We start from the raw sequence: 56812 nt of genomic DNA, 5'->3' as shown, positions 1-56812 counted from the left end.
CGTCCGCCGGGTCCGTGCCCGTGTCGGTGGCCCCCGCCGTGGCGCCGAGGCTGGGCCAGAAGTCACTCCGCGTCGCGCCCACCTGCGCCTCCTGCGCGCGCACCTGGAGCTCGCGCGCCTTCACGTCGCCGCGCGCCGCCAGGGCCCGCTCCACCAGCACGTCGGTCGCCGCGTCCTCGCCCTCCACGGGCGCCACCGCCACGTCCTCCACCGCGTAGTCGGTGGAGCCCTCCACGCCCATCGCCTGGTTGAGCACCGCCTTCGCGGTGGCCTCCGCGTTGCGCGCCTGGATGAAGCGCACCTGCGCGTTCGCTCGCGCCGTGCGCTGCTGGAGCAGGTCGATTTCCGGCCGGCTCCCCACCTCCACCGCGGCGTTCACCTGCCGCAGGCGCTTCTCCTCGCTCTCCAGCGTCTCGCGCGCCACGTCCAGCAGCGCCCGCTGCGTCAGCACGTCGAAGTACGAGGCGCGCACGTCGAGCAGCACGTCCTCCAGTGTCTGGGCCTGCGTCGCCTCCTGCGCCTCGGCGGAGCGGCGCGACGCCGTGAGCCGCCCGGACGTGCGGCCGAAGTCGTAGAGGAGCTGGTTGGCGGTGAGGCCCGCGCTGAAGCGCCTCGCCGTGCCGCCGCTCACCACTCCGCCGGCCGACGTGCCCACGCGGCTCGTCCCCACGTCGTAGCTCGCGCTCCCGCTCACCTGCGGAAGGAACCCCGAGCGCACCTGGTCCACCCGGGCCCGTGCCGCGTCCGTTCCGGCCCGCGCCGAGCGCAGCTGCGGCTGCTGCTCGCGCGCGGTGACTTCCGCCTGCTCCAGCGTGAGCACGCGCGAGGGCTCCGCCGCCAGCGCGCCCGCGCACCACCCCAGCACCACCACCATGGCCAACGTCCGCATCACTCGTACCTCAGTGCATCGATGGGGTCCAACAGGCTGGCCTTGCGCGCCGGGTACAGGCCGAAGCCCACGCCCACCAGCGCGCTGAAGCCCAGCGCGAGCACGACGACGTCCGGGCGCACCAGCATGGGCCACTGGAACTGCGCGGCCAGCACCTTCGCCACGCCCACGCCCGCCGCCGCGCCCAGGAGTCCCCCGAGCATGGACAGCGTGAGCGCCTCCACCAGGAACTGGGCCAGGATGTCCCGGGGGCGCGCGCCCAGCGCCACTCGCACGCCAATCTCGCGCGTCCGCTCGGTGACGCTCACCAGCATGATGTTCATGATGCCGATGCCGCCCACCACCAGCGACACCGCGGCGATGGAGGCCAGCAGCAGGCTCAGCGTCTGGGTGCTCTGCTGCTGACCGCTGGCCAGCTCCGCCAGGCTGCGCACGTCGAAGTCGTTTGCCTCGCCCTCGGACAGCCGGTGTCGCTCGCGCAAGAGCTGCGTCACCTCGCTCTGCGCCTGCTCCGTCTGCGAGGACGACGCCGCCTGCACGAAGACCACGCCGGAGATGTACGCCCCCAGGCTCTGCGCCTGCACCGAGCGCAGGAAGCTGGTGGAGGGAATGAAGGCGGTGTTGTCGTAGTCCTGCCCATTGGGGGACTGACCCTTGCGCGCCGTCACGCCCACCACGGTGAAGGGCGTCTTGTTGATGCGCACCACCTGGCCCACGGGGTTGGCGCCCGCGCCGTAGAGGTTGTCCACCACCGTCTGCCCCAGGACGACGACCTTCGCGCCCGCCTCGTTGTCGGGCTCGGTGAAGGCCGCGCCCTTGGCCAGGGTCCAGCTGCGCACCTCGAAGAAGTCCGGCGTGGTGCCCACCACGGTGGTGGTCCAGTTCTGGTCGTCGGAGAAGACCTGCGTGTTGGAGCGCAGCTCCGGCGCCGCCGCGCGCACGGCGGGCAGCTCCCTGCGGATGGCCGCCAGGTCGTCCCACGTCAGCGTGGGCTGGCTGCCGAAGCCACCGCGTGCGCCGCCCGCGTTGGATGAGCCGGGCAGGACGATGAGCAGGTTGGTCCCCATGGAGTCGAAGACCTTCTGCACGCTGGCGCGCGCGCCGTCGCCAATGGCCACCATGGCGATGACCGCGCCCACGCCGATGATGATGCCCAGCGCGGTGAGCACCGAGCGCGTCTTGCTGCGCAGCAGCGCCCGTGCCGCGAGGCGCAGTGTCTCGAGGAGGTTCATGACACCGCCTCCTCTTCCTCGGGCAGGGGCACCGCGGCCTGCGGCACCTGCCTGCGGTCCGCGACGATGCGGCCGTCACGCACCACCACCACGCGGCCGGCATACGAGGCGATGTCCGGCTCGTGCGTCACGACGACGAGCGTGAGGCCCTCGCGCTGGAGCTCCTGGAAGAGCGCCATCACCTCCACGCTGGTGCGCGAGTCCAGGTTGCCGGTGGGCTCGTCCGCGAGGATGAGGCGCGGCCGGCCCACCAGCGCGCGGGCGATGGCCACGCGCTGCTGCTGTCCACCGGAGAGCTGCTTCGGGTGGTGCTCCAGCCGCTCGCCCAGCCCCACGCGCTCCAGCGCGGCGCGGGCCCGCAGGTGGCGCTCGCGGGTGGGCACGCCCGCGTACAGCAGCGGCAGCTCCACGTTCTCCAGCGCGGTGGTGCGTGCGAGCAGGTTGAAGCTCTGGAAGACGAAGCCCAGCGTGCGGTTGCGCACGCGCGCCAGTCCGTCCCGGTCCAAGCGCGCCACGTTGCGCCCGTCGAGCAGGTACTCCCCCGCCGTCGGCTTGTCGAGGCACCCGAGGATGTTCATCAGCGTCGACTTGCCGGAGCCGCTCGTCCCCATGATGGCGACCAGCTCACCCGGCTGGACGGCGAGGTCCACGCCGCGCAGCGCGCGCACCTCCACGTCCCCCGTCCGGTACACCTTGCTCACCCTGCGCAGCTCCACGAGCGGCGGGGCCTCACGTACGACCTCCATGTGTCCCTTCTCCTCGCCGCCCTCGAAGGCCCTGCCCGTGCCCTGCGGCTCCGTGAGTGGCGGGCCTGCTCGTCCTGCATCCATGTCCCTGTTCTCCTCGCCGCCCTGGACGGCCCTGCGTCCCGCGTCCCTGTCCGAACCGCCCTGAAGGGCCCTGTCCGGTCCCGCGTCCATGACTCCGTCCTCCTCGCCGCCCTAGAAGGGCCCGCCCCGTCCCGGAGGCCGCATGCCCCCGGGCCGTGCGCCCATCGCGCCACCCGCCGGCGCCGCCGCTGCCGTGCTCGCGGTGGCCGCCTGTCCCGTGACGACGGTGTCGCCCGCGTGCAGGTCGCCCTGCACCAGCTCCGTGTAGCTGCCGTCCGTCAGGCCCGTGCGCACCCGCGCGCGCACCGGCCCCAGCGCGCCCGGACGCAGCGCGTACAGCACGCGGCTTCCGTCCTCCGCGCGCTCCGGGGCGGAGGCCTCCTCGGGCGCTCCTTCGGTAGCCGCGGGCCGGAAGCGCAGCGCCGCGTTGGGCACCGCGAGCACGTGGTCCTTCTGTGCGGTGACGATGGTGACGTTGGCCGTCATGCCCGGCTTGAGCTGCAGGTCCGGGTTCGCCACGTCGATGACGGCGTCATAGGTGACGACGTTCTGCGTCGTCGTGGCCGCGTTGCGAATCTGCCGGATGGTGCCGGTGAAGCGCTCCCCGGGCCACGCGTCCACGGTGAAGGTGGCCGTCATGCCCGGCTGGAGCCGGCCCACGTCGGCCTCGGCCACGCTGGTGTTCACCTGCATCTTCCGTAGGTCCTCGGCGATGGTGAACAGCTTCGGCGCCTGGAGCGACGCGGCCACCGTCTGCCCCACGTCCACGTCGCGCGAGATGACGATGCCGTCGGTGGGCGAGACGATGGTCGCCTGCTTCAGGTTCACCTCCGCCTCGGACAGCGCGGCCTGGGCCTGCGCGAGCTGCCCCTCCATCGCGGCCACCTCGGCGCGCGCGGTGTCGGCCGTGGCCTCCGCGCTCTCCAGGTCGGCCTGAGAGATGAACTGCTGCTGGCGCAGCGTGCGCGCCCGCTCCGCCTGCTTGCGCGAGTTCTCCGCCGTCACGCGGGCCTTGGTGACGTTGGCTCGCGCCGCCAACTGGTTCGCCTTCGCCCGGTCCACGGCCGCCTGGACGAGCTGCGGGTCCAACCGCGCGATGACCTGGCCCTTCTTCACCTCGGAGTTGAAGTCGACCAGCAGCTCCTGGATGCGGCCGGACACCTGGCTGCCGACCTCCACCGTCACCAGCGCGGAGAGGGTGCCGGTGGCCGTCACCTTCGTGGTGATGCGCCGGGGCTCCACCTTCGCCGTCTGGAACGCGGATGCGGGGTCCACAGGGCGGCTCCGGGCGCGCCACACGCCCACCGCGCCCAGCACCGCCACCACCAGCAGCGCCCAGCCCCACCACCGCACCCGGCGCCTGCCGCCTTCCACCTCGGGAACCGCGGGAGCGGGAACTTCGAGACTCCGCGGCGCTTCGCTCAGAACCTTCATGCCCCCAGATGTACGGGGACCTTCATTTCATTGAATGACGACCGGATTACCGCCCGTGTCACCCGCCCGAAGAGGCGGACTCCGCCTGCCCGTCCGGCTGCACTCCGGTCAAAGCGGCCGGCAGGGTGATGCGCGCGGTGGTGCCCTCACCCGGGCGGCTCTCCAGCGCCAGCGTCCCGCCGTGCGCATCCACGATGCGTCGGGCCAGGGTGAGCCCCAGCCCCACGCCGCCCGTCCTCCGGGCGCGGCTGCGGTCGGTGCGGAAGAACGGCGTGCCCACCCGAGGCAGGTCCGCCGCGTCGATGCCGATGCCCTGGTCCACCACCTCGAACTGGAGCCCCTGTCCGGTGGAATGCGCGCGCAGGCGCACGGTGGTGCGCGGCTCGGAGTACTTCCCCGCGTTGTCGAGCAGGTTGTCCAGCACGCGCCGCAACATCACCGGGTCCGCCTCCAGCATGGGCAGGGACTCGTCCACGCTCACCTCCAGCGTGTGCGAGGGACGGACGGTGCGGAAGCGGCCCGCGGCCTTGTCCACCAGGGCGAGCGCGTCCACGCGCTCCAGGCGCAGCGGCAGCGCGCCGCCGCCGCTGGAGCCTCCGCTGGCCAGGTCCAGCTTCGCGGCGGTGAGTACGTCCTCCACCAGCCGCTCCAGCTCGGACAAATCCTCGGTGATGTCGGTGAGCAGCTCGCGCGCGGTGGCGGCGTCGCCCTCGGCGGCGAGGTCCAGCGCCACGCGGATGCGCGACAGCGGCGTGCGCAGCTCGTGGGACACGTTGGCCAGCAGCTCCTTCTGCGAGCGCAACAGGTGGGTGATGCGGCCGGCCATCTCGTCGAAGGCCTCGGCCACCTCGCCCAGCTCGTCGTGGCGGCGGAAGCCGGTGCGCGTGTCCAGCTTCCCCGCGCCGAACTCCCGCGCCACCTGCGCCAGTCGCTGCAGCGGCCCCGCCAGCGTGCGCGCGAAGACCAGCGACGTAATCGCCGTGCACACCAGCACCGCGGCCACGATGAACGTCATGTTCTCCGAGGGCGGCGTGGGAGGGCGCATGACGATGGAGACGTACGCCTCCACCGGCCCGCGCTCGGGGATGGGCAAGGTGAGCACGTGAAGGGGCGCCTGCGGAGTCGACGGGGGCCCGCCTGGAAGTGGCAGTCCCCCGGGGCCTCCCCGTCCCCCGGGCCCGCCCCGTCCCGGCCCTCCCGGTGGCCCGGCGGCTCCTCCCGGCCGGGAGAGCGCCTCCAGCTCGGCGGGACTCAGCGGCGGCACGGGCGTGGACGCGTTGGTGGCGATGAGCCTCCCGGACGCGTCCCGCACCGTCACCTGCGCATCGAGCATCCGCTCCGCGCGCTCCAGCGAAGCCTGGAGGGCCGCCGGGTCATCCCGCAGCGCCCACCACTCGCGCACGTTGTACTGGATGTGCCGGTTGAAGCCGTGCCGGAAGGGTCTCTCGACGATGAGCGAGCGCGCGAGGAACAGCACGACACTGACGAGCACCAGCTGCGCGAGGCCCACCAGGTAGATGCGCAGCAGCAGCCGGCCGGGACGCCGGAAGGAGAACCCACGACGGGGAGTGCTCAAGTCTCGTCCCCGGTGGCGAGCATGTAGCCCGCCCCGCGCACTGTCTTGAGCAACGTGGGGTTGCGAGGGTCCTCCTCCAGCTTCTGCCGCAGCCGGAAGATGTGGACGTCCACCGAGCGGTCGAACACCTCTTCCGCGCTGCCCTTCACCAGGTCGAGCAACTGCTCGCGGCTGAGCACGCGCCCGGCGCGCTCGGCGAGCACGCGCAGCAGGCCGAACTCGTAGGTGGTGAGGTGCAGCACCTTGCCGTCGAGCGTGGCCTTGAGGCTGCGCGGGTCCAGCGTCAGGCGTCCCACGTGAACGGGCTGGGTGGCGGGGCCGGCCTTGCCGCGGGCGCGCCGCACCTGGGCGCGGATGCGGGCGAGCAGCTCCCGGGACGAGTAGGGCTTGGGGAGGTAGTCGTCCGCCCCCGTCTCCAGGCCGAGCACCCGGTCGGCCTCCTCGCCGCGCGCGGTGAGCATGATGATGGGGACGTCGCTGCGGTTGCGCAGCTCGCGGCACACCTCCAGGCCGTCGCGGCCCGGGAGCATCAGGTCCAGGAGGACGACGTCGAAGGCGTGGCGGCTGGCCTCCGTGAGCGCCTCGGTACCGGAATACGCCACGGTGACGATGACGCCGTGCTCCTGGAGGTAGCGGCTGGTGAGCCGGGCGAGCCGCTCGTCATCCTCGACGAGGAGGACCTGGACGGTGCCTTCTTCCGGGGCCGGGGGCGTGGGCTGCTCCATGAACTGTGTCTCCCGCATCTCGAGCTCCCGGAAGGGTAACAACGAAAAGGCGTGGTCCGGAGGCCTTGGAGGGGTCTGGCCGGGCCACGACCGTAAGCTCTCACCCGTCCATGTCCGTAACACTTCGAGGTGATGACGAATTGTTACGGAGCCCTTCGGGGCCTCCGACACATGCCGTAATGAGCGGTTCATCTTCACGACATGGGGCGGCTCCAGATTGCACCGTGGAAGAGCCAGGGGGGCCTGCCGAGCAGGCAATGGACGGCAGGGCCGCCCGGGCTCAGGTGCAACGGAGGAAGAACCCATGTCGTTCCTGAAGAAGCTGCCCGTGGTGATGATGCTGGCCTTCCCGGTGGTGGCGTGCGCGCAGGATGCCCAGGCGCAGCGCGGCTCCGGAGGTGGGGAGATGATGCGCCGGCGTCCCCCGTCGTCGCTGGAGCTGCTGCTGCAGAACCGCGAGACGCTCGCCCTCACGCCGGAGCAGGTGGGCACGGTGAGCGAGCTTCAGACGGCGCTGGAGGAGAAGAACGCGCCGCTCATCGAGAAGCTGGAGGCGTTGAGGCCGCCGCGCCCGCCCCGGGGTGAGGGCAGCCGCGCGAATGGCGGTCCCCCGGCGGGAGAGCCGCCGGACGCGGCGACGATGCAGGCGATGCGGCAGCAGGTGGAGCCCCTCTTCCAGGAGGTGCGCGCCAATGACGACGCCGCGTACGCGCAGGCCGAAGCGGTGCTGAGCGACACGCAGAAGACGCGGGCGCGCGAGCTCATCACCCAGGCGCGCGAGCAGCAGCGCGGCCGGCACGAGGGAATGCGCCAGCGGATGCGGGGCGGTCAGTGAGCCCGTGGCTCTGGCTGTGGTTCCTCGCGCCTCCGCCGGAGGCCGCGAGACAGACCCGGCGCGCGGTGGACCCCACGCCACCGCGGGCGCGGGGCCGGGAGCGTGCCACTCCGACGCGGACCCGGCCCCTGGTGGCGAGGGTCGCGAAGGCGAAGAGCAGCCGCTGAGCGCTGCGAGCCCGGGCACGGCCCCTGGTGGAGAGGGTAGCGAAGGCGACGCGCAGCCGCCGAGCGCCGCGAGCCCGGGCACGGCTCCTGACGGAGAGGGCCGCGAAGGCGAAGAGCAGCCGCCAAGCGCCGCGAGCCCGGGCACGGCCCCTGGTGGAGAGGGCCGCGAAGGCGAAGAGCAGGCGCCGAGCGCCGCGAGCCCGGGCACGGCCCCTCGGGGTCATGCCCGGGCGCTCCCGCGTCACCCGCAGGACGCACGGGGAGCGGCGTGAGCTGTTCGCCGTGCATCCGTCATGGCGGCGGCCCCCCGGCGAGTGCGCCCTTGCGTTCGACCGGGCGAAGGCGCACGGCTGAGCGTCAGCGCAGGCTCACGGCGCCCCATGCGCGGCGCTGAGTGCGCGCCGGTCCACCTTGCCGCATGAGGAGCACGACGGACCGTCAGCGCAGGCTCACGGCGCCCCATGCGCGGCGCTGAGTGCGCGCCGGTCCACCTTGCCGGGTGAGGTACGCGGCAGGGCGTCGATGAAGCGCACGGACTTCGGCGTCTTGTAGCGGGCGAGCCGTCCCTCGCAGAACGCGATGAGCGCCTCCGCCGTGGGCTTCGTGCCGGGCCGGGTGACGACGAGCGCGCGCGGCGTCTCCCCCCACTTCGCATCGGGCACGCCGATGACGGCGACCTCGGCCACGTCGGGGTGGCCGGCGAGGACGCTCTCCACCTCGGAGGGATAGATGTTCTCTCCTCCGGAGATGATGAGGTCCTTGCTGCGGCCGACGATGCGGAAGCACCCATCCGCGTCCCGGCTCGCGAGGTCCCCGGTGTGCAGCCAGCCTCCGACGAAGGTGCGCGCGGTGTCCTCGGGCCGGCGCCAGTACCCCGCGCACAGGTGGGGCCCGCGCAGGAGCAACTCGCCCACGTCCCCCGGCTGCTGCTCGCCGTCGATGCGGGCCTCGACGTGGAACAGGGGCACGCCGACAGCGCCCGGCTTGTCGCGCACCTGCCCCGGGGGCAGCCAGAAGTTGTTGGGCCCCGCCTCGGTGAGCCCGTAGCCCGTCTTGAAGTCCACGCCCCGAGCGAAGAAGCGCTCGAACACCGGGCCCGGGCACGGCGCGCCGCCGCTGATGAGCAGCTTGAGGCGCGTCAGGTCCACCGACTCGAAGCGCGGGTGGCGCTGCATCTCGATGAACATGGTGGGCACGCCGAAGACGAGATTCACGGCGCCCCGGTGCACCAGGTCGAACACGCCCTCCACGTCGAAGCTGCGGCACACCACGGAGGCGCCGCCCACGTAGACCAGCGGCGTGGTGAAGACGCTCAGCCCACCGGCATGGAACAAAGGCGCGTTGAGCAGCGCCACGTCACCGGAGGTCAGCCCCCAGCTCACCACGGTGTTCGCCGCGTTGGCGGTGATGGAGCCGTGCGTGAGCACCGCGGCCTTGGGCACGCCGGTGCTGCCACCCGTGTAGCAGAGCACCCACGGCGCATCCGCCTCCAGCTCCAGCGACGGGAGCGGCGCGGACGGGGCGGCGTCGCGCTCGGAGAAGGCGCGCTCGCCGGAGCCGGGGGAAGACTCCAGGCACAGCCAGTGCCGCACGAAGGACGCGCGGGCGCGGACGGTGTCCACCTGGGCGCGGAACTCGGGGCCGAAGACGAGGACGGAGGGCTCGGCGTCCGCGAGCAGCGCGCCCAGCTCCGCGGGGCTCAGGCGCCAGTTGAGCGGCTGGAGGATGGCGCCCAGCTTCGCGCAGGCGAAGACGAGGTCGAGGAACTCGACGCAGTTGTACGCGAGCACGGCGACGCGGTCGCCCCGCTGCACGCCGAGCGTGTGGTGCAGGAAGGCAGCGGTGCGCGACGCGGCGTCGTCCCACTCGCGGAAGGAGATGCGACGCTCGCCGTGGTTGGCGTCGATGAGGGCGGTGCGTTCAGGGTCGAGCGCGGCGCGACGGGCCAGCCAGTCATGGACGATGGGCATGGCCCCGCACGCTAGCCGACCCGGAGGCGCGAGTGCCCGGCTGATGCACGGTGGGACCGGGCCCACCCGCGCCCGAGGTGACGGCTACGGCTCCGGGAAGATGAGCAGGCCTCGCGACGTGTCGACGACGTAGACGTAGCCGTCGCCGGGCACGCGCATGCCGATGGCGCCGTCATGGAACATGTTGCCCCGGGCCCGGTCGCCCTCCCGCCAGGTCTGGTAGTACGCCACCTCCTTCGGGTGCTTCGGCGTGGACACGTCCAGCACGCGCACGCCGTGCTGGTAGTGCGAGAGGTAGAGCCGGTCGCCCTTCAGGTCCATGTTGTGGATGGAGATACCCGGGGAGAGGCGGTACTCGCCGATGCGCTCCACATTGGCCGGGTCGGTGATGTCGAGCACGCGCAGGTGGGCGCCCCAGTCCTCTCCGCCCTCGAAGGCGATGACGCGGCCGTCGAAGACGCCCACGCGGTTGGTGTGGCTGGTGGCGCGCGGGTACGTGTACTGGCCGAGCTTCACCACGTTGAGCGGGTCCGTCACGTCGAGGATGAGCAGGCCGGCGCGCCAGTGGTTGACGTACAGCCGATTGCCCTGCGCGGTGGCGTCGTGGGGATAGGTGGCGACGGTGGGGTCGACGCTCGGGTCCTGGTGGCGGTTGAGCAGCACGGGCTGCTTCGCGTCCGTCACGTCGAAGATGAGCGTCTGCGGCGTGGGCGCGGCGGACATGGAGTAAAGCCGGTTGCCGTCGACATAGAGGGTGTGCGCGTTGAGGTAGCCGTTGCCGGGCAGCGCGCGGAGGAACGCGGGGGCCGCGGGGTTGGAGATGTCGAAGACGAGCACGCCGCGCACGCCGCTGGCGACATAGAGGGCATCGTCCTTGGCCCACACGCCGTTCCAGTAGCTGTCGCCCGGGAAGAAGATGGACTTCACGAGCCGGGGCGCGGCGCGGTCGGACAGGTCATACACATAGAGGCCACCGGGCCCCGCGAGCGGGTCCTCGAGCGCGACGACGTACGCGTGGCCATGGGTGACGAAGACGTCCGCGGCGATGCCGCGCGGCACGGTGCCCTCTCCGACGAGGGACAGGCCGGAGGACTCTCCTTCACCGGGACGCCGGGAGACCTTCTCCGCCTCGAAGGTGGCCTGGTACAGGGCGACGCCTCCGAGACAGCTCACGTAGCAGCCCGTCACGCGCTTCGGCCCGCGTGCCTTGCAGCCCACGAAGGACGAGCGGTACTTGCGGCCATCCCGGAGCGTCCCGGAGTTGGAGAGGTAGAACGACCCCGCGCCCACGCGGGCCTCGCGCACTGCGTAGCCGTCCCAGAAGACGCGGCCATCGGCACCGAAGCGGAGGGCGGAGATGGACTGGTCGTTGTCATTCGCCAGGATGCCGTCGCCGACGACGTGGAGCGTGTAGGAGCCCTGGGCGTCCAGGTCGTCCAGGCTCCCGGTGTCACAGCGGGACAGGTCGAAGGACTCGGGAGTGCCGCACTCGGCGGTGGAGCTGCCGTCGGTGATGAGCTGGCACGCGGCCAGTCGCTCTGGAGTCCAGTCTCCCTCGTCCTGCTTCTTGAGCTCCTGCGCGGGGGAGGGGGTCGGCGCGGCCTCCTCCACGGGTTCGGAGGCACAGCCCACCAGGGACGCCAAGGCCAACACCGGCGTCAGTGCAACGCGGAACCACGTCTTCATGTGTTCCTCCTTCGGCTTCATCGGGCCGGCCCCCGAAGGGAAACCCCAACGCGCGGGCGGGCCCGGCATATCGACGCGAGCCTGTTTCGTTGCGCGGCGATGGACCTCGGCGTGGAATACCGGAAACGGACGGCAGCGACGACGCGAAGCGGCAGCTGGGGCCAGCACATGCGGATCTGGCACGAGCGTCCGGCCCAGGAACCGGCGGCGCACAGCAGCATCAGGAGCAAGCACATGCGGGATTCGGCACGGAACACGTGCATCCGGATGCGACGACACGAAGCGACATCAGGGGGCCAGCACATGCGGGATTCGGCACGGAGCGTCTGCAGCGGAATGATGGGGGCGCTGCTTACGGTGTCCCTCCTGGTCTGGGGCTCGGCTGCGGGCGCGGCACCCCGGAAGGCAGGGCGTGAGGAAGCACAGCGGGTCCGGAAGGCCTCCGCCTCGTTGGAGCGGGGGCTGCTCCGCGCGGTGACGGAGTCCGGCTTCGACGAGGTGCTGGACTTCAAGCGCAACGGGGAACGCATCGCGCACCCACCGAACGTGGACGTGGCGGTCATCGAGCTGGACGCGGAAGGCCGTGCCGTCGCGGCGGCGAACGTGCTGCTGTCGCGTGACCATCCGAAGGGGGTGGTGGTGCCCATCGACCTGAAGACGCTGGGCACGACGGCGTTGCGCTACACGCGGTGGGATTTGGAGCGGTGGGACGGACAGAAGGACTGGGCGGACGCGACGGCGGAAGAGGACGTGGTGCCGGGGCGCGAGAAGGCTCGGCTGCGCTTCATGGCGCCCTACCCCGCCTCGCTGTTCAAGCTGATGATTGCCTTCCGGGTGATGCGGCTGGTGGACCGGGGCGTGGTGACGCTGGCACAGCCGTGGCGCTTCCTGCGGGACACGGAGGACAAGGGCGAGCGCCCGGTGTGGCGATGGATGGAGCCGATGGTGACGGAGTCGGACAACGGCTCCACCGAGGCGCTGGTGAAGCTGCTGCACGAGAAGGGGGAGATGGCGGGGCTGAACCAGGAACTGGCGGAGCTGGGGCTGGGGACGTTGCAGGTGAATGGAACGTCCCCGGTGACGGGGCGGAGCTGGAACCCGGGCAGCATCCACATGACGGCGCTGGACACGGCGCGGCTGCTGTTGCTCATCGAGGGTGGGCCGGGAGTGCTGTGGCGCACGCCGGCCGGGCGTGAGGTGACGGCGGCGGAGCTGTCAGCCGCGTCGCGGGTCTATCTCCAATCGCTGCTGGCGGACCAGGCGCTGCATGAGGCGCTGTCGTCCACGGTGTTGTGCGGAGACCCGAAGGCGGAGCCGGGCATCCCCGCGGCGGTGCCAGCACGGTGGGTGGACACGAAGGACGGCACGGTGACGGCGGCGGAAACGGCATTCGGAAGGGACACGCGGCCGTGCAACGCGGCGGCGGAGGTGATGTTCCTGCACAAGACGGGGCAGACGGAGAACTACGGGAGCGACGGTGGCATCGTGCGCTCGCTGCCGGGAGCGCCGTGGCGCCGGTACATCGTCGTGTTCCTGTCCAACCTGGGCTACCGCTACTACGACGCATCGGTGGCGAGCGCGGCGGACCCGGCGAAGGGGGAGGACGGCTTCCCCTCCGTGAGCACGAAGATCAGCTACACCCAGCGCATCCCCGCGCTGGGCCGCCGCATCGACACGCTGATGAAAGAGCGGCAACGAACGGAGCGGTAGGGCCCTCCAACCCTCACGGCACCAGCACCAGCTTGCCCACCGTCGTCCCCGACTCCAGCGCCTTGTGCGCCTCCGCCACCGCGTCCAGCGGGAAGGGCGTCACCCGCGGTGACACCAGCTTCCCCTCCTCCACCCAGCCCAGGAGCCGCGCCATGGACTCCGCCAGGACGTCGCGCTGCTCGAACAGGTAGGACAGGTTGAACGCGAGCACGCTGGTGTTGTCGTTCGTCAGCGTGAGCGGGTCGAAGCGCGGCGTCCGCAGCCAGTCCCACGCCAGCTTCGCGTAGTTCGGCTTCCCACCCGTGCGCGGCAGCATCGAGTGGAAGCCATAGATGACCAGCTTCCCCGGTGACGCCAGGTGCCTGTAGCTGTCTCTCAGCGTGGACGGCCCGTTCGCATCCAGCACCACGTCATACCCCTTGGGCGCCGCCCGCTCCGCCGCCGCCCACAGGTCCTCGCGGCTCTTGTCGATGACCACGTCCGCCCCCAGCTCGCGCGCCGCCTCCACCTTGTGCGTCCCGCCCACCACGCCCACCATCCGGTACCCGGCGATGCGCCCCAGCTGCAGCAGCGCGCTCCCCACCCCACCCGCCGCCGAGTGCACCAGCACGTTCGCCCCGGCCCGCGGGCGCGCCAGCTCCAGCAGCGCGTAGTACGCCGTGAGGAACACCGCGGGGAACCCCGCCGCCTGTTCCATCGTGAACCGCGACGGCAACGCGAACACCTGGTGCCGGGGCACCGCGACGTGCGTCGCATACCCACCGAACCGCGTCACACCGAAAACCCGTGCCCCCACCGCCAGGTCGGTGACACCCGGGTCCACGGAAATCACCGTCCCTGAGAATTCGAACCCCGGGGTGATGGGCCACCCCACGTACTCCTTCGCGGAGGCGTACAGCCCCATGCGGATGACGCAGTCCGCATAGTTCACCCCGATGGCTTCCGTGGCCACCACCACCTCGCCCGGCCCAGGTGAAACCTGATTCAGGTTTTCAAGGTGGAGTCGTTCGTACCCACCCGCTTTTGAAATCACGACCTTGCGTGCGCGCATGCCCCCGTGAGTATCACGCGACGCGGCGCGACAACGTGTCTGCACGTCCAATCGGCCGACGACGCGCGCATGAACAGTCATTACACTGTGTCTCGCGCTCGAGGACCGTTCCGTTCCGCGCGCACTCCCAAAACAATCGAAGGAGAAGTCATGCGACTGCGGCATTCGCTCTACCTCGCGGGCACGCTTTTGCTCGGTGTCACCACCGGCTGCGGTGAGGGCCTCGAACCGGACTCCACCCTCGCGGAGACGCCCGCCGTCGAAGCGCCCGCGGAAGAGCAGCTGGGCACCGCGGAGTCCGCCGCGTCCACCACCGGCGTCACCGCGCACTTCCGCCAGTGGCTCAGCGACAACGGCTACAGCAGCTATGACTTCGTGCGCGCGGACCTGTCCGGCGGCAGCTATGGCGGCAAGGCCAGCGGCACCGACACCGTGGTGAACCAGCCCGTCATCTTCATCCACGGCAACTCGGACAAGGCCATTGGCACGGGCACCGTCGGCCAGACGGGCTGGACGGCCTCCGTCGATTACTTCCTGTCCAGGGGCTACAAGACGAGCGAGCTGTACGCGACGACGTGGGGCCCGGCCAACGCGGCCATGTCCGCGTACCAGTACCACTCGAAGACGAACGTCATGAAGGTGCGCAAGTTCATCGAGGCGGTGAAGGCGTACACCGGCGCCTCCAAGGTGGACATCGTCACGCACTCCATGGGCGTGACGCTCGCGCGCAAGGCGCTCAAGGGCGGCTGGGCGAACGACTCGGCCAATGGCGGTGACTACTACGTGGGCGCGGCGCTCACCGGCTCGGTGGACACCTTCGTCGGCATCGCCGGCGCCAACCTGGGCCTCACGTCCTGCTACCAGACGGGCCCGGGCACCCCCACCTGCGGCTCCACCAACGGCCTGTACCCGGGCTACCTGTACTTCGGCCTCGTCACGGGCCGCTCGGCGTACCTCAATGACCTGCTCGCCTCGAGCGGCTACGAGGGCGACTACCGCTACTCCATCTACTCCACCGCGGACGAGGTCATCGGCTACGGCGGCGTCGTCTACGGCGGCTACACCTCCCGCATCCCCGGCCAGACGGGCGAGAAGGTGTACTCGGCCTATCCCTACGGGCACTTCAACTCGAAGGACCTGACGGCGGCCGTGCAGTACAGCATGGTGCGCAGCCACAGCATCCCGTAGCCCTCCGGCACGGGCGCGCGCCGCGCCGACATGTCGGAACCCGACACGACTTCGCGGGGGCCCGACACGTCGGCCGGCGGCGCGTGAAGCCCACGGCCGCGCAACCTCGCGGAACGAGGCCGGACGCCCCGCGCACGCGCGCTGGCACCCGCCTTGCTCAACCCCGCGGCGACCCTGACAGCAAGGTCGCCCGCTTCCGATTCACGGCGGCGGGCACTCCCAACGCGAACGGCGCTCCGCCGTGCGCGTGCCCGCGAGGTTTGCCATGTCGACCAACCCGAAGAAGATGACTCCCGCCCAGGCCGCCCAGATTCTGCGCAACCACCCCATTGAAGCGAAGGGCTCGGTGCGCGCGGCGGACTCCGCGTTCAATGTCTGCCTGGGCTACGAGGACGGCGAGTTCGTCCTGTCCTGGTCCGCCACGTCGGTGGGCAAGTGGGACTGGGTGGGGCTCTACACCGACTCCTCGCAGCCCAACGACGACAAGGTCGCCTGGCAGTGGGCGAGCGACGGCAACTCCTACGGCACCGGCGAGAAGGTGCAGCCCGGCTTCCAGGCCCGCTACCTCAGCTGGGACACCACCAGCGACCAATACGTCGTCGTGGCGCAGACGGCGGGCTTCCCCAACACCACCGTCTGCTCGTCCTGACGACGAAGGCCCCCACCCTCGCGCAGGCGAAGGCAGGGGCCCTGGGGACTTCACGGCCTCACGGGTGCGGAGCGTTGGCGGGCGCGGGAGCGCCCTCCTGGCTCGGCGTGGCCGGAGGCAGGCTCTGTGGCGCCGGCGCTCCGGACGAGGGGACTCCCGGCTTCGGCGCCTCCGGCTTCGGCTCCGTGCCCTCGGGCACCACGATGCGCCCCTGGGCCGCGTCGCGGAGGAAGGGCAGCACCACCTCGTTGAAGCGCGCCGGGCAGTCGAGCTGCACGGTGTGACCGCAGCCCTTCAGCGGCACCAGCCTCGCGCCCGGGATGCGCGACGCGCCGTATTCCATGATTTCGCGCGTCTCGCCGCCGTGGAGGAACGGGTTGGGGATGAGCCGGTCATCCGTGCCGTAGACAATGAGCGTGGGCACGGTGACGTGGTGGAGGCTGTCGCGCACGAAGTCGTTGTGTGCCAGGCCCTTCACCGTGCGCACGTTGGCGTAGGCGTACGCGTCGAACTCGGGAGACTTCGCCACCCGGACGCGCTCCTCAATCAGCCACTCCAGCTCCGGGCGCCAGTTCATGAAGTTGCCCTGGCGCACGCTGCCCCAGATGGCGGACTCCGGCGCGCCCTTGATGAACTCCGTGCTCATGACGCGCTCGAACCAGGCCTTCTCCTTCCAGGAGAACTTCTCGAAGCCCGCGGGCGACACCAGCACCAGCGCGCCCAGGCGCTCCGGGTAGCGGATGGCATAGGAGAGCGACGTCTGCCCGCCCATGGAGTGCCCGGCCAGAATCGGCTTCTCCACGCGCAGGGCGTCCGCCACCTCGAGCACCACGTCGGCCATGGCCTCCATGGTGTACGGGAAGGTGCCCGGCTTGTCGGACTTGCCGTAGCCCGGCAGGTCCACCGCGACGACGCGGAAGCCCTGCTGGTGGAAGGCGTCCAGCTGCGAGCGCCAGAACTTGAGATAGGAGCCGAGGCCGTGGACGAAGATGACCGTCTTCGCGTCCGGCGAAGCGGCGGGCATGTCCACGCAGGCGACCTCGGGCACGCTGGCCATGCCGTACTGCGCGGCGGTGCGCGGCAGCGGGATGCGCTGCACGGGCCAGGGCTGCTTCGTGCCCTCGGAGGTGTAGTCCAGGTCCTGGAAGGACAGGGGCGACTGGCCGGCGAACGAGCGCACGCAGCCGGCGGAGGACAGCCCGGCCGCGAGGAGCAGGGCGGTGATGGCGCGGGAGGTGCTCATGGTCAGAACGCGTACCAGGTGAAGGTGGTGAAGGCCGCCCACGGGTTGCTCCGCACGGCGGGAGCGCCGTCGTAGAAGCTGCCGCGGAAGAGGTAGCCGGCGTGCAGGCCGGCCGTCATGAGGTAGCGGATGTGGTAGCGCAGCTCCGCGTTCACCTCGGTGCCGATGAAGCGCCCCCGCGGCACGTCCGGGTTCCACCGCGTCGGTGTGGCGCCCGCGTTGGCGATGCCCGTGCCCACCTTGAGGTTGAGCTTGTTGGGGACGAGGTCCCACGCCGCCGTCGCCATGCCGGCGCGCAGGCCGAAGCCCTGGTTGGAGATGTCCGACACCGCGCCCGTGTAGTTGTTCACGGTGCTGGTGAAGGGGAACAGCAGCAGCATCTTGTGGTTGAACCAGACGGCGCCGGGGATGCCGTACTGGTTGAGGGTGAAGGCGCCGGTGTAGCGCTCATCCTGGGTGTTGTTGTCGCCGGTGGTGAACATGCCCTCCAGCGTGAGCACGTCCGCGGGCCCGCGGCCCCACTGGTACATCAGCTCCGCGTTGGCGGAGAGACCGGAGATGCTGAGCGAGTCCAGGGCGGACGTCTCCGGTTCATCACTCGTGTACTTGCCGCCGTTGTACATGACGAAGCCGGACGCACCGAGCCGGCCGTTGCGGAAGTCGATGTTGTGGTTGAAGTGCGCGCCCACCCAGAACACGTCGCCGGTGGGGCGCTCAATCGGGAAGCGCGCGGTGCCCACGAAGCCGGGCAGGCCGACGGAGGACGGGCCGCTCTTCACCAGGCCCTCGAAGGCGTACGCGTCACCCTTCGTCCTGTCGTTGAGGTACCACAACGACACGCCCACGTTGGTGTTGGGGCGGACCGGGTAGACGTAGTCCGCCATGGCCAGCCAGATGTACTTCAGCCGCGGGTCGTTCTGCTTCGCGCGGTCCGCCTGCGCGCTGCCCAGCGGCATCAGCGACAGGCGCGCGAGGCCCTTGTAGCTGCTGAAGACGGACAGGCCGGTGGCGTCGCTGCCGAGGAAGGACAGCTTGTAGCCGGTGCGGACGATGTCCGACAGCGGCGTGCGCGTCGGGTCATAGGGCGTGTCGTAGACGGGCTGCGTGCCGATGAGCAGCGTGAGCTGCGCGGGCACGCGCGTCGGGTAGATGGCGACGTTGACGTTCTTCGTCTGGATGTTGACCTGGTCGGCGTTGAAGCCGCCGCCCTCGTTCTGGCCAATGGTGTTGGCCGAGCGGCCCCAGAGGAAGTCCACCTCGAACTGCGCGCGGAACGAGGCCAGCCCGTCCACGAAGAAGGGGCTGTATTCGATGACGGGAATCCAGCGCTGTTCGACGAAGTACGCCGAGCGCCCCGGCGTCACGCTCACCGCGCTGCCGGTGGCCGAGCCGATGGGGCCCAGCGCCACGCCGCGCAGGCCGGCCGGGTCACCCACCTGGTTCGTCAGCGACAGGCGCGTGAAGAAGTAGTTGATGAGGGTGAGCTCGCGAGGCTCCGCGTCCTCCTCGCGCTCCTTCTCCTCGCGCCACTCGCCGTAATAGAGGCCGGGCACCGGCGTGCTCTGCGCGGCCGCCGGCAGTGCCACTCCCGCGAGGCCCAGCGCGAGCGCCACCACGCCGCGCCGCAGCGCGCGCGCTTCAAGCCACCTTCCCGTCATATCCACCTCGGCCCCGAGCGAGGGGCATCCCGGACTCACCGGGCTCAGATGTCGTCGTTCGTGTTGCGGATGAGTGCCAGGGGCCCATCACGCCTCGCCAGGAGGAGGGGATGAGCGGTGAAGACCGGCGGGACACCTGTGTCCCCACAGCCGGCCCGTCTCCGGAAGGAGGGAGGAGCACGCCCTCCTCCCGGCACGGGAGTACCGCGACTACTGGATGACGTACTTCTGCACCGCGTCCGCGGTGAACGCGTTACCGCTGAGGGTGACGGTGTTGGCGGCCCCCACCGCGCCGTTCGCGCAGCGGTTGCCGGTGGCCTGCCCCTTGAAGAAGAGCTCCAGCCTCAGCTGCTTCCGGTCGGAGGTGAAGCCGCCGCGGCCCTCCTGCGTGAGGCCGCCCGGGAAGTTGAACGTCACGTCGAAGCAGCTGCCATCCGCCGCCACGTTCTCGATGAGGACGGTGTTGGAGGTGAAGGTCAGCGGGTTCTTGGCGACCTCGTGGTTGCACGCGCCGTCCACGATGGTCCCCGGGATGCTGTTGACGGTGAAGTTACCGCCGCCGACGGTCATGGTGACCTTCTGGTAGCACTGGGAATAGGGACCGTAGTCCACGTCCTCGTTGAAGCCGTTGGGATAGGCCGGGATGTTGGCGCCCTCCATCAGCAGCGTCTTGCCATCGAGGAAGGCGAGGATGTTGGCCGAGCTGTCCAGCTTGGGCGTGTTGTCCGGCGGGTCGATGACGGGGTCGTCACCACAACCCACGAGCCCCAGCGCGCACAGCACCACCGCCGACAGAATCTGCTTCTTCATGGACTTGCTCCTCTTCTCTCCGGCGGCACCGCCGGGATGACGTGACAGTCGACAGCGGAGGGCCGCCAGCGAGGAGTCCCTCCGAAAAACCGTGCTTCAGCGCGCTTCGCCGTCCGCGGCGATGGCCGCCTCGCGCAGCTCGCGCTTGAGAATCTTCCCCGCCGCGGAAATCGGCAGGCGCTCCACCACGTCCACCCGCTTGGGCACCTTGAAGCGCGCCACCCGGCCGCGCAGGTGCTCCAGCAACGCGTCGGAGGAGGCCTGCTCCCCCGGCTTGAGCACCACGAAGGCCCGGCCGACCTCGCCCCACTTCGCGTCGGGCACACCCACCACCGCGCACTGGCCCACGGCGGGGTGCTCGTAGAGGGCGGACTCCAGCTCCAGCGGGTACACGTTCTCTCCGCCGGAGATGAACATGTCCTTCTTGCGGCCGGCGATGAAGAAGAAGCCGTCCGCGTCGCGGCGTGCCAAATCACCGGTGTGCAGCCAGCCCTCCGCGTCGATGGCCTCGCGCGTGGCGGCCTCGTCCTCGAAGTAGCCGGAGCACATGGACGGGCCCTTGAGGACGAGCTCGCCCACCTCGCCCACGGGCACCTCGCGGCCGTCGTCGTCCACCAGCTTCGCGGCGATGAAGTAGTTGGGCCGGCCGATGGAGCCCGCCTTGGACACGGCGAACTCCGGGCCCATGCTGAACAGGCCGGGGCCGAACTCCGTCATGCCGAAGCCCTGCTTGAAGGGCACCGGGTGCACCGCCTGCCACGCCTGGATGAGGGGCACCGGCAGCGCCGCACCGCCGCTGGTCATGAAGCGCACGGTGGAGAAGCTGGTGGACCGGAAGCGCGGCGACTCCTGGAGCTGCTGGTACTGCGTGGGCACCGCGAAGAAGAGCGTCACCTTCTCGCGGGGGATGAGGTCGAGCAGCGCCTCCGGGTCCCACCGCCGCATGATGACGACGGTGCCGCCCACGGTGAGCAGCGGCACCGTGTACACGAGCAGCCCGCCCGTGTGGAACATGGGCGTGTGCGTCACCGTGACGTCGCCGGGGAGCACCTCGTGCACCAGCGTGTTGAGCGTGTTCCACGCCACCATGCGGTAGCTGACGCGCGCGCCCTTGGAGCGGCCGGTGGTGCCGCCGGTGAAGAGCAGGCAGAGGATGTCCTCCTCCGCGACGCTGTCGTTCGTCACCGGAGAAGCGGGCACGTGCGCCAGCGCCGTCGCGTACGCGTCCGCGCCGGGCAGCCCCTGCGGCTCCAGGGACACGAGGCGCACGGAGTCACCGATGCGCTCGCGCACCTGGGCGACGGCGTCGCGGAAGTCGTCACCGAAGAGGAGCACGCGCGGGCGGATGGAGCGGACCAGGTCCGTGAGCTCCGCGGCGTGCAGGCGCCAGTTGTAGGGGACGAAGATGGCGCCAATCTTCCCGCAGGCGAACAGCGCGTCCAGGTACTCCACGCCGTTGTGGGCCACGAGCCCCACGCGGTCGCCGCGCTTCACACCGGCCACGTCGCGCAGCCAGGCGCCCAGGGCCTCGGCGCGGGCGTTGAGGGCGCGGTAGGTGAAGCGCCCGGCCTCCCCCTTCGCGGTGTCCACCACCGCCACGTGCTCGGGCCAGTAGAGGGCGCCCCGGCCCATCCAGTCTCCGATGAACATGCGCGTCCCTTCTCCGGGCATACGGCTCAGGCGGTCCAGCGGTAGAGGGCGGAGGCCATGGCGAGGCCGCCGCCGCTGGCACAGAAGGCCACCAAATCTCCCCGCCGCACCTTGCCCTGCACCACCGCGTCGTCGAGCGTCATCGGGATGCAGGCCGAGCCGGTGTAGCCCCACTTGTCCATGGTGTAGTGCGCCTTCTCCATGGGCTGGCCGAGCGCCTTCATGGTGGCCTCAATCGTGCGCAGGTTGAGCTGGGTGAAGACGAAGAGCTTCACGTCGTCCAGCGTCTGGTTCTGCCGCTTGAGGAGCTGGTCCAGCAGCATGGGCCAGCGCTCGGTGTTGAAGGTGGCCGGGAACTTGCGGACGAACTGCACCGCGGGCTTGCCGCCGGTGAGCTGCAGGGACTCGGCGGTGGCGGGGCGATTCGTGCCGCCGGTGTAGATGCCGAGCGCGTCGTGGTACTCGCCGTTGGCCAGGAGCTTCGCGCCCATGAAGCCGGGCTTCTCACCCGCGCCCAGCACCACCGCGCCCGCGCCGTCCGCGAACAGGGTGCAGGTCTTCTTGTCCTTCCAGTTCACATAGCGCGTCATGCCGTACGCGCCGACGACGAGGATGCGGCGGTAGCTGTCGTCCGCGGCAATCGTCTTCGAGCCCACGTCCAGCGCCGTCACCCACCCGGCGCACGCGCAGTTGAGGTCATACGTGCCGGCATTGGCCGCGCCCAGCTTGGCCTGCACCACGGAGGCGGTGGCGGGGCTGAGGTAGTCCGGCGTGTCGGTGGCGATGATGATGAGGTCCAGCTCCTCCGGCTTCGTGCCGGAGCGCTCCAGGGCCTGGCGGGCGGCGGCGACGCACAAGTCACTGGTGGCCTGGTCGTCCGCCATGACGTGGCGCTGCTTGATGCCCACGTTCTGCTGGAGCCACTCGTCCACCTTCTCGCCGAGGATGTTCTCGATGTCGGCGTTGGTGAGGACCTTCTCGGGGACGTAGCGGCCGGTGGCCAGAATCTGGGCGTATCGCATGGCGGGTGTTCGTCAGCTCCGGGCGCCGCGCGCGGGACGGCGCGTGGGGCGCAGGGTGTTCTTCTTCGGCTTCTTCGAGGCGGCGGACGATGCCTTCACGGTGTTGCGCGCGGAGGGAGCGCGGGTGTCCAGGCCGTGCTGGATGAGGCTCATCGCTGTGTCGAGCACGCGCTCCAGGCCCGGGTCCTCCTCCCAGAGCACCCAGCGCATGCCGAGGAAGTCGCCGATGCCCATCAGGCAGTAGGCGAGCGCCTCCGGGTCCATGCGGCGCACCTCGCCGTCCTCCATGGCGCGGGACAGGCCGGTGACGTAGCCCTTGGCGAAGCGGTCGTAGTAGCGGCGGTAGCAGGCGGCGTCGACGAACTCGGCCTGGCGCACCACGCGGTAGAGGTTGGGGTGCTGACGCACGAACTGGAAGAAGGTGCGCAGGCCCTCGCGCTCCACGTCGACGCGGCCCGTGCAGCCGGCGGTGGACTCGGCGATGAGGCGGCGCAGGCGCGTGCCCAGCTCGTCCACCACCTCGACGAAGATGGACTGCTTGTCCGGGAAGTAGACGTAGAACGTGCCCAGCGCCACGCCGCCCTTGCGGGTGATGTCGGCGATGGAGGCACGCTCATAACCCTTCTCTCCGAAGACCGACTCGGCGGCCTTCAGCAGCTTCGCGCGGGTCCGTTGCCCTCGGGGCGTCACGGGTCCGCTGCGGTCTGGAGAAGTTGAAGGGCGATTCATGTTTCACCTAGCGGTAGCACCCGGTTGATGGGCTTGTCAAAGCGCGGAGCTTGGCTCCGCGCGTCATGGAGAGCGCGCAACGCGGAGCGTCAGCGCTGGGAGTGGAATGGGATGAGAGCACGGGCGGGGCTCAGGGACCAGGGTCGGTCGGACCGGACCCCTGGAGGACCCGGTCCACGTAGTCACGGATGGTGGAGGCGGGGATGCACAGCTTGGTGCTCCGGTCCGCATCGGTGGAGCTGAGGCCGGTGTGGAGCAGGCCCACGACGGAGCCCTTGGCGTTCAGCACGGGCGCGCCTCCGAGCGTCCCGTCATTGGGCTCGACCTGGATCTGGAACCTGCCGCTCCGGGCATTCTCGTCGGAGAGCACCTGCCCCGCGAAGCGCGCCAACCGGGGCTCCACCTTGCCCGGGTACCTGGACAACCGACGCATCTCCAGCCCTTCCACGAGGACGGGCTCGCCCATCACCGCCTGGGCCCAGGATGCGAAGTGCTCGGGTTGGAGGCCGGCCTTCAAGAGCGCCAGCCCGACCTTCTCGTCCACGTCGATGCGCTGGACGTCGAACCGCCGCCCATCCAGGAGCTCGACCTGCGGGCGGTCCTTCGTGCGGTTCCCGGCGAAGACGTAGCTCGCCGTCACGAGGTGCCCCTGGGCCGTGACGAAGAAGGCCGTGGCGAACCGCTGGTCTCCGAGGAGCAGCCTGGCGGCGACCTGGGGCGCGTCCTTCATGCCGGGCGGCAGGTCGTCCCACCGGGTGGAGCGGGTGCCCGGCGCAGCCTCTTCGCCGGGTACCGAGCCTCCCTGTGGAGGTTCCGCCCGCCGGTTACCCGCATCGGTCGCGAACCGCTGGAGCCTGTCCCGCACGGGAATGGCGAGGACCAGCAGCACGATGGCGACGGACGCAATCGCCACCACCGAGTCCCGTCCGAAAGCGCCCCGGTACCTCCGGGCCTCCGTCCGCACCCAGCCGGCGAGCCGCGCGGGCCCCGTGGAATCGCGCACGCGCTCCAGCGCCGTCCTGAACGCGCCCATGTCCGGGTGCCGCCGCTCCACGGCGTCCCACGTGGCGCCCAGGATGGCCTCCCGCATCAGCACCGAGCACTTCAACCCATGGACGACCGGCGCTCGGGCCACTCCGGACGGCGGGAGCCGGCCCTGGTTGAGCGCGCACAGGAGGGTCATCCCCAGCGAGAACACGTCGGCGCGAGCATCCGGCTCGGCCCTGCCGTCCAGGACCTCCGGGGCGGCGAAGCCGTACTTGCCCAGCATGCGGCCTTCGCGCGTCGCGGCCGTGGTGTCCTCCGCGCGGACCAGGTCGAAGTCCGACAGGTGCGCCACCCCCGCCTCGTCCAGGAGGATGTTGTCCGGGGACACGTCACGGTGGAGCAGTCTGTGCCGGTGCGCACAGGCGAGCGCGTCGCAGACCTGCAGCGCGATGCGCAGCACCTCCTGCTCCGTGGCAGGAGCGGCCTGTATCCGCTGCTTGAAGTCGCCGCCCTTCAGCAGCTCCATCACGTAGTAGAGGTAGCGGGCTCCGCCGTCCCGCTGCTCCTCCGCCTTCTTGAGCAGCACCTTCACGATGTTCGGGTGGGCGAGCTGCGACATCATCTCGGCGCCGCGGAAGAAGCGCTCCCTGCGCGACGCGTCCTGCACGAGATGCCCGTGCAGGACCTTGATGGCCACGTAGCTCTCCCGGCCATAGTCCCAGGCCTTCCAGACGGTGCCGTATCCGCCCGAGCCGAGCTTCTCCAGGAGTTGGTAGCGCCCGTCCCCCAGGAGGTCTCCGGACTGGAGCTCCACGCCCGTCACCGCGCGGCGCTTGAGCTGACGGATGGCGGCGAGCAGCGCGCCCGGGTCCTCCCCTCGCCCCAGGGCCGCCGCCCACTGTTCGTAGAGGAGGCGAAGCTCCTCGCTCAGTCGGGGGTCGCGGGAGGTCTTCTCACCGGGCCGCGCATCCTGGCGGGCGGCGCGCGCGGGCCCGCTGGAGACCTCCTGGAGGCACTGCTGGAAGAGGACGGCCACCGGCAGCGCGCGGCTGAGCTGCCAGGCGCGCTGCAGCCACTGCATCAAGGGAACCGAACCATCCGCGAGCCGCTCGATACTGTTGAAGCGGAAGAGCGTCGCCATCAGCGTGGCCGCGGGAGAAGCGCCCTGGGGAATCGAGGCGACGCACGCGGGGTCGATTCCCTCCAGGAGCGCCAGCGAGGTGCCCTGCACCGCCAGGTCGCAGTTGAGCGCGACGTCGTGCAGCTCGAGGATTCGCTCGTCGGGCAGGTGGCGGAAGTTGGGCACCAGGAGTCACCGCACCGGCCCTGTTGCTTCGAAGGCCGCGAGGAGGGCTTCGAGCATAGCCGCTCGCCCGGGTCCCCTGAACGGGGCTCTTGTAGGAGACCTGCTCCGTCACACCGCCCCGACTGTGCGCCTGCGGACAGGAACCAGGGCCCAGGTCTTCGCACACCCGGTCAGCGCGTGAGGAAGGTGGCGGCGGCGTGCTCGCGCAGGGGCGCGAAGGACTGGAGCGCGTCCGGACGCCAGGCGTCGAGCGTCCTCGGAAGGCGCTTGAGGCGCTCACGCTCCGTGCGCTCCTTCGTCGCGCGCAGGGTGACTTCGAGCACGGCCTCCAGGGCGCGTTGCGGCGTGAGGCGTGGAGCCTGGACCCGCTCCTTCGCGGAGAGCGCGAGGAGCCACTGCTCCTGCACGTAGGCGGCGTGCCGGAGCCAGGCCTGCTGCCGCACGGGGAGGAGGCGGGGCACCTCGGTGGCAATGGAGCCCGGCGCGGCGCGGATGAAGCGCGTGTCCGCCAGGAGCCGCTCGCCCACCACGCGGGCGATGTGCATGGGCGGTGGCCCCTGGGTGAGGAAGCGCGGGTCGACGGGGCCGTCCTGACAGCAGACGAGGGCATCCGCCAGGGTGGGGAAGGCCCAGAGGACACAGCCTCCGGACTTGCGGCGCTCCTCGGCGAGGCGCAGGCCGCGCACCTCGTGGACGGAGAGCCTTCCGGCGCGCTCCAGCTCCAGCCGCAGCTCCGCCAGGGCCGGGGCCTGGAGGCCCGTCACCGCCGTGGACGGGAGGGCTTCGGGGAGCAGCAGGAAGTGTTCCTCCATGGCGCCATGCTGGGTGCAGTGGAGCCCGGCGCGCCAGTGTCACGGTGAGGTTGTCGGTGGGTGATCGGCGGTGAGAGGGGGCGGTGTTTCCGTGCCAGGTGTGGGAGGAGGGAGCTACCGCCGCATCATCCGGATTGACTTCGCGGCTGCGTAACGTGGAGCCCTTCTTTCGGGTCCGAAGGTCCTCCATGACACTGCGACAAGCCGGTGCCGTGCTGCTGATGCTGCTGACGGCTTGCTGAAAGCCATTCACACCGTCCTCGCCCCCTTCCCGGCGTTGTCCTCTGACACCCAGCCCAACCCGTAGCCCCCGGTGCCTCGACGCCCTCCCCGCCAGTGGTACTCCGGCGGCAGGTGCCTCTCTTCTCCCCAGGGCAGCGACTGTGGTAATGCGTCTGGTTAATCAACCCAGGAGGTTAGTCCCCTGATGAACCTGACGAGGCGGAGAACGTTGTCCGGAGGCAATCGCCGCACGGGCACCGGGCTGGTGCGGCTGTCGCTCCTGCTGCTGGCAACGAGCTGCTCCGGAATGAAGTCCGGCGTCTACGGAGACACCCGGACCCTCCTGGCGGACACCGATGACTTCGGGATGCTGCTGCTCAACGCGGGGCTCCGCGCCGACACGTTGCCCACCGAAGACCCGGTGACACCCGAGGAGACTCGCCGCCTGTGGCTGCTGCTGTCCTTCGACAGCACGGACGGCGGCATGCAGCGAACCGGGCACAGGGCCGCCGCGACCTGGCTGCTCGCGGAGGTCACCCTGGCAGGCACGCCGGTGTCCCGGCACGTCCTCAACGAGCGGCTGCTCCGGTTCAAGAACCTCGCGGTGCTCAGGCCCGACGGATGCCTCGTCATGGTGCTCGCGGGTACGCCCGTCCAGTGTTCTGGCCCCGTTCAGGTTCAAGACGGTGCGCTCAGGGCGGGCGAGTACACCGTCGGCCGCTTCTATTCGTCCCAGGAGGGTGGCTTTCGCGAGGACACGAGCCTTCCACCGCTTCCCAACAGCACCTTCCACCATGGCGTGGTCGTCACCGTGGAGCCGAAGTAGCCCGCCACGCGCGAGCCTGGCCCTGGGAGAACCGACATGACGAACGAGAAGGACCGAACGCCCGTCCCCGGCCCCGCGGCTTCGCGGGAGCCCGCGGGTGGGGATGATGCAATGGCCACGAGCGCCCACGAGACGGGCGGGAAGAGCGCTCTCGTCAGGGGACTGGAGCAGTTGAGTCGGGAACTGTCTCAAACGGGCTTCTCGGCGGGCCCCGTGGAGTTCCGGTTCGTGCGTCCCCTGGAAGAGCGCGGTAATGGAGAGCAGATGCTGCTCTTCGAACGGCGGCTGCGCCATGGGCTGCCGGGCCTCGTCGTCGTCAAGCGTCTCCGGAACCCCGAGTCCTTCCCGATGCGGCAACGCCTGAAGGAGCAGGTGCTGCTGGCCTTCCGCCTGCGCCATCCCGCCGTCGCCCAGGTCCACCACTTCCGCGTCATCGACAAGGCGCCCCACGTCATCATGGAGTACGTGGGCGGGCCTACGCTGGATGCGCTCATCACGGTGGCGGCGATGCGGAACAAGCCCCTGCCGGCCGCCTTCGCCCTGTACGTCGCCGCCGAGGTCGCGGACGCGCTCCAACATGCCCACACCCTCACGGACCATGATGAGGGCGGCAGGCCGCTGGGCCTCATCCACCGCGACGTCAGCCCCCGGAACATCCGGGTGGAGCGCAAGACAGGGCAGGTGAAGCTGACGGACTTCGGGGCGGCGTACTCGAAGCGGGTGGGCCGGGAGGAAACGCCGGAGCGGCTCTTGAAGGGGGACCTCATGTACGCCTCCCCCGAGTACCTGCTCGGCGCCTCCATGGACGCCCGCTCGGACCTCTTCTCCCTCGGGCTGGTGTTGCTGGAAGCCCTGACGAGCCGGCACCTCTTCAGCTTCTGGCTCCTCCAGGGAACCCAGCCCGGCGAAGCGGCCGTGCCGGACCTGACCGCGGACGAGGAGCCCGACTTTCCCCTCCACCAGGTGCTCGCCCTCGTGAAGCGCTGCGCTCAGGAGGACGTGGAGCGCGCGACGTCGATGCTGCCGGAGGGACTGCGCTCCATCTTGCGCCGAGCCCTCCAGAAGGAGCCCGCCGGGCGGTACGCCACGGCGGAGGAGCTGTGCCGCGCCCTGCGCACCCAGCTCCACGCGCTCCTGCCCGGCTACGGACGCGCGGAGGCCGCCGAGGACATGGCACGCGTCATCGCGGACGCGAGCGCCATGCGGGAGCTGGGAGAGCCCCTCGAGAGCGGCCTCTATCCAGCCGGTCTGGATGAACACGAGCTGATGCCGGACAGGAAGGAGCCGCCCGGGTAGCCGCTCCTCTCAGCGGAGGACGACCTTCGCCATGTGGATGAGCGCCTGACGTTGCGTCTCATCCATCTTCCGCGCGAGGCCCGTCAGGTGGTGCAACGACGGCGGGTCTTCCTCCGTGGGCTTGTCCCTGCCCTTCCCCTTCGTCGCGGAATGGCTGAAGCCGAGCAGCACCTCCGGAGAAACCTTGAGCGTCTCACAGAGCCGCACCAGGGTCGGGACGCTGGGGAGCATCCGGCCGCGCTCCAGGCGGTTGTAGACGATGGGGGAGAGGTCCATCAGCTCGGCCACTTCGACCTGGGTGAGGCCCAGGCGTTCCCGGGCGGCACGAGCGGCTTTTCCAAGGGCTGCTGCCAGCTTCTCGTTCATGGGCGGGGAGGCGGGGCTGGAGGAGCCTCCGCTGCGCGGGCGTTATACCACCAGGTTGCTTCCACGGTATAACCCGTGAGGTCAGTCCGCCGATGCGCGTGCGGACCCGTCACCTGTCAGCTCCATGCTCCCACGAGACAGAGCCCGGTCACCGGAGCCCGCGCCCGGCGATGACGTGGGCGGGTACACCCTGGAGGCGCTGCTCGGGCAGGGCGGCTTCGGGACGGTGTACCTCGCCGAGCGGGGTGGACAGCGCTACGCGCTGAAGCTGCTGCCCCTGGCGGGGCTGGGAGACTGGGGCGAGCGTGAGCTGCTCATGCTGGCGCGGGTGAAGCACCCCAACGTCGTGCGCCTGCTGGGCTACTGGCAATGGCCGGACAGGGAGCCCCGCTTCCTCGTCGTCATCATGGAGTACGTGGAGGGACGCAGGCTGGACGTCTGGGCGGAGACGGAGAACCCGTCCGCGCATGCGGTGCTGCTGCGTGTCCTTGGCGTGGCCCGGGCGCTGCGGGCGCTCCACGAAGGCAGGGGGCTCCACCGCGACGTGAAGGAGGCCAACGTCGTCGTGCGCGAGGCGGACGGAGAGGCGGTGCTCGTGGACCTGGGCGTGGGCCGCCACGAGGACACGTCCCGAATCACGGGTGGCTCGCTGCCTCCGGGCACCCGTGCCTACCTGAGCCCGGAGGCCTGGCGCTTCCACCGGGAGCACCGGGAGCGCCCCGACGCGAACTACCGCTCCACACCCGCGGACGACCTCTACGCGCTGGGGGTGGTGCTCTACTGGCTGCTGACAGGCAGGAAGCCCTTTCACATGGAGGAGGCGGGCAGCGCCGGGGCGCTCTTGGCGCCCCATGTCCGCGACGGCCGCGTGCCCGGAGAATTGAGCGCGCTGTGCGTGAGCCTGCTGGAGGAAGGCCCGGAGCGCCGGCCGGACGCCGGGGTCCTGGTGGCGAAGCTGGAGGAGCTGCTGACACGGGGCACGCCCGAGTGGCACGTGCCCCTGTGCGACTTCCGGGACGCGCACAACACCACCACGCGGCCCGGTCCGGACGCGAATGAGGAGGTGGGCTGGTTCAACGAGGTGCGGGAAGACCTTCCACCCCGAAGGGGGAGGCGCTGGCCCCGGCCCGTCACGGAGGAGCCGGGGTCCGCCGCCGTGTCACCTGCTCAGGCTTCGTCACCACCACCGCCCTCAGGGGCAACGACGCCCACGACCGGACCGTCCAAGCCAATGACGGCGGTGGTGTGCACGGAGGACACAGCAGGCCCGGAGCCGCGCGTGCCCGGCCCGAGCCGCTCCAACTGGACCGCTGTGCTGGTAGGCCTGCTCGCGGTGCTGTGCACGGTCCTGGTGGCCGCGTACCTCGGCGGAGCGCGTCCCCTGTCTTTCATTGGCGAGGGAGGCGGTCCGGCTCCCGGCTGGAAAGTGGCGCCTCCGGGGTCGCCGCTGGAAAGTCATGAGGTCGCAGTCCCGCCCGGAGCGGTCCCCACCCCTGCGGCCGTCGCCCTCCCGGCGATGCCTGCCAAGGAATCAGCTCCCGTGAAGACGCAGAACCCCGCTGGGATGACCCAGGAAACCCCGCTGCCCGCCGGAGGACGGGGCAGCGCGGGAAAGGCGCTCAAGGCAGCGGCGGCGGCCTGCGCGTTGCTCGGCTGCCCGGGTGCTCAGGTGCGCGAGCGGCCGTCCCCCGAGCCGTGTCCGCCCGGCGCGGTGGAGACCATGAAGCAGCTCGACATCGACGTGGGGGACTCCCTGGATTGGAGCTTCGGTGGCGGAGGGAACCGGTACCTCACCGTGCGCGAGGGGTGGACCTCCGTCAAAATCGTCGGTCGAGACTTTGGGGACATCCCGAATGGCTCCATCGCCTCCGGACGGCTCGTCTTCGGAGACCGCGTCTACGGCAGGATGACCCAGGTGCGACTCGATGGTACGGGGCGCACGGTCCCGGTCTGCATGGAGCTGCTGGACACTTCCGGCAATCGAGGGCTCGAGCTTGAGTCCGGCAGTACCCCGACCGCCGCACGGGTCTTCTCCGTTGGCGCCATCCGTGCCGTGAGCCGCTTCGAATAGGGCCTCTTCCGGGCCCAGACAGACGCGAGGCTCCGCGCTGGCATGGTAGAGGCAACGTGGCAGGTACCGCCCCCGAGCTCCATCCCCATGGATTCTACTCAATGCTCGCCTCGCCTCTTGCCTTGCTGCTGCCGGTCCTGCTGACCGGGCCTGCCTCTGCGGAACCGGTATCTACGGCCTGTCAGACAGGCGTTCATCACGTGGAGCTTCCCGCGACGGCGGCGGAGCCCGCCCAGGTTTGCATCAGCCCGGGCCAGACCACCCTCATCAACTTTGATGGAGCGCTCTTCCCAGGTTCCCTGGCGCTCGATGGTGAGGACCGCTTCACGCAAGCGGAGCCCGGGCCAAGCAGCCTCAAGCTGGTGCCTTCGGAGAAGTTGGCGCCGGGCGAGCGGTTGCGGCTGACGGTGCGCTTCGAGGGCTCCGCCGCCCCGACGAGCGCGGCCCTGCTGCTGGTCGTACACCCCGCCCAGGCCACGCCGCTGGTGGACGTGCACCGGCAAACCCGTACCGTGGAGTCCTTCCGCCAGGAGCTGGGGGCACGGGACGACCAGCTGCGGCAATGCCAACAGGAGACCACGCGGCTCCGCGCCGAATCTGCCGCCCCCCGGGGGCTCGCGGGGCTTCACGCCCTGGGCCTCCTCCGCACCCAGGCGCCGTTCGGGGCCAGGGACAACAGCAGGAGCGCGCACATCTCCCCGGCGAGCACACTGCTGCTGGAGGGAGCCGCGTGGAGCTACCGCGCCGCCGAGCGCGTGGCCGTGACGATGCTTCTGATGAACCCCGAGGGCGCTTTGCCCTGGACGGCCCGGGGCGCGAAGGTGGTGCTGGAGGACAGGAGGGGCGTGGAATTGAAGGTGCTTGAAGTGTGGCCCCAGGACCCCATCCCTCCAGGCAAGACGCTCAGCGTGGTCGTGGAAGCGGAAGTCGCGGACGTGAGTGCCCAGGGTCCTTTCACCCTCCGGTTGTGGGAAGCCGAGGGCGGCAGGACGGCCATCATCCAGGGGGTGATGCTTCCGTGAAGCACGGAAGGTGACAGGTCAGGGCTGGAAGGCAGGATGAAGTGCAGGCCCTCTAGCTGGAGCGCCATCACCCTGTTCCTATTCCGGGTGCTCGCGACAGCTGCGTCCCGCGTAACGTGGCCCCTGAATGCGTCCAAGGGTTCCCATGACACTCCGTCAGGCCGGTGCGGTCCTGATGATGCTGCTGACGGCTTGCAGTGGTGTGCCCCGCGTCACACAAGCCTCGGAAGATGACGGCGAGGTGGGAGCCGGTGCGGCACAGTATCGGCTGAGCGTCTTCTCTCCGCGCACGGTGTCGGGCGAGCCGGTGGAGGTGGACGAGGACGACTTCACCGAGGCGGTGGCGAGGCTGGCTCGCGAGGCGCGTCCCGTGGCGCAGCCTCAGGCGGAGGCCCGGCGGTTGTTCGCCGAAACGCGTGAGGCGCAGGCGCGGGCCGGCGGCGAACGTGTCTTCCGACTGCCGCCGGTGAACGTGACTGGCACCGCCTCGCAGGGGGAAGCGGAGCTGACACGCGAGTACCTGCGCTGGTGCCAGCGTACGCAGGGCGGCGGTGACTGCCTGCGCCTGCTGGTGGACGGGCCCACCGTGCACGGGGATGACAGGTACGCGCTGGCCCTGGCGATTTCGCTGGGCTCGGTGCTGGCGGAGACGACGGAGGCGCTCAAGGGCATGGTGCAGCCGTCCGCCGTCCTGTCCCTGCTGGTGTGGACGGCCGTCTCCTACCTGCTGCTGTGGGCACTGCCAGAGCCGCTCTCCAAGGGTATCGCCGCGGGGATGACGGTGGTGCTGCTGGGCTGGCTGGGCGTGGACACGCTGTGGAGCCTGATGCGCGGCTGGGTGCGCCTGGTGGAGGACTCCGACAGGGCCACCACCTTCGATGAGCTGAGCGAGGCCGGGGAGAAGTTCGGCCGGGTGATGGGTGAGAACACCGCGCGCGTGCTGGTGATGGTGGCCACGGCGGCCCTCGGTGGTGCGGTGCCGTCGCTGGCGAAGAAGCTGCCGGCGCTGCCCGGCTTCGCGAAGGCAACCGTGCAGGCCGAGGCGCAGGGAGGGCTCCGGCTTGCCGCGGTGGCCGAGGTGGAGTCGGTGGCAGCCTCGTCCGAGGGCACCTTCTCCGTCTTGATGAAGAGCCCGGGGAGTCGGGCGAGCGCAGCGGCCGCGGAGTCAGAGGCCGCGGTCACCACGCTCATCCGGCACCAGGGTGGCAACCGGCAGGTGATTAGCAACGGTCAGCGCTGGCACGTGCCCGCGAACAAGCCGCTGAAGGACATCCCCACGGCGGACCCGGTGGGAGACCAACTCCAGGCGGCGGCGACCCGTATCGCCAAGGACTGGGGCCCTCACATGCTCAAACAGGCAGAACTGGACGCCATCACGAAGGCCACAGCTCGGGGAGAACACTGGCTGGCGCGCCTGCTCGAGCGTGAAGCCCGAGGTCGCTTCGTGGAGCAGCAACTCGTGCGACGGTTCTCGCAGCTCCGATGGAGCAGGAACGGAGTCGATGCAGTTGATCCCAGGACTGGCTGCCACTACGAGATTCTTTCAGGAACAGCCTCAAACCTCTCCTTACATGGCAAACGAATGGCCAGCATCCTCTTCCGGATGATCACCTTCTAAGCCCGTCGAGCGCAGGAACCTCGTGATTCAATTCAGCGATAAAACCATCGAAGACGAGCGCCTGGAGCTGACCAGCAAGGAGCATCTCTATTACCTGGGTCACCACCTGACCCTGAAGCGATGCCACCTCATCATCAAGGTCCCTACGCGGGCACTGGTGATTACTCGTACGCAGCTCATCGACTGCACCGTCGACGTCAAGAAGGAGCTCAAGAACTTCCGCTGGGAGGACGTCATCCTGAAGGGATGCCGGTTCACAGGCGCGATGACGGGCAACGACTTTGGCCGGTGGCCCTACGCCGAGCAGCCAGAGCTTGGCAGCATCGAGGACTGCGACTTCACCGAAGCACGCCTGGACGCATGCCGCTTCTTCGACTGTGACCTCAGTCGCATGAAGCTTCCTTCCTGGCCCTGCTTCAGCATCCTCGACCCGGTGGGCCGCAAGAGCGAGCTGCTCGCCATCCAGTGGCCGGGCACCATGCGCATCACCGTGGAGTCCTTCACGCAAGCTCCTCCGGAAACACTCGCCGTGACGTACTTCGCTCCCGCCGTGGCGAAGCGCACCGGCACCACCCCGGAGGCCATCCGCGCCGTCCTCGACACCCTGCCCGGTGTGATTCTCTGACGCCCCTGTCCTCCAGGGACCTCGACTCCGCCCGCGCGCCGGTGCTTCCATGTCCCCCATGAAGCGCCTGTCCCTGCTGTCCTCCCTGCTCCTCACCGCGCTGCTCGGTGTGGGCTGTGCCTCCACGCCCCCGCCGAAGCCGTACGTCCCCGTCGATACGGGACACGCCTTCCTCTGGGAGGTGAAGGACGGCCACGGGCGCGGCGGCACCGCCTACCTCGTCGGCTCCATCCACATGGGCAGGACAGGCGAGCTCCCCGTCCCCCCGTCCATGGAGGCCGCCTTCGCGAAGTCCGACGCCCTCGTCGTCGAGGTCGACGTCAACAAGGTGGACCCCGCCGCCATGCAGAAGCTCGTGCAGGAGCTGGGCCGGCTTCCCGACGGCCAGCGCCTGTCCCAGCGGCTGGACCCCATCACCATGACGCTGCTCGGCCGCGCCGCCCAGCGCATGGGCCTGCCCGTCTCCAACCTGGAGCCCCTGCGCCCCTGGCTCGTCGGCATGGTCCTCAGCGTCACCGAGCTGCAGCAGGCCGGCTACAAGCAGGGCGAGGGCATCGACCGCGCCTTCCTCACCCGCGCCCAGGACGCCGGCAAGCGCGTCCTCGAGCTGGAGACCGCCGAGGGCCAGCTGCGCATGCTCGCCGGCACTCCGGACGACCTCCAGGACCTCATGCTCAGAGACCAGCTCCGCCGCACCACCGCGGCCGGCACCGTCCTCGACCAGCTCGTCGCCGCGTGGAAGGCCGGGGACGCGGACGGCATGGCCTCGCTGCTGCTCGACGGCGCCAACGAGCCCACCTACCGCCCCGTCTACGAGCGCATCTTCTTCGAGCGCAACGTGCAGATGGCCACCGGCGTGGACGCCCTCCTCGCCCAGCCCCGCACCCACTTCGTCGTCGTGGGCGCCGGCCACGTCGTGGGCCCCAGAGGCCTCGTCGCCCTCCTCCAGCAGCAGGGCCACACCGTCCGCCAGCTGGGCCGCACCACCGCCGAGTAGCGCCCCCCTCCTCGCCACCTGTCCACCCGCGCACACCGCGCGGCGACGACTTCGCCCCGCAGGGCAGCCCTCATGCCCGCGGTGACGCTTTTCCTTCCCACTTCTCTCGGAAGAACCCGCACGGACCGTCCCACGTGACGCGCCCGCGACGGCACCGTCCGTGCAATGCGTCCTGGGGAGTCCACAACAGAGGCGGAAACCTCCAGTTGCATCCTTGGACCATCAAATTTAAATTAACTGCCGAAACCTCGAACCGCCTATAAAAATAAGGTCCACCGAAACCATGCCCCTGGACGAGCTCGACATCCGCATCGTCGACCTGCTGCAGCGCGACGGTCGCGCCACGCAGCTGGAGCTGTCCCGCTCGGTGGGGCTGTCTCAGCCGGCGGTGGCCGAGCGCATCCGGAAGCTGGAGGAGCGCGGCGTCATCACCGGCTACACGGCGCGGGTGGACGCGGCGAAGCTCGGCAAGGACATCACCGCCTTCATCGGCGTGAGCATCGAGCACCCCAAGTACTTCGAGGGGTTCGCGAAGAAGGTGCTCTCGCTGCCCGACATCCTGGAGTGCCACCGCGTGGCCGGCCAGGACTCGTACATCCTCAAGGTCAAGACGGCGAACACGAAGACGCTCGACTCGCTCCTCGTGGAGACGCTGCGCACCATCGCCGGTGTCACCCGTACGCAGACCACCATCGTCCTGTCTTCCATCAAGGAGGACACGCATGTGCGTGTCCCCCCCGAGCTTCTGAAAGGAGAGTGAGAGATGAGCGCCGACGCCATGAGCGCACCCCTTCCCCCGCCGCCGGTCTGGAGACTGGCCCAGCGGATGGCCCGGACGAAGACGTCCGTGGTGCGCGAAATCCTGAAGGTCGCCGAGCGGCCCGACATCCTCTCCTTCGCGGGAGGCCTGCCGGCACCGGAGCTCTTCCCGCTGGAGGCCATCGCCGAGGCCCACGCCGAGGTGTTCGCCACCGAGGGGCGCGCCGCGCTCCAGTACAGCACCACCGAGGGCTACGGCCCCCTGCGCGAGTGGATTTGCGGCCACCTCCAGAAGCGCGGCCGCGTGGCCACCCCGGAGCAGGTGCTCATCACCAGCGGCTCGCAGCAGGGCATCGACCTCGTCGCCAAGGTGCTGCTGGACCCGGGTGACCTGGTCATGGTGGAGAGCCCCAGCTACCTGGCGGCCCTGCAGACGTTCGGCTCCTACGAGGCGAAGTTCGCCACCGTGGCCAGCGACGACCAGGGCATGCGCACCGACGACCTGGAGCGCATGCTGGCCATGCACAAGCCCAAGCTCGTGTACGTGGTCTCCAACTTCCAGAACCCCAAGGGCACCACCCTCTCGCTGGAGCGCCGGCGCGAGCTGGTGCGCCTGGCCCAGAAGCACCGCTTCCTCATCCTCGAGGACGACCCGTACGGCGAGCTGCGCTTCACCGGCAAGCACCTGCCGTCCATGGCCTCGTTCGACGACGAGGGCGTGGTGGTGTCCCTGGGCACCTTCTCCAAGACGCTCGCCCCGGGCCTGCGCATCGCCTGGGTGGCGGGGCCTCGTGACTTCGTGCGCAGCCTCACCATCGCCAAGCAGGCGACGGACCTGCACACCGCCACGCTGGCCCAGCGCGCGGTGGCGAAGCTGCTCACCCGCTTCGACTACAACGCCCACCTGGAGTCGCTGTGCCCCATCTACGGCCAGCGCGCCAACGCCATGCTGGACGCGCTCAAGGTCCACATGCCCGCCGGCACGAAGTGGACGACGCCCGAGGGCGGCATGTTCCTGTGGGTGGAATTGCCCGCGGGCCTGAGCGGCGACGCCCTGCTGCCCAAGGCGATTGAGCAGAAGGTGGCCTTCGTGCCCGGCAGCCCCTTCTTCGCCACCAACCCGCGCCCGGAGTTCATGCGCCTCAACTACTCCAACCGCCCGGCGGACCTCATCACCGAGGGCATGCGCCGGCTGGGCGCCGTGATTTCCGCGGCGATGTAGGCCGAAAGAGCACCGCGCCGCGCCGCCTTCCCCAGGTGGCGCGGCGCTTTTCAGCCAGTGAAGTTGAAGGTCGATTCAGGTTTCAACTCTCTCGCCGCTGGCCAGCGCGGCCGGGGTTGCGTAGCCTGCGCCCACTTTTACAGGTGGCGCGGGCTCCCCCGGGACTTCGCGCCGCCGTCATCCCGGAGAGAGACACATGCAGCTCAAGGACCTCAAAATCATCGTCACCGGCGGCGCCCAGGGCATGGGCGCGCACTTCGCGCAGCGGCTCCAGGAGGCCGGCGCCCAGGTGGCGGTGGGTGACGTCAACGAGGAGCGGCTCGCCGCGCTGCCCGCCGGCATCCACCGCCGCAAGCTGGACGTGTCCTCCGAGGACGACGTCGTCTCCTTCGTCGCCTGGGCGCACGGGGCCATGGGCGGCCTCAACGGCCTCATCAACAACGCGGGCATCCTCCGTGACGCGCTGCTGGTGAAGAAGGACCGGACCACGGGCCAGGTGAAGAAGCTGTCTACCGCGGACTGGAATGCCGTCATCGGCGTCAACCTCACCGGCGCCACCCTGATGGTGCGCGAGGTGGTGGCGAAGATGGCGGAGACGGACACCAAGGGCGGCGTCGTCGTCAACATGTCGTCCATCGCCCGGCACGGCAACCGCGGCCAGTCCAACTACGTGTCCGCGAAGGCCGCGCTGGCCGCCAACACCGTCACCTGGTCTCGCGAGTTCGCGCCCTTCGGCATCCGCGTGGGCGCCGTGGCCCCGGGCATGATTGAGACGCCGATGACGCAGGGCATGAACCAGAAGGCCCGTGACGCCCTGGTGTCCAACATCCCCGTGGGCCGCATCGGCGTGCCCGAGGACATCTGGGTGGCCGTGAAGTTCATCATCGAGTGCGACTACTTCAACGGCCGCACCATCGACGTGGACGGCGGCCTCAACTTCTAGCGCGCCGTCCTCGTGGGGCCCGCCCGGTGCGCGGGCCTCGCGAAGGGCTGACGGCGGCTACCTCACGCTGACGTCGTCCACGCGGAGGTTGCGCAGGACGGCGGGCTCGTTGCCGTAGAGGAGCTTGTAGGCGCTGTAGCTGCCGAGCACCTTCTTCACGTAGCCGCGCGTCTCCTCGAAGGCGATGTGCTCCACCCACTCGTCCAGCTCCGCCTGGGGCAGCGCGTGGCGCCAGCGCTCCACCGCTCCGGGGCCCGCGTTGTAGGCGGCCACCGCGTAGGCGACGTTGCCTCCGAAGTGCTTGAGGAGCTGGCCCAGGTACGCCGCGCCCAGGCGCACGTTGTCCGCCGGCTGGAGCAGCGCCGCCTCGCCCACCGGGGGCAGGTCCAACGAGTCCGCCACCTGCCGCGCCGTGGCCGGCATCAGCTGCGCCAGTCCCAGCGCTCCGGTGGAGGAGCGCGCGCGGGGATTGAAGCGGCTCTCCTCGCGGATGAGTCCCTGCAGCAGGTCCGGGTCCACGCGCGAGGCGCGGGCATAGCGCTCGATGAGCGCGCGGTAGGCCCGCGGCCAGGTGGCCTCCCAGATGGGCCGGGTCGACGCGCTCAGCGGGCCGTGGATTTCCTGGCCCAGCGCCGAGCGCGCCACCTGCCGCGCGAGCTTGCGGCGCCCGGTGCGCAGCACCGTCTGGTACAGCAGCCGCGCCGGGGCCTCCGGCAGCGCGCGGCCGTCCACCGCGAGGAACTCGTTCACCGCGCCGGGGAGCCCCAGCCGCAGCAGCTCCACGCCCGCCGCGAAGCGCGCGTCGTGCTGGAGCGGACCCGGGGCGAGCGGCCAGACCTCGGCCGGCTCACCGAGCTCGACGGGCTCGGTGGGAGTGACGGCCCGGGCCGCGCCGACCTGCTTGCTGGCGGTGGCCGTGGACCCGATGGCGCCTCCCTGAGTGCTGACCGTGGGCATGGACCCGGCGCGGTTCGCCGCGACGAGACCCGAGGCGTGCACACCGGACGTGCCGGCCTCGGCGGTGCTCCCGGCGAGCCCCCCGGGCTTGAGGGCCGCGACGAGGCTTCCCGCGGACAGACTCTCGGCGCCGGCCCCACCGGAAACCACGGCTCCCGCCGACCGGACGGGCTTGCCAGCCTCGGCGGCGGACCGCGTGAGCACGTCGACGGCCCCACCGGAGCTGCTGGCCGCGACGATGGTTCCCGCAGCCACGCCCGGCCTGCCGGCCACGGCCGAGGACGGCGTGAGCGCTCCGGAGCCTCCGAGCGGATTGCCGGACACGCCAGACGCTCCGCCGAGCACTCCGGTGGCGCCACGCGAATTGCCGGCCACCGGGGTGGTACCCGTGTGCGCTCCCGCGCCTCCGAGCACGTTGCCGGCGGCGCCAACGGCGCTCCTGGCCACCTCGCCGGCTCCACCCGCGCTGCCGGAGCCCCCCACTCCTTCGTGGGACGGACGCAGACGCGCCACGCGCTCGGGAGCGAGCAGGGCCAGCCGCGAGCGGGCCAGCATCCCGTACCACCCCGCGGGCCGCTCCATGGCGATGTGCTCGTAGCGGTCCATCGCCTCCACCTTGGTGGCCTCACCCTCCAGCATCCGCGCGTGCCAGTACTTCGCGCGCCAGAGCGCCTCGTCCGTGCGCGCCGCCGCGGGGAGCTTCTCCACCGCCGTCAGCGCGGCCAGCGCGGCCTCGCGCTCCTGGCGACGCGTGTGGAGCCAGAAGGCGCGGAAGAGCGCCTCCGAGGCGAAGTTGCCGGACGGGTAGCGCCGCGCGGTCTCCTCGTAGCGCGCCATCGCCGCGTCCGTGTCCCCCGTGCGCTGGAGGAACCACGCCGAGAAGAAGAGCGCGTCGTCCGCGTACCCGTGCTCCGGATAGTCACGCGCCAGCGTCGCATACGTGGTGATGGCCGCCTTCGGGTCCACCACCGACTGCGAGTACCCCAGCACGTACAGCGCCTGCGGCCGCTGCTCCGGCGAGGTGCACTGCTCCACCATCGGCGTGAGCACCTGGATGGCCCGGCGGTGCTGCCGCTCCTTGCGCAGGGCCCGGCCGTAGGTGAGGTGCGCGCGGCACGACAGCTCGTCGGGCAGCTGCACGTGGGGCAGCACGCCATTCAGCAGCTCCATGCCCGAGTGGTTGCGGTGCAGCTCCACCAGCGCCTCGGCCCGGCGCACCCGCCACTTGATGGGCAGCGGCAGCCCCTTCAGCCGCTGTGCGGCGCGCTGCGCCTCGCGCGACAGCGGGCTGGTGGCCCACACCTCCAGCAGCGCGCGGTGCTCGGCGTTGTACTGGCCCTGGGCTCGCGCCAAATCGCAGATGGCCAGCAGCGCCTTCATCCGGAGCGCGTCCGGCCCGCGCGACTGGCGGCTGTCGATGAGCTCCTGCAGCGCCGCCAGCGCACCGGCGACATCTCCCCGGCGCTGGAGCACCTTCGACAGGCTGAAGCGCGCCTCCGGGTAGAGCGGCGAGCCCGGGCTCACCTCGCGGTACTGGCCCACGGCCAGCTCCCACCGGCGCACCTTCTCGTTGGCCTGCGCCGCGCGGAACAGGCAGTGGTCCCTGAGCGGGATGTAGTCGTTGGCCAGCGCCGCGAACTCGTCCGCGGCGACGGTGAAGTCCTTCGCCAGCAGGGCGCTCTGCGCCTGGAGGAAGCGCACCGGCAGCGTGGGCTTCTCCTGGGCGAGCAGCGCTCGCGCGCGCTGATACCGGCCCCGGTCGAACTCCGCGCGCGCCTTCGCCAGCGTGCCCTCCGCGAAGTACGGCTCCAGCTGCTCCGGCCCGAAGGTGGGCGCAGCCCCTTCCGCGCTGTCCGGCTGCGCGGTGGGTGAGTCGAGCAGCGCTTCCAGCTGCTCCTCCGAGAGCACGTCGCCCGGGGTCTCCTCCACGGCCTCCTGTGCCCACGTGGGGCCCGCTCCCAGCACGCTCGCGCATGCCAGGAACACCACCGCTCCCGTTCGCAGCCCGTCCATTGCAGCCCTCTTCTGAAGTCCTGGGGCCAAGATGGATTTGCACGCTCCGTGTGAACGGGACTGGGTCAACTCACGCCGCCCGCACGCACGTCGTCCAGGCGATACCGGCGGATGTGGCACCCCCGGCGGTTTGCACGAAACCCGACGGCCCCCGAGCCCCCAGCGTAGGCGCTCCTGCGCCTGGGTGGTGGAGGCGACCACCTGCCCTGCTCCGGCCGGCTCCGCCCCCGAGGGCGCATGCCAGGACCGGGGGCCGCGCGTCCCCTGCCTTCCCGAGCAATTCCGTAACAATCCTGCAGGTGTACGCGGGTAGCGTCCCGGCGCCCGGCACATTCCGGGGAAGATTCCGGGCCCTGTCCGTTCCCCCCGCGCCGCCCTGCAACCGAGGAGACCCCACCATGAAGGTCGGAACGCTGTTGGCCACACTGGGATGCATCGCCGTGAGCACGGGAGGTTGTGGCTCCGAGGGCCCCACGGGGCCCGAGGGCCCGCAGGGGCCGAAGGGCGAGTCCGGCCAGCCGTGGGAGGTGGGGAGCGGACTCCAGCTCGACGGGAACGTCCTCCGCGTCGAGTACGGGAGCGGGGAGACCACCGTCGTGCAGGGCAATGACTCGCGGCTCAATGACGCCCGAGCGCCGCTGCCGGGCAGCGGGAGCTACATCCAGAACGGGAGCACCGTGCAGGACGCCTCGTTCTCCGTCGCGGGGACGGGCACCACGAATGGCCGGCTGACGACGAAGACGGACCTGCGCATCGACGCGACCGCGGAGGTCTCCTCGTCGCAGCACCTGTTCCGCATCGACAACACCTCGTCGGCCAGCCCCCAGTGGAACAACTTCCGGCTCTTCACCGTGGACTCGGCCGGTGGCGTGCTGGCGCGCGGGGAGCTGGGCTACGGCACCATTCCCACGACGGGCAAGGGGCTCCGGCTCATGTGGTACCCGTTCAAGGGCGCGTTTCGCGCCGGCAGTACCGACACCCAGTGGGACGACGCGAACGTGGGCTTCTACTCGTGGGCGGGCGGAAACCTGACCATGGCCAGTGCCTTCGCCGCCTTCGCCTTCGGTGACCAGTGCACCGCGAGCGGCACGGACTCGGTGTGCTTCGGCTCCAGCAACCTCGCCAGCGGGACGGCGAGCATCACCAGTGGCGCCTCCAACACCGCGAGCGGCTTCGGGTCCGTGGCCATGGGATACACCAACGTCGCCAGCGGCCAGGGCGCCGTGGCCCTCGGGTACCGCGTGGCGGCGAACTCCGACTATGGCGTGGCCCTGGGGCACCGGGTGACGACAGGCGGCTTCGACGGCGCGTTCATCTGGGGGGACCAGTCGACCACCACCGTGGCCGCCAACACCGCCAACAACCAGTTCATGGTGCGCGCCGCGGGCGGCGTGCGACTGAGGACCAACGCCACGCTCACCACGGGGTGTGATTTGCCCGCCGGCTCGGGCGTGTTCTCGTGCACCTCCGACCGCGACACCAAGGAGGACTTCCGCCGCATCGACGGGGAGGAGGTCCTCTCGAAGGTGGCGCGGATGCCCGTCGAGAGCTGGCGCTACAAGGACGAAGGCCAGGGCGTCCGCCACGTGGGCCCCGTCGCGCAGGACTTCCGCGCGGCCTTCGGCCTGGGCACGGACGACAAGAGCATCGGCCTGCTCGACATCGACGGGGTGAACATGGCCGCCATCCAGGCGCTGGAGCGGCGCACCCAGGAGCTGCGCGCGAAGACGGCCGAGGTGGATGCCCTGAGGGCCGAGCTGGCCGAGCTGAAGCAGGGCCTGTCCCGGCTGGAGGCGGCCGTCCACGCGCAGCGTCCCGCCGCGCGGTGATGTCAGGCCGTCACCTGTGGCACCTGTCAGGCCGTCACCTGCGGTGACTCCGCGAGCCGGCGCCTTGCCCACGCGGTGAGGCCCACGGCACTCAGCGCGGTGAGGGCCACCGTCACCCAGAGCCCCGCCGCGCCGCCCGAGCCCTGCACCATGCCCGCCGCGCCGTGCCCCAGCACGAGGAAGAGCACGGTGGCCGGCAGGCTTCCCACCAGGGTGCCCGCGAGGAACGAGGCCGCGCTCACCCGCGTCAGCCCCAGCGCGTAGTTGAGCACGCCGTAGGGCGCCAGGGGCGACAGGCGCAGCAGGCACACCACGCCGAAGCCGCCGTCCTTCATCGCCGCGTCCAGCCGCGTGAGTCCCGGGAAGCGCTGGCGCAGGCGCTCGAAGGGGCCTCGCGCGAAGCGGGCGAGCGAGAAGGCCACGAGGTCCACGCCGAGGCTGAGGAGCATCAACAGCGCGCCGCCACCCCAGGGCCCGTAGAGCGCGCCCGCCAGGAGCGCGAAGGGTGTGGTGGGCAGCAGGAGCAGCGTGGACACGCTGTACACCGCGCAGAAGAGGACCGTGCCCGTCAGGCCCGAGCCGCGCACCAGGTCGAGCGCTGGCAGCGCTCCCGAGGCGAGCGGACGCAGCATGAGCAGCGTTGCCACGAGGCCTAGCAACATCAACAGCACCGGCAGGTGACGCTTCATGCGTGCTCCTTGAAGGCGTGACGGGCAGACCCCCGCGGCTGCATCCGCGACACCGGCAGGTGACGCTTCATGCGTGCTCCTTGAAGGGTTGGCGAGCCGCCCACTTCGGCTGCATCCACAGCAGTGGCAGGTGACGCTTCATCGGTGCCCCTTGAAGGGGTGGCGGGCCGCCCACTTCGGCTGCACCAGCGGGAGGAGGCTGCGGGCCAGCGGGTACAGCAGCGGCTCGCGGTGACGGGTGAAGAGGTTGAGGCTCAGCGGCTCCGCGCCCAGCGCGCTCTTGCACTCCAGCGAGGTGCGGCCGAACTGGATGCGCTTCGCGCCGGTGACGATGCCGTACTCCACGTCGTCCAGCAGCGCGTTGAAGTAGAGCGCGAGCCGCTCGTTGTGCGCGTAGTCGATGCCCAGGTAGTAACTCTCCGACTCCTCTCCGGCGCGCAGGCGCGAGTTGAAGGCGCGCAGCTCCCCGCCCTCGAAGTAGCCGAGGAAGTCGAAGGCCTCACCCAGCGCCTCCTTCAGGTGCACGAAGTACGAAGCACTCACGCGCGAGGGCCGCAACCGCGAGCGCTGGTGCACGGCGCCGTACAGCGCCTCCACCTGCGGCGCCAGGCCGGCGATTTCTCCCGCCGTCAGGCTCCGGCGCTCCACGCCCGCGAGCTGCCGCCGCGAGCGTCGGGCATTGGCGCGGTACTTCGTGGTGAGGTCCGCGAGGTAGTCATCGAAGCTGCGCCACGTGGGGCGCACGGTGAGCACCATGGTGGGGTCCACCTGCACGCGGTCCAGCCCCGCCCGCTCCAGGGCCTGCGTGGCCCCGAGCGCCTCGGGCGCCAAATCCTTCACCAGCACGAAGGTCAGGTTGCGCTCCTGCGCCTGGAGGGCATCCACCGCCTCGGCCAGCGCGGCCCAGGCGCGCTCCGCGTCCACCTCCGGCCGGTGCGCGAAGCCGTGCGGCCCGCAGACGAAGAGGTTGCCGCACACGAGGACGCGCACCCGCATGCGCTCCAGCACGCGCTTGAGCTGGGCGCGCACGAAGAAGGACGCGCCCAGCGTCTCCTCGGGCGGCATGCCCTCCGGCAGCAGGTTGGGCCCGAAGCCGTCCATGCCGAAGTCCACGCACTGGAAGCTGGCGACGGCCACGGGCCGGCCGTGCTCGCGGAAGAGCGCGTAGAAGAACGTCATCCGCTCGGGGCGGCTGCGCTCCAGCGCGCGCAGGTACGTGGGCTGGAGGAAGACGTGTCCGGCGTCCACCACCGCGCACCAGTCCGCGTCGGGGAGGGCCTCGGCGGTGGAGAACAGCTCGAAGTGCAGACCGCTCGCGCCGGGGTGCCGCGCAGACCGTGCTACCGGGGAGGACTTCCGCGCCACTTGCATGGATGGGCTCCGTGAGGGTGACCGCTGACAAAGAGCCCTCCAACGCAACCTCCGTGCCTCCTCTCACCCGTGCGCCAGGTGCGCGGTTTTGCTGGGACTGTGCAGCCGGGAGACTCCGCACGTGTGCAGCGGAGCGCACAGTGCGCGGTGCAGGTGGCACGCGAGGTGCGCCCTGCCCGCGCCTTCGCTATGCCTGGGGCTCCCTTCGCCAGGAGCCGCCCGTGACGTCAGCGAAGCACCAGCCCATCGTCTCCCCCAACCTGCCCAAGCCCGCGGGCCCGTACTCGCCCGGGATGCAATTGGGCCAGCTGCTCTTCATCTCCGGACAGGCCGCCAGGGACCCGGCCACCGGCATCCAGGCCGAGGGAATCGAGGCGCAGACGGAGCAGGTGCTGCGCAACCTGGAGCGCATCCTCGTGGCCGGCGGCTCCAGCCTCCAGCACGTCCTGCGCTGCGGCGTCTTCCTCACGGACATGAAGGAGTTCCCCCGCATGAACGCCGTCTACGAGCGCGTCTTCGCCGGACACCGCCCCGCGCGCACCACCGTGCAGGTGTCCGCGCTCCCCGACGACGGCCTGCGCGTGGAAATCGACTGCGTCGCCTACGTGCCCTGAAGCGCCCCGCGCGCCCGGCTTTCGCCGCCGGGTGCGCCTGCTCCCGGCCGCTCGGTGCGCCGCGTCGACCGCCCGACGTTGCCCCCGGACCTCGGGCCGTCTGGCCAGTTGGCAGGACAATCCCGAGTTTCTAAGTTAATCAGGAAGAAGCGGCCCTGACGTCGGTTCACCGTGGCGGGAACGACGGAACCGGGGCCCCTGCTTCCGAGGCGGCGCGCCAGCGCCGCCGGAAGGTGGCCGCGAAGCCACCAGGGCAGCCCTCCTCACGCTCGGAGGGAGTCCCAGACCAGGGGTGCACGGCGAGGGGCACCCACCGCTAGATGAGGTCGAGGGGCAGCATCGCGCCCGCTTCGAACTCCGGCGCACGGCGCAGCTGGTCCAGCACGCGCGGCGCGCAGCGCAGGTGGAGCATGGGCATGGAGCCCGGCTCGCTCACCGAGCGCACGGAGCCCAGGAGGTGCTTCTCCTCGAGCCATCGCATGAAGCTCTGGTGGAAGCGTGCGCTTTCGGCCAGGCCGGACTGGTGTACCTCCGCGCGCGAGCGAGGAGGGGGCCGGGCCGCCGGCGCACGCGCGCGCGACGGTGCGGCTGCCTCCCTGGGCATTACCGTGATGTCGACCCACTCGGGCTGTGCATCCGGACCCGCCTGTAGGCTGCTCGCCGCGCCCGGCAGCGGACGCACGTTCGAGGAAAGCCGGGGCGCACCTTCGGCGTACATGTCCCCCGGCCCGCCATTCTTTCCGCTCATGGCCTCATCCTCCCCCGGGTCCGGCGCTCAGCTGGCGCCGACCCCGGTATCAACCCACCACCGTCACCTGAACACGGCCAGGCCCTTGCCCGTCCGGTGTGTCGCCGAGCGGGGAAGCTTGACCGCATTGGCCAGGATCAAATCCCTCACCTCAACCGCCGTCAAGTCAGGGGCACGGCAGCGGTACAGTGCTGCAATACCCGCTACATAAGGCGCCGCCATGCTGGTGCCACTCATTCGCTCGTAGAACGCCTGGTTGTTGCAGCGTCGCTCCGTGGACGAATACACGCTTACCCCGTAACCCATGACGTCGGGGACGATGCGCCTACCCACCGTCCCGCTGGCGGAGAAAGTGGCCACGTTGCGCTCGAAGTCGACTGCGCCAACCGCCAGGGATTCCGGAAAGGCGGCTGGATAACCAACCGTGTCGGGTCCACTGTTGCCTGCCGCGACAACAGGCAGGACGTTGCTGTCGAGCAGACGACGAATCATCGTCTGCAGCGCGCGCAGGTTGAGGTTGTAGTCGGCCTCGGTGATTCCGGGCGGCGGGTTGAGCGGAAAGCCCAGCGACAGATTCACGACGGCCGGGCGCATGGCGTTTTCAGGGCGGCTGAACTGGTGCAGCAGCCACTCGATGCCGGCGGCGACGCGGCCGAGGCTGGTGCGGATGGTCTCCGATTCGATGACGGATGCGACGTAGAGGTCCACCTCCGGGGCGACGCCGTGGTGCACGCCCGCGGCGATGCCGCACACGTGCGTGCCGTGGCCGTCCGGGTCGAAGCCGCGGATGTCACGGGCGGGGTTGTGCGGCGAGTTGGGGAACAGCGACACGTAACGGAACTGGATGACGCGAGCGGCGTGCTCGGGGTGGTCCGCGTCCACGCCGGTGTCGAGGATGCCGAGCATCACCCCCGCGCCGCGGATGCCCTGCGCGTGGGCGATGGGCACGCCGCTCTCCTCCGGCCACTCGCGCTGGGCGAGCGAGGACATGCCGATGTGGCGCGGGCCCATCTGCCCCGCGGACACCGGGCCGGGGAAGGACAGGGGCACCACGTCGGGGATGAACTCGAAATCCTTCTCCAGGTCCGCGCGCGCGGCCTTCTCGGTGGCCTCCTCGTAGAAGTGGGCCATGGTGGCGCCGACGAGCGGCATGAAGCGGTAGCTGCCCGCCTCCGCGCCGGTCTGCTCCGACACGGGCGCGCCCGGCAGGGGCACGGTGCTGGAGTCGGCGCCGCGCGTGCCGGCCTGCTGCACTCGCGAGCCCTTCTTGCCCTTCGCGCCGCGCTTGCGCGGCTCCTGGCCACTCACCTGCGGACGCACGCCGGGCAGCGTGGCCGAGCGGAGGCCCAGCGCGGAGAGCGCGTCGGGGGCCTTGTTCGCCACGGCGAAGCGCAGCGCCGTGGTGCGAGGCAACACGCGCTCGCCCTGCTCCGTGCCGCGCGGTCCCACGCGCGCCTGCGACTCGATGGACTCCTTTGGAACCAACAGGTAGGACTTCATGGTTGGTGTACTCCTTGGACGACCTTGCAACGCCAGCCGCGTGAGAAGAGGGCTGCCGGCATCAGTTGAGCGCCCGTCGCGTGCGGAGCCTCTCGCGTGCGAGGGGGGCAATGGGGGCGCGCTCGTGGCGACGTGCCCCCGACAGAAGTGGCCCGCGTCCGTGGCGGCGCGTCCACCGTGGTGGGTGAGGCTGACATCCCCGCGGGGGCACACTCCGGCCTCGCGCGTGGCGGCGCGCCCGGTGTGTGGTGGCTGTGTTCCCGCTGCGTCATGCCGTCACTCCTCCTTGGAAGCCCCGGCCCACGGTGCGATTGGAACGGATGGGCCTGACAAAAAACCAAGGATTTCCTGTAGTAGACGCGTGAGACCCCCTGATTCGGTCCTGACGGGTCTTCCTGGAACGTCTGGAAGTGGGAGTGATTCCTTCCCGGGTACGGTAGGAGTGCCAGGGGGCACACAGGGACTGTGTCGTCCAGCGGACCCGTTGAGTCATCTGGGCGCGGCTTCGTCGGGAAAGTTCGCGTCCCCACAAATGTTCGCCTCCGTCCCTCCGCCCGGATAAAGGGAGGGACGTTCGCCCGTCCTGGAGCTTCAGACGTGATTCCCTACTGGCATGCCCCCTCGATTCACCTGGGGCCCCTCACCATCGAGCCCTTCGGCATCTTCGTGGCGCTGGGCATCCTGCTGGCCGCTCGCCTGCTCGTCCGCAATGCCGAGCGGCAGAAGCTGGACCCGAACCCGCTGGCCGACTACGCGATGTGGGGCGTCATCGGCGGCGTCGTCGTGGGCCACCTGGTGCACCTGCTCTTCTACCATCCGGAGGAGCTCTCCAAGAGCCCGTTCCAGATTCTGAAGGTGTGGGACGGGCTGTCGTCCTTCGGCGGGTTGCTCGGCGGCATCCTCGCGGCGGTGGTGTTCTTCCGGATTCGGAAGCTGCGCTTCAACGACTACGCGGACGCCTTCGCGCTGGGCGTGGCGCCGGGCTGGGCGGTGGCGCGGCTGGGGTGCTTCGCCGTGCATGACCACCCGGGCGTGCACACCGACTTCTTCCTCGCGGTGGCCTTCAAGGACGGCCCGCGCCACGATTTGGGCCTCTACGACGCCATCGCCCTCTTCGCCATCAGCGGCCTGCTGTACGCGCTGCGCGACTCGGAGAAGATGAAGGGCCGGCTGCTGCCGCTGCTCGCGCTGCTGTACGCCTTCTGCCGCTTCTTCTTCGACACGCTGCGCGCCACGGACCTGTCGTACGTGGATGCGCGCTACTTCGGGCTCACGCCCGCGCAGTACGGCTGCGTCGCGCTGGTGGGGTATGGCCTGTGGGGCCTGCTGCGCAAGCGCGCTCCCGGGGCGTCACCGGTGCCTCCTCCGTCCTCGGGGCCGGGGAAGACGGTCGGCGCGGCACGGTAGGGCGCGACGGCCGGGAGGCCCTGCGCACTCCCGGACGTCGTGAAGGCGGGTAGTCCTGGGCATCGGCCCGGGGGTCCTGGCGAAGCGCCGGGGGCTTCCGGGCCGAGTCGTTTCCAGCGCGGGTCGAGCACATCATCGAGGCTGACGGCCCGGTGCGCTTCTGGCCCGACGCCCCTGGCGCGGTGAGGAAGCAGGGAGGCTCCGGTATGAAGGCACTCGCCTACGACGCGGTGATGGCACCCCTGGGGTGGATGGGACTGACGGCCGCCCGGCGCAAGCTGGTGGCCGGGCTGTCCGGCCGCGTGCTGGAGGTGGGCACCGGCACCGGCCTGGCGCTCCCGGGCTACCCGGACACCGTGACGTCCGTCACCGCCATCGACGTGGATGCCGAGGCGCTCGAGCGGGCGCGCAGGCGCCGCCCCGACCTCCAGGTGCTCCAGGCCAGCGTGGAGGAGCTGCCCTTCGCGGACGCGTCCTTCGACACGGTGGTGTCCAGCCTCGTCTTCTGCAGCGTGGAGACGCCCGGACGCGGGCTGGCGGAAATCTTCCGCGTGCTGCGCCCCGGAGGGGAGCTGCGCATGCTGGAGCACGTGCGGGCGCCGACCTCCGGGCTGGCCACGGCGCAGGACCTGCTCACCCCGGCGTGGCGGAAGCTGACCGGTGGGTGCCGGCTCAATCGGGACACGTACCTGTTCGTGCGGCAGGCTGGCTTCGACGTGGTCCGCCGCGTCCAGCGCCTCCGCGGCATGAGCGAGCTCATCATCGCCCGCAGGCCGAACGGCTGAGCACAGCGGCCGCGAGTCCCCGCTCAGCCGCGCGGCGGCAGGCGCAGGCCGGCGAGCTTCCGGTCCGTGAGCACCGAGTGAAGCTGGGTGATGCGCCCGTCCGCATCCACCTCCACCCGCACCATCGCGTGTGGGGCGTACATCGGGTCCGCCGCGTCCGCGAACGCGCTCACCACCGCCGGCAGGCCGTTGAGCATCTGGACCTCGAACGCGACAGGCGGGCCTCGCAGCTCCATCAGTCTCTGGAGGAACGTGAGCACCCGCTTCGCGCCCACCACGGGCACATGGGCCGCCCGCACCTGGCCGCCACCGTCCGTCAGCGCGCGCACGTCGGAGGACAGGAGCGCCTCCGCGGTCGCCACGTCTCCTGACAGCAGCGCGCCCATGAAGCCCTCCAGCGCGGCGCGCGTACGCTCCTGCAGCGCCCGGGTGGGGATGCAGCGGGCGCGGTCATACGCCTCCATCGCGGCACGGGCGCGGTGGTGCACCACCTTCACGTTGACCTCGCTCATGTTCAGCGCCTCGGCCACCTCGCGCACCGAGTAGTCGAACACGTCGCGCAGCAGCAGCACGGCGCGCTGCTTCGGGGCCAGTGCCTCCAGCGCCAGGAGGAAGGCGTAGGAGACGCTCTCCAGCAGCTCATAGCGCCCCTCCGTCGAGCCGCCTCCCGGCAGCCGCGCCTCCACTCCTGGGGGCACGTCGAGCCCGGGAGGGGCTTCCGGGGCGGTGGCGTCTCCCGTGTCGAGCGGCGACGGCAGCCACGGGCCCACGTAGCTCTCGCGACGTCGGCGGCGCAGGTGGTCCCTCGCGAGGTTCACCGCCACCCGCGTCAGCCAGGGGCGCAGCGACTCCTGGTGCTCGGGCGGTGAGGCCAGGGCCCTCGCGTACGTCTCCTGCACCAGGTCGTCCGCGTCCGCCGCCACGCCCGTCATCCGGTAGCACAGGCCCCAGAGGAAGCGCTCGTGCTCGCGCGCCGCGTCCGCCACCGCGTCGTGTCCCCGCCCCTCCATGCTTCAGGCCCCCACCGCGCGCCGCGGCTCCAGGTGCCGTTCCTGGACGAGCGCTCGCGCCACGGACTCGGCGCTCGCGAAGGCCGCGTCCGCGAGCATGCCCTCCGGGCCCACCCAGTCTCCCACCCGGAACAGGCCGCTCACGTGCGGCACCCGGGCCGTGGGACGTCCAGAGAGGCCGCCGGCCTTCGCGCCCGGCAGCAGGTGGCTCACCGTCAGGTTGGGACGGAAGCGCCGCGCCACCACGTGCTCGCGCCAGCCGGGCTGGAGCGCATCCATCACCGCCTCCAATTCGGACTCGCGCGCCTCGGAGTCCGCGCCGCCCAGGTACTTCATCACGTGCACCATCGCGCCTCCCTCCGGCGCCAGCCGCGCGGACGCCGAGTGCACCGACGCGTACCACGGACCGTCGACTCCCAGCGCGAACAGCGCCTCCGGCCTCGGCAGGCCGGACAGTCCGAGCTCCAGCGTGGCCGCCTTCACCGGCACCGCGTCCGCCGCCTCCCGCGCGAGCACCGCGTCCCCCGGCACCAGCGCCGCCACATCCCCCGGACTGCCCGCCAGCACCACCGCGTCCACCTCGTGCACCGTCCCGTCCGCGAGCCGGAGGCCGGACACGCGGGCTTGCGGTGCATGGCCGGGGGCCGTCCTCGCGCCGGCTTCGCGTGCCTGGACCACGGACTCCACTCTCGCGGAGGTCTCCAGCCGCACTCCCGCCTCGCGCGCCCGGGCCTCCAGCGCGTCCACCAGCGTGCTCCAGCCGCCGTCCACATAGAGGACGTTGGCCGCGAGCGCGAGCTGGAGCTGCGACACCGCCACCTCCGCGCTCAGCGTGTCGAGGTCCGCGCAATAGGACGACACCCGCGTCAGCGCGCCGACGAGTGCCCGGGAGTCCTCACGCGACAGGCGCATGTCCAGCCACTCGCGCATCGACAGGCGCGCCAGGGCGCTCGCGTCGATGCGGGGCAGCCCCGCGAGCAGCCGCGCCAGCTCGAGCTTTCCGGCCAGGGTGAGCACGTCCGTCGTCATCAGCGACACGGCTCCGCGCGGCAGCGTGTGCAGCCGGCCCGCTCGCAACGCGTACCCGCCCGCGCCCGGGATGCCTCCCCGGGGCTTCACGCCCAGGCTCCCGAGCACCCGCATCGCCGCCCCGCCCCGGTACAGCGCGTGAGGGCCCAGGTTGAAGCGGAAGCCCTCCACCTCCGCCGTCTGTGCCCGGCCTCCGAAGTGCTTCGCGCGCTCGTACAGCGTCACCTCGCAGCCACCGCGCGCCAGCAGCGCCGCCGCCGTGAGTCCGCCCAGCCCGCCGCCGACCACCGCCACCCGGTTTGCCCGCATGTCCGTCCTCCGTCTGTACACCCGGGAAATTCCGGGCATCCAACGGCTCCACGACGGAGGGGCGCGAAAGGTTACAGCCCCCCCGCAAGCGTCCCGGGAAGGGGGGCCAGGGGCCTCCCGCGAGGCCGGCCACGGTGGAAGGAACGTTCCTTCCACGGAGCAGCACCCGCCGCCCGCCGCGCCGGCCATGGTGGAAGGAACGTTCCTTCCACGAGCCACCCGCCCCGGCCGGGCCCCTTCTCCGGGACACGCGTGTCACACCGCATCAGTCTCGCAAGAACCTTCCACAAATAGCGCGGGTCAATCACGCCTCACACGCGCCACGCGGGTCTCGCATTGACGATGCGAATTCATGACAACCCTGAGAGTCGCTTTGAGTCAGGCAATGTCAGAGGTAGTCGTATGATGATTCATACAGCGGCGGAATCTCCCGCCGCGCATGTCAGAGGCATCCCCGAATGAGAAGACTCCTCGTCGCCCTGCTCGCGCTTCCCCTCTTCGCCGCCTGTGGTCCCGCGCCCGAGTCCGAGGCCTCCACCACGGCCGCCCAGGCGCAGGAGGTCCAGTCACAGCCGGACACGCAGGAGTTGTCGGCCGCCCCTCGCGAGCGCTCCATCCGGCTGAGCACCGGGGTGACGCTGCGCTACGTGGAGCAGGGTTCGCAGAACGGGCCCGTGGTCGTCTTCCTCCACGGCTACACGGACTCGCACCACACCTGGGACCTGAACCTGCCCATCTTCCCGCGCAACTTTCACGTCTATGCGCTGGACCAGCGTGGCCATGGTGACTCGTCCCGCCCGGCCTGCTGTTACACGCAGCAGGACTTCGCCGCGGACGTCGTGGCCTTCCTGAATGCCATGGGCGAGCGCAAGGCCATCCTCGTCGGCCACTCCATGGGCAGCTTCATCGCGCAGCAGGTGGCGCTCGACTACCCCAGCCGCGTGGAGGCGCTGGTGCTGGTCGGCTCGGCGCCCACCGTCGCGGGCAACGAGGTGGCGCTGGGCCTGAAGGAATTCGTCGACACGCAGGTGGGCACGGTGGACCCGGACTTCGTCCGCGAGTTCCAGACGAGCACCTTCGCGCGTCCCGTGCCCCGGTCGTACATCGACACGCTCGTGTCGGAGAGCCTCAAGGTCCCCGCGAGCGTGTGGCAGGCCACGCTGAACGGACTCATCGAGGAGGACCACTCGGCGCGCCTGCATCGGATTCGCGTGCCCGTGCTCGTGGTGGGCGGAGACCTGGACGGCTTCTTCCCCGTCGAGCAACAGCAGGCGCTGGTGGACGCCCTTCCCAATGCCACCTACGTCCTCTACCCGGACACCGGCCACGCGCCCCACGCGGAGCTGCCGCACCGGTTCGTGCACGACGTGCAGCGCTTCCTGAAGTCAGTGACGAAGTAGCGCGAAGCCCACACGGGTCCGGGACGCGGCGGCTTACCGTCGGCGCGCTCTGGGCCCGGCTTCAGGTGAGCCGTGCGCCGGAGGCCGGCGTCCGGTGAGCCGTGCGCCGAAGGCCGGCTTCCACGGGGTGCGGCTATCCGGGCGCCGGTGTTCCCGTGCTCGTCGGTGGCTTTCGCGAGGGGTCTGGCGCATCGGACCGGGCCAGCATCACCGCGGCGGTGAGGATGAGCAGTCCGCCCACCCCCTGTCGGGCACTGAGCCGCTCGTCGAGGAACAGCGCGCCCAACACCACCGCCGTCAGCGGCTCCATGGTGGACACCAGGGACGTATTCACGGGGCCGATGCGCGCCATGCCCACGAAGAAGAGGAGCACCGCGGCCACGGTGGACACCAGCGCCAGCGCCACCACGGCGGCCCAGCCCGTGGGGGTGGTGGGGAAGGCCGGGCCCCGTGCCAGCACCACGAGCCCCAGCGCGCCGCCCGCGGAGCAGAGGATGACGGTGCTGGAGGCCAGCGGGCCCGCCCGGCCCGCGACACGTGCACTGATGACGACGTAGCCGGCGTAGAGGAACGCGGACAGGAGCCCCAGCATGATGCCCAGCGGCTTCGCGCCGCCCTGCTCCACGTCCGCCGTCAGCGCCGTGCCGCCCAGGGCCAGCGCCACGGCCAGCCACTTCACCCGGCCCAGCCGCTCGCCGAAGACGACGCGCTGGAGCAGCGCCACCAGCGCGGGGAAGGAGTAGAGCAGCAGCGCCACCAGGCCCGCGGGGGCGTGCTGGAGGGCGATGAAGTAGGCCCCCGCCTCCGACACGTAGCCCACCGCGCCCAGCAGCATCAGGGCCAGCAGCACCTTGCGCTCCGGCAGGGGCTGACGGCGCACCACCATGACGCTGACCAGCACCGCTCCGGCAAGGGCGAAGCGCAGGAAGAGCAGCGACGGAGCGTCCGCGCCCGCCGCATAGGCGAGGCGCCCGAAGAGGCCGAGCGCGCCGAAGCACGCCCCGGACAGGGCCACGATGAAGAAGCCAGCGGTGCGGTTCATGGCGGGAGCGCGCGCACCCTGCTCCAAGCAGGCGCCGGTGTCACGCGTCCCGCGCCTTCCACCTCGCGCCTACCAGTAGTTGACGGACTTGAGGTCGAAGACGTCCGTGTAGCCTCCGGCGCGCAGCAACTGCACGGCCTGCGCGCTGCGGCCGCCCGCGGCGCAGTAGACCACCACGGGGGTGCCGGGCGGGCCCACCTCCGAGAGCCGCCGGGGCAGCTCCTGCACCGGGATGTTGCGCGCGGCTTCGGGGTGCCCCTGCTGGAATTCCTGCGGAGTGCGCACATCCAGCAGCACCGCGCCTTCCGCGACGAGCTGCCGGGCCTTCTGGGAGAGCTCCTGTGGCGTCATGGCTTCATTGTAGGCCCGGCCACGCGGGCCGGAGAGCGCTTCTTCGGGGGGTGTTGAGTCCCGAAGGGATGGCGGGCTCTTGCTCCCGCGCCCAGGGGTGCCCCATCCTGCCCTCCACCTCCGTGACGTGCCCCGACAAGCCCACCCTCCAGGCATTTCAACGCGGGGCGCTGCCCGCGGACGAAGCCAAGCGCGTGCGGCTGCACCTGGAGACGTGCGCGTCCTGCCGGCGCTTCGACGCGCCCACCGTGGAGCTGGCACCCGGCGACGTGCCCCTGCTTCCTCCCGCGCCGCCGTCCGAGCCGCCTCGCGCGGCACTGGCGCTGCCCGCGCTGGAGGGCTCCGCGGCCCCTGGCCAGCTCGGGCGCTACCTGCTGCTGGCGCGGCTGGGGGCCGGAGGGATGGGAGAGGTCTTCAAGGCGTATGACCCCGAGCTCGACCGGCGCGTGGCGCTGAAGCTGCTGCGCCCGGAGCTGCTCTCGGGGCCAGGGGCCGAGGAGAACCGCGCGCGCATGCTCCGTGAGGCCCAGGCGCTGGCCCGGCTGGCGGACGCCCACGTCGTGACGGTCCATGACGTGGGGACGCATGGCGACCAGGTCTTCCTCGCCATGGAGTACGTCGAAGGCGAGACGCTGCGGGAGTGGCTGGAGGCCCGGCCGCGTCCCTGGCGGCAGGTGCTGGAGCGCTTCCTGGACGCCGGCCGGGGACTGGCCGCCGCGCACAGGGCCGGGCTCGTGCATCGCGACTTCAAGCCGCAGAACGTCCTGGTGGCGCGCGACGGGCGCGTGAAGGTGGCCGACTTCGGGCTGGCGCGCGGCGTGGCCGCTTCCGCTCCGTCCGTCCTCGCGGAGGAGCCCGCGCCCCTGGCGGTGGTGACGCAGGCGGGCCGGGTGCTCGGCACGCCCGCGTACATGGCTCCGGAGCAGCGGGAGGGCGGGACGGTGGACGCCCGCGCCGACCAGTACGCCTTCAGCGTCGCGCTGTACGAGGCGCTCTACGGCCGCCATCCCCTCCAGGGCGTTCCCCGGGGTGGCGCGCCGCTTCCACCTCCGTCCAGGCCCGGCCTTCCCCGCAAGCTCGCGCCCGTCCTCCTGCGCGGCATGGCCGCGCGCTCCGACGGGCGCTTCCCCTCCATGGAGGCGCTGCTCAGCGCCCTCTCGCGGGAGGCGTCGGGCTCACGGCGGCGCCGGCTGGCGCTGGTGGCCGGAGCGCTGACGCTGGCCTCGGCGACGGGGCTCGTCGTGTGGAGTACCTCCGCCCCCGTGCCGTGCCAGGGCGCCGCGGAGCAGTGGGCCGGAACGTGGAGCGCGTCGCGCTCGGCGGCGGTGGGCGAGGCGCTGCGGCGCACCGGCCTTCCCTACTCGGAGGCCACCGCCGCCGAGGTCCGCCGCCGCGTGGAGGACTACGGCGGACGCTGGGTGGCACAGCACACGGACGCCTGCGAGGCCACGCGCCTGCGCGGGGAGCAGGGCGAGGAGATGCTGGACTTGCGCATGGCCTGCCTCGCGCGCCGACGGCGGGCGGTGGATGCGCTGGCGAGCGTGCTGCTCTCCGCGGATGCACGGGTGACGGAGAACGCGGTGCGCACCGTGGACGCCCTGCCGGATTTGGAGGACTGCGCCGACCTCGCGG

General features: G+C 70.8%; 47 protein-coding genes (2 of these 47 running past the window's edge). 20 read left to right on the top strand and 27 right to left on the bottom strand.

Features of this window, described 5'->3' with window-relative positions; genetic code table 11:
• The 6 genes from ACX9TP_RS01515 to ACX9TP_RS01490 form a co-directional block, all read right to left on the bottom strand.
• Window positions 1-889 carry the 5' portion of a TolC family protein gene (locus ACX9TP_RS01515; protein WP_482982350.1) on the bottom strand. 419 nt of this gene lie to the left of the window's left edge, so 889 of the gene's 1308 nt are visible here — the first part of the coding sequence; its start codon is at window positions 887-889; its stop codon lies off the left edge, out of view.
• Window positions 889-2121: an ABC transporter permease gene (locus ACX9TP_RS01510; RefSeq protein ID WP_482977906.1), complete on the bottom strand. Its 1233-nt coding sequence runs from the start codon at window positions 2119-2121 to the stop codon at window positions 889-891. Before ACX9TP_RS01510 ends, ACX9TP_RS01515 begins: the two co-directional genes overlap by 1 nt.
• The gene (locus ACX9TP_RS01505; RefSeq protein WP_482982349.1) at window positions 2118-2867 is read right to left on the bottom strand and encodes an ABC transporter ATP-binding protein; all 750 of its coding nucleotides are present in this window, start codon (window positions 2865-2867) and stop codon (window positions 2118-2120) included. Before ACX9TP_RS01505 ends, ACX9TP_RS01510 begins: the two co-directional genes overlap by 4 nt.
• Before the next feature lie 195 nt (window positions 2868-3062).
• Entirely contained in the window at window positions 3063-4385 is a 1323-nt protein-coding gene (locus tag ACX9TP_RS01500; RefSeq protein WP_482977905.1) for an efflux RND transporter periplasmic adaptor subunit, read from the bottom strand.
• A 58-nt stretch (window positions 4386-4443) separates the two neighbouring features.
• Window positions 4444-5961 carry a sensor histidine kinase gene (locus tag ACX9TP_RS01495; RefSeq protein ID WP_482977904.1) on the bottom strand — a complete coding sequence of 506 codons (1518 nt, stop codon included), beginning with the start codon at window positions 5959-5961 and terminating at the stop codon, window positions 4444-4446.
• Window positions 5958-6686 carry a response regulator transcription factor gene (locus ACX9TP_RS01490; RefSeq protein ID WP_482982348.1) on the bottom strand — a complete coding sequence of 243 codons (729 nt, stop codon included), beginning with the start codon at window positions 6684-6686 and terminating at the stop codon, window positions 5958-5960. Before ACX9TP_RS01490 ends, ACX9TP_RS01495 begins: the two co-directional genes overlap by 4 nt.
• Window positions 6687-6990: 304 nt before the next feature.
• Between ACX9TP_RS01490 and ACX9TP_RS01485 the strand changes: the two genes are divergently transcribed.
• The gene (locus ACX9TP_RS01485; protein WP_482977903.1) at window positions 6991-7521 is read left to right on the top strand and encodes a Spy/CpxP family protein refolding chaperone; all 531 of its coding nucleotides are present in this window, start codon (window positions 6991-6993) and stop codon (window positions 7519-7521) included.
• A gap of 616 nt (window positions 7522-8137) precedes the next feature.
• Here the strand turns inward: ACX9TP_RS01485 and ACX9TP_RS01480 are convergent.
• Window positions 8138-9658 carry an acyl-CoA synthetase gene (locus ACX9TP_RS01480; RefSeq protein ID WP_482977902.1) on the bottom strand — a complete coding sequence of 507 codons (1521 nt, stop codon included), beginning with the start codon at window positions 9656-9658 and terminating at the stop codon, window positions 8138-8140.
• Window positions 9659-9742: 84 nt separating this feature from the next.
• Window positions 9743-11344 (bottom strand): LVIVD repeat-containing protein, encoded by a 1602-nt coding sequence (locus tag ACX9TP_RS01475; RefSeq protein WP_482977901.1) that lies wholly within the window; start codon window positions 11342-11344, stop codon window positions 9743-9745.
• A gap of 450 nt (window positions 11345-11794) precedes the next feature.
• On the opposite strand from ACX9TP_RS01475, the gene ACX9TP_RS01470 reads away from it, so the two are divergent.
• A complete protein-coding gene (locus ACX9TP_RS01470; RefSeq protein WP_482977900.1) occupies window positions 11795-13054 on the top strand; it encodes a serine hydrolase in 1260 nt (419 codons plus the stop codon).
• Between the two features lie 13 nt (window positions 13055-13067).
• Here ACX9TP_RS01470 and ACX9TP_RS01465 read toward each other — a convergent pair whose 3' ends face one another.
• Window positions 13068-14006, bottom strand: a complete 939-nt coding sequence (locus ACX9TP_RS01465) for a synaptic vesicle VAT-1 family membrane protein (RefSeq protein WP_482977899.1) — start codon at window positions 14004-14006, stop codon at window positions 13068-13070.
• A 249-nt stretch (window positions 14007-14255) separates the two neighbouring features.
• Here ACX9TP_RS01465 and ACX9TP_RS01460 point away from each other — a divergent pair, with 249 nt between their 5' ends.
• Together ACX9TP_RS01460 and ACX9TP_RS01455 are read left to right on the top strand one after the other, a co-directional pair.
• Window positions 14256-15293 carry an alpha/beta hydrolase family protein gene (locus ACX9TP_RS01460; RefSeq protein WP_482977898.1) on the top strand — a complete coding sequence of 346 codons (1038 nt, stop codon included), beginning with the start codon at window positions 14256-14258 and terminating at the stop codon, window positions 15291-15293.
• Between the two features lie 265 nt (window positions 15294-15558).
• The gene (locus ACX9TP_RS01455; RefSeq protein WP_482977897.1) at window positions 15559-15942 is read left to right on the top strand and encodes a hypothetical protein; all 384 of its coding nucleotides are present in this window, start codon (window positions 15559-15561) and stop codon (window positions 15940-15942) included.
• 58 nt (window positions 15943-16000) lie between these two features.
• Here the strand turns inward: ACX9TP_RS01455 and ACX9TP_RS01450 are convergent, their stop codons facing one another.
• From ACX9TP_RS01450 to ACX9TP_RS01415, 8 genes are all read right to left on the bottom strand, one after another.
• Window positions 16001-17185 carry an alpha/beta fold hydrolase gene (locus ACX9TP_RS01450; RefSeq protein WP_482977896.1) on the bottom strand — a complete coding sequence of 395 codons (1185 nt, stop codon included), beginning with the start codon at window positions 17183-17185 and terminating at the stop codon, window positions 16001-16003.
• A gap of 2 nt (window positions 17186-17187) precedes the next feature.
• Window positions 17188-18843: a hypothetical protein gene (locus tag ACX9TP_RS01445; protein WP_482977895.1), complete on the bottom strand. Its 1656-nt coding sequence runs from the start codon at window positions 18841-18843 to the stop codon at window positions 17188-17190.
• A gap of 210 nt (window positions 18844-19053) precedes the next feature.
• Window positions 19054-19653, bottom strand: a complete 600-nt coding sequence (locus ACX9TP_RS01440) for a hypothetical protein (RefSeq protein ID WP_482977894.1) — start codon at window positions 19651-19653, stop codon at window positions 19054-19056.
• Between the two features lie 96 nt (window positions 19654-19749).
• Entirely contained in the window at window positions 19750-21303 is a 1554-nt protein-coding gene (locus ACX9TP_RS01435) for an acyl-CoA synthetase (protein ID WP_482977893.1), read from the bottom strand.
• Between the two features lie 26 nt (window positions 21304-21329).
• Window positions 21330-22325 (bottom strand): 3-oxoacyl-ACP synthase III family protein, encoded by a 996-nt coding sequence (locus ACX9TP_RS01430; protein WP_482977892.1) that lies wholly within the window; start codon window positions 22323-22325, stop codon window positions 21330-21332.
• Between the two features lie 12 nt (window positions 22326-22337).
• A complete protein-coding gene (locus ACX9TP_RS01425) occupies window positions 22338-23054 on the bottom strand; it encodes a TetR/AcrR family transcriptional regulator (protein ID WP_482977891.1) in 717 nt (238 codons plus the stop codon).
• A 130-nt stretch (window positions 23055-23184) separates the two neighbouring features.
• Window positions 23185-25347 (bottom strand): protein kinase domain-containing protein, encoded by a 2163-nt coding sequence (locus ACX9TP_RS01420; RefSeq protein ID WP_482977890.1) that lies wholly within the window; start codon window positions 25345-25347, stop codon window positions 23185-23187.
• A gap of 170 nt (window positions 25348-25517) precedes the next feature.
• Window positions 25518-26159, bottom strand: coding sequence for a hypothetical protein (locus tag ACX9TP_RS01415; RefSeq protein ID WP_482977889.1), 642 nt, complete (start codon window positions 26157-26159; stop codon window positions 25518-25520).
• 427 nt (window positions 26160-26586) lie between these two features.
• Here ACX9TP_RS01415 and ACX9TP_RS01410 point away from each other — a divergent pair, with 427 nt between their 5' ends.
• Window positions 26587-27207 carry a hypothetical protein gene (locus ACX9TP_RS01410; protein WP_482977888.1) on the top strand — a complete coding sequence of 207 codons (621 nt, stop codon included), beginning with the start codon at window positions 26587-26589 and terminating at the stop codon, window positions 27205-27207.
• Window positions 27208-27243: 36 nt separating this feature from the next.
• A complete protein-coding gene (locus ACX9TP_RS01405) occupies window positions 27244-28503 on the top strand; it encodes a serine/threonine-protein kinase (protein ID WP_482977887.1) in 1260 nt (419 codons plus the stop codon).
• 9 nt (window positions 28504-28512) lie between these two features.
• Here ACX9TP_RS01405 and ACX9TP_RS01400 read toward each other — a convergent pair whose 3' ends face one another.
• Complete coding sequence (locus ACX9TP_RS01400) at window positions 28513-28869, bottom strand: helix-turn-helix domain-containing protein (RefSeq protein ID WP_482977886.1); 357 nt, start codon at window positions 28867-28869, stop codon at window positions 28513-28515.
• A gap of 175 nt (window positions 28870-29044) precedes the next feature.
• On the opposite strand from ACX9TP_RS01400, the gene ACX9TP_RS01395 reads away from it, so the two are divergent.
• The 8 genes from ACX9TP_RS01395 to ACX9TP_RS01360 all read left to right on the top strand — a co-directional run bounded on the left by ACX9TP_RS01395 (window position 29045) and on the right by ACX9TP_RS01360 (window position 38126).
• Window positions 29045-30940, top strand: coding sequence for a serine/threonine protein kinase (locus tag ACX9TP_RS01395; RefSeq protein ID WP_482977885.1), 1896 nt, complete (start codon window positions 29045-29047; stop codon window positions 30938-30940).
• A 101-nt stretch (window positions 30941-31041) separates the two neighbouring features.
• The gene (locus tag ACX9TP_RS01390; protein WP_482977884.1) at window positions 31042-31962 is read left to right on the top strand and encodes a DUF2381 family protein; all 921 of its coding nucleotides are present in this window, start codon (window positions 31042-31044) and stop codon (window positions 31960-31962) included.
• 145 nt (window positions 31963-32107) lie between these two features.
• Window positions 32108-33580, top strand: a complete 1473-nt coding sequence (gene sitA5 / locus ACX9TP_RS01385) for a SitA5 family polymorphic toxin (RefSeq protein WP_482977883.1) — start codon at window positions 32108-32110, stop codon at window positions 33578-33580.
• Window positions 33581-33602: 22 nt separating this feature from the next.
• Window positions 33603-34205, top strand: coding sequence for a hypothetical protein (locus ACX9TP_RS01380; RefSeq protein ID WP_482977882.1), 603 nt, complete (start codon window positions 33603-33605; stop codon window positions 34203-34205).
• A 49-nt stretch (window positions 34206-34254) separates the two neighbouring features.
• Complete coding sequence (locus tag ACX9TP_RS01375; protein WP_482977881.1) at window positions 34255-35202, top strand: TraB/GumN family protein; 948 nt, start codon at window positions 34255-34257, stop codon at window positions 35200-35202.
• Window positions 35203-35485: 283 nt separating this feature from the next.
• Window positions 35486-35962 (top strand): Lrp/AsnC family transcriptional regulator, encoded by a 477-nt coding sequence (locus ACX9TP_RS01370; RefSeq protein ID WP_482977880.1) that lies wholly within the window; start codon window positions 35486-35488, stop codon window positions 35960-35962.
• 3 nt (window positions 35963-35965) lie between these two features.
• Window positions 35966-37183, top strand: a complete 1218-nt coding sequence (locus ACX9TP_RS01365; protein WP_482977879.1) for an aminotransferase-like domain-containing protein — start codon at window positions 35966-35968, stop codon at window positions 37181-37183.
• Between the two features lie 196 nt (window positions 37184-37379).
• Entirely contained in the window at window positions 37380-38126 is a 747-nt protein-coding gene (locus ACX9TP_RS01360) for an SDR family oxidoreductase (protein ID WP_482977878.1), read from the top strand.
• A gap of 57 nt (window positions 38127-38183) precedes the next feature.
• On the opposite strand, the gene ACX9TP_RS01355 is transcribed toward ACX9TP_RS01360, so the two are convergent.
• Entirely contained in the window at window positions 38184-41096 is a 2913-nt protein-coding gene (locus tag ACX9TP_RS01355) for a transglycosylase SLT domain-containing protein (RefSeq protein ID WP_482977877.1), read from the bottom strand.
• Between the two features lie 398 nt (window positions 41097-41494).
• Between ACX9TP_RS01355 and ACX9TP_RS01350 the strand changes: the two genes are divergently transcribed.
• On the top strand, window positions 41495-42925 hold the full coding sequence (locus ACX9TP_RS01350; RefSeq protein WP_482977876.1) for a tail fiber domain-containing protein: 1431 nt from the start codon (window positions 41495-41497) through the stop codon (window positions 42923-42925).
• A 26-nt stretch (window positions 42926-42951) separates the two neighbouring features.
• Here the strand turns inward: ACX9TP_RS01350 and ACX9TP_RS01345 are convergent, their stop codons facing one another.
• A complete protein-coding gene (locus tag ACX9TP_RS01345) occupies window positions 42952-43614 on the bottom strand; it encodes a TVP38/TMEM64 family protein (protein ID WP_482977875.1) in 663 nt (220 codons plus the stop codon).
• Between the two features lie 138 nt (window positions 43615-43752).
• Window positions 43753-44985 (bottom strand): GNAT family N-acetyltransferase, encoded by a 1233-nt coding sequence (locus tag ACX9TP_RS01340; RefSeq protein ID WP_482977874.1) that lies wholly within the window; start codon window positions 44983-44985, stop codon window positions 43753-43755.
• A gap of 221 nt (window positions 44986-45206) precedes the next feature.
• Here ACX9TP_RS01340 and ACX9TP_RS01335 point away from each other — a divergent pair, with 221 nt between their 5' ends.
• Window positions 45207-45599 (top strand): RidA family protein, encoded by a 393-nt coding sequence (locus ACX9TP_RS01335; RefSeq protein WP_482977873.1) that lies wholly within the window; start codon window positions 45207-45209, stop codon window positions 45597-45599.
• 316 nt (window positions 45600-45915) lie between these two features.
• On the opposite strand, the gene popD is transcribed toward ACX9TP_RS01335, so the two are convergent.
• Both popD and popC read right to left on the bottom strand, forming a co-directional pair.
• A complete protein-coding gene (gene popD / locus ACX9TP_RS01330; RefSeq protein WP_482982347.1) occupies window positions 45916-46317 on the bottom strand; it encodes a PopC secretion inhibitor PopD in 402 nt (133 codons plus the stop codon).
• Between the two features lie 93 nt (window positions 46318-46410).
• Entirely contained in the window at window positions 46411-47847 is a 1437-nt protein-coding gene (gene popC, locus ACX9TP_RS01325) for a subtilisin-like protease PopC (RefSeq protein ID WP_482977872.1), read from the bottom strand.
• Between the two features lie 597 nt (window positions 47848-48444).
• Here popC and ACX9TP_RS01320 point away from each other — a divergent pair.
• The gene (locus ACX9TP_RS01320) at window positions 48445-49254 is read left to right on the top strand and encodes a prolipoprotein diacylglyceryl transferase (protein ID WP_482977871.1); all 810 of its coding nucleotides are present in this window, start codon (window positions 48445-48447) and stop codon (window positions 49252-49254) included.
• A 206-nt stretch (window positions 49255-49460) separates the two neighbouring features.
• Window positions 49461-50039 carry a class I SAM-dependent methyltransferase gene (locus tag ACX9TP_RS01315; protein WP_482977870.1) on the top strand — a complete coding sequence of 193 codons (579 nt, stop codon included), beginning with the start codon at window positions 49461-49463 and terminating at the stop codon, window positions 50037-50039.
• 23 nt (window positions 50040-50062) lie between these two features.
• On the opposite strand, the gene ACX9TP_RS01310 is transcribed toward ACX9TP_RS01315, so the two are convergent.
• Together ACX9TP_RS01310 and ACX9TP_RS01305 are read right to left on the bottom strand one after the other, a co-directional pair.
• Window positions 50063-51049, bottom strand: a complete 987-nt coding sequence (locus tag ACX9TP_RS01310; protein WP_482977869.1) for a sigma-70 family RNA polymerase sigma factor — start codon at window positions 51047-51049, stop codon at window positions 50063-50065.
• A 3-nt stretch (window positions 51050-51052) separates the two neighbouring features.
• Window positions 51053-52387 carry a phytoene desaturase family protein gene (locus ACX9TP_RS01305; RefSeq protein ID WP_482977868.1) on the bottom strand — a complete coding sequence of 445 codons (1335 nt, stop codon included), beginning with the start codon at window positions 52385-52387 and terminating at the stop codon, window positions 51053-51055.
• Window positions 52388-52845: 458 nt separating this feature from the next.
• Here ACX9TP_RS01305 and ACX9TP_RS01300 point away from each other — a divergent pair, with 458 nt between their 5' ends.
• Window positions 52846-53787 (top strand): alpha/beta fold hydrolase, encoded by a 942-nt coding sequence (locus ACX9TP_RS01300; RefSeq protein WP_482977867.1) that lies wholly within the window; start codon window positions 52846-52848, stop codon window positions 53785-53787.
• Window positions 53788-53920: 133 nt separating this feature from the next.
• Here ACX9TP_RS01300 and ACX9TP_RS01295 read toward each other — a convergent pair whose 3' ends face one another.
• Both ACX9TP_RS01295 and ACX9TP_RS01290 read right to left on the bottom strand, forming a co-directional pair.
• Window positions 53921-54829 (bottom strand): DMT family transporter, encoded by a 909-nt coding sequence (locus ACX9TP_RS01295; RefSeq protein ID WP_482977866.1) that lies wholly within the window; start codon window positions 54827-54829, stop codon window positions 53921-53923.
• A gap of 69 nt (window positions 54830-54898) precedes the next feature.
• A complete protein-coding gene (locus tag ACX9TP_RS01290; protein ID WP_482977865.1) occupies window positions 54899-55180 on the bottom strand; it encodes a rhodanese-like domain-containing protein in 282 nt (93 codons plus the stop codon).
• Between the two features lie 68 nt (window positions 55181-55248).
• On the opposite strand from ACX9TP_RS01290, the gene ACX9TP_RS01285 reads away from it, so the two are divergent.
• Window positions 55249-56812, top strand: partial view of a tetratricopeptide repeat protein gene (locus tag ACX9TP_RS01285; protein ID WP_482977864.1) — the 5' portion only. Its footprint extends 1352 nt past the window's final position; the window shows 1564 of its 2916 coding nt (coding positions 1-1564); it begins with the start codon at window positions 55249-55251; its stop codon lies off the right edge, out of view.

Source organism: Pyxidicoccus sp. M15 (assembly GCF_056858435.1).
The sequence above is the reverse complement of the archived record's forward strand: the minus strand, read 5'-3'. Positions and strand labels throughout refer to the sequence as shown.

Bases quoted from the DNA above. Each gene is read 5' to 3' on its own strand.
- ACX9TP_RS01510 (WP_482977906.1), bottom strand. From the start codon at position 2,121: ATGAACCTCCTCGAGACACTGCGCCTCGCGGCACGGGCGCTGCTGCGC.
- ACX9TP_RS01505 (WP_482982349.1), bottom strand. From the start codon at position 2,867: ATGGAGGTCGTACGTGAGGCCCCGCCGCTCGTGGAGCTGCGCAGGGTG.
- ACX9TP_RS01500 (WP_482977905.1), bottom strand. From the start codon at position 4,385: ATGAAGGTTCTGAGCGAAGCGCCGCGGAGTCTCGAAGTTCCCGCTCCC.
- ACX9TP_RS01490 (WP_482982348.1), bottom strand. From the start codon at position 6,686: ATGGAGCAGCCCACGCCCCCGGCCCCGGAAGAAGGCACCGTCCAGGTC.
- ACX9TP_RS01485 (WP_482977903.1), top strand. From the start codon at position 6,991: ATGTCGTTCCTGAAGAAGCTGCCCGTGGTGATGATGCTGGCCTTCCCG.
- ACX9TP_RS01480 (WP_482977902.1), bottom strand. From the start codon at position 9,658: ATGCCCATCGTCCATGACTGGCTGGCCCGTCGCGCCGCGCTCGACCCT.
- ACX9TP_RS01475 (WP_482977901.1), bottom strand. From the start codon at position 11,344: ATGAAGACGTGGTTCCGCGTTGCACTGACGCCGGTGTTGGCCTTGGCG.
- ACX9TP_RS01460 (WP_482977898.1), top strand. From the start codon at position 14,256: ATGCGACTGCGGCATTCGCTCTACCTCGCGGGCACGCTTTTGCTCGGT.
- ACX9TP_RS01455 (WP_482977897.1), top strand. From the start codon at position 15,559: ATGTCGACCAACCCGAAGAAGATGACTCCCGCCCAGGCCGCCCAGATT.
- ACX9TP_RS01450 (WP_482977896.1), bottom strand. From the start codon at position 17,185: ATGAGCACCTCCCGCGCCATCACCGCCCTGCTCCTCGCGGCCGGGCTG.
- ACX9TP_RS01445 (WP_482977895.1), bottom strand. From the start codon at position 18,843: ATGACGGGAAGGTGGCTTGAAGCGCGCGCGCTGCGGCGCGGCGTGGTG.
- ACX9TP_RS01440 (WP_482977894.1), bottom strand. From the start codon at position 19,653: ATGAAGAAGCAGATTCTGTCGGCGGTGGTGCTGTGCGCGCTGGGGCTC.
- ACX9TP_RS01435 (WP_482977893.1), bottom strand. From the start codon at position 21,303: ATGTTCATCGGAGACTGGATGGGCCGGGGCGCCCTCTACTGGCCCGAG.
- ACX9TP_RS01430 (WP_482977892.1), bottom strand. From the start codon at position 22,325: ATGCGATACGCCCAGATTCTGGCCACCGGCCGCTACGTCCCCGAGAAG.
- ACX9TP_RS01425 (WP_482977891.1), bottom strand. From the start codon at position 23,054: ATGAATCGCCCTTCAACTTCTCCAGACCGCAGCGGACCCGTGACGCCC.
- ACX9TP_RS01415 (WP_482977889.1), bottom strand. From the start codon at position 26,159: ATGGAGGAACACTTCCTGCTGCTCCCCGAAGCCCTCCCGTCCACGGCG.
- ACX9TP_RS01410 (WP_482977888.1), top strand. From the start codon at position 26,587: ATGAACCTGACGAGGCGGAGAACGTTGTCCGGAGGCAATCGCCGCACG.
- ACX9TP_RS01405 (WP_482977887.1), top strand. From the start codon at position 27,244: ATGACGAACGAGAAGGACCGAACGCCCGTCCCCGGCCCCGCGGCTTCG.
- ACX9TP_RS01400 (WP_482977886.1), bottom strand. From the start codon at position 28,869: ATGAACGAGAAGCTGGCAGCAGCCCTTGGAAAAGCCGCTCGTGCCGCC.
- ACX9TP_RS01390 (WP_482977884.1), top strand. From the start codon at position 31,042: ATGCTCGCCTCGCCTCTTGCCTTGCTGCTGCCGGTCCTGCTGACCGGG.
- sitA5 (WP_482977883.1), top strand. From the start codon at position 32,108: ATGACACTCCGTCAGGCCGGTGCGGTCCTGATGATGCTGCTGACGGCT.
- ACX9TP_RS01375 (WP_482977881.1), top strand. From the start codon at position 34,255: ATGTCCCCCATGAAGCGCCTGTCCCTGCTGTCCTCCCTGCTCCTCACC.
- ACX9TP_RS01370 (WP_482977880.1), top strand. From the start codon at position 35,486: ATGCCCCTGGACGAGCTCGACATCCGCATCGTCGACCTGCTGCAGCGC.
- ACX9TP_RS01365 (WP_482977879.1), top strand. From the start codon at position 35,966: ATGAGCGCCGACGCCATGAGCGCACCCCTTCCCCCGCCGCCGGTCTGG.
- ACX9TP_RS01360 (WP_482977878.1), top strand. From the start codon at position 37,380: ATGCAGCTCAAGGACCTCAAAATCATCGTCACCGGCGGCGCCCAGGGC.
- ACX9TP_RS01355 (WP_482977877.1), bottom strand. From the start codon at position 41,096: ATGGACGGGCTGCGAACGGGAGCGGTGGTGTTCCTGGCATGCGCGAGC.
- ACX9TP_RS01350 (WP_482977876.1), top strand. From the start codon at position 41,495: ATGAAGGTCGGAACGCTGTTGGCCACACTGGGATGCATCGCCGTGAGC.
- ACX9TP_RS01345 (WP_482977875.1), bottom strand. From the start codon at position 43,614: ATGAAGCGTCACCTGCCGGTGCTGTTGATGTTGCTAGGCCTCGTGGCA.
- ACX9TP_RS01340 (WP_482977874.1), bottom strand. From the start codon at position 44,985: ATGCAAGTGGCGCGGAAGTCCTCCCCGGTAGCACGGTCTGCGCGGCAC.
- popD (WP_482982347.1), bottom strand. From the start codon at position 46,317: ATGTACGCCGAAGGTGCGCCCCGGCTTTCCTCGAACGTGCGTCCGCTG.
- popC (WP_482977872.1), bottom strand. From the start codon at position 47,847: ATGAAGTCCTACCTGTTGGTTCCAAAGGAGTCCATCGAGTCGCAGGCG.
- ACX9TP_RS01315 (WP_482977870.1), top strand. From the start codon at position 49,461: ATGAAGGCACTCGCCTACGACGCGGTGATGGCACCCCTGGGGTGGATG.
- ACX9TP_RS01310 (WP_482977869.1), bottom strand. From the start codon at position 51,049: ATGGAGGGGCGGGGACACGACGCGGTGGCGGACGCGGCGCGCGAGCAC.
- ACX9TP_RS01305 (WP_482977868.1), bottom strand. From the start codon at position 52,387: ATGCGGGCAAACCGGGTGGCGGTGGTCGGCGGCGGGCTGGGCGGACTC.
- ACX9TP_RS01300 (WP_482977867.1), top strand. From the start codon at position 52,846: ATGAGAAGACTCCTCGTCGCCCTGCTCGCGCTTCCCCTCTTCGCCGCC.
- ACX9TP_RS01295 (WP_482977866.1), bottom strand. From the start codon at position 54,829: ATGAACCGCACCGCTGGCTTCTTCATCGTGGCCCTGTCCGGGGCGTGC.
- ACX9TP_RS01290 (WP_482977865.1), bottom strand. From the start codon at position 55,180: ATGACGCCACAGGAGCTCTCCCAGAAGGCCCGGCAGCTCGTCGCGGAA.